This window comes from Candidatus Cryosericum septentrionale (genome assembly GCF_003570995.1).
Classification (GTDB): domain Bacteria; phylum Caldisericota; class Caldisericia; order Cryosericales; family Cryosericaceae; genus Cryosericum; species Cryosericum septentrionale.
The window spans coordinates 1-44,620 of record NZ_QXIY01000043.1; the positions used below are offsets into that span (position 1 = coordinate 1).

Consider the following 44,620-nt stretch of genomic DNA (forward strand, 5'->3'; position numbering starts at 1 on the left):
GCGGCCCGAGGGCACCGCTCGGGGGCCCGCCATACGCCTCAAGGCGTTCGAGCACGACGGATGCGGCCGGCACCATCCCAATGGGCAGGCGGGTCAGGAGTGTGTGCCAGCTGGGCTCGGTTGCGATTAGAGCACGCAACTCCTTCACCGCACCGTCGGGATCGCCGGCCTGCGCCACCCCCATCGCGGCCCAGAACCGCAGCTCGCTGTTCGACGGCGCCATCGCGCTTGCGCGCCGGTAGAGCGCAGCCGCCTGGTCGTAGAGTCCGTTCGCACCCGCTTCATCAGCCTGCTCGGCAACCGCGTAGGCTTCGTGCAGCCCGACCAGACGACGAAGCTCCCGCAGCGGCTCGGCGTGGTCCTCGACGCGCAGCGACAGCGACGTCTCCCACGCCTCCCCGACGGCAGGCACAATCAGCATCGCGGCGGACTGACGCCCGCGGACATCGCCTCCGGCGAGCTCCCCCGCTTCGAGCGCGGCCAGCATCCGAACAGCCAGCGGGGCGTCGGCTTGAGCGTCGAACGCCTCGAGCATCGCATCCCAAACGCTTTCGCCGGCGACTAGGTTCGCCTGGCAGGACACCCCGTCGCCATGGACGAAGCCTGCGTTCGGGATGCAGTCGGCACCTGTGTGGGTGGCGAGACCCCCGCGCGCGTCAACGATTGCGACCTGCCGACCGTCGGCGCCGCTGTCTGCCGCGACGAGCTGAGCAAGCGCCTCCTCCGCAGTTGCGCCGCGCTCAAGTAGCTCGAGGCCGCAGGGGCCGTAGCTCGGGTCAACCGCCCCTTGGCTCGCCACGGCGCCGACGCCGGCTCTCGCCCACGGCACGAGCCCGCCGACGGAGAACCAGTGCGACTGGACGGCGACGCCGAGCTCGCCGGTACCTGCGTTCCGTGCCACGACGGAGTACGTTCCCTGCCGAGCAGGATTGCTCGTGATCCTTCTCACGCTAATAGTCCCCTTGCCGGCCTTGTGTCTTGATCGGACTCAATCGATTATCGCACTTTCCTCCTAACCAGGACAGGACCCAACGCCATCCGGCTGCCTGCCAGCCAGTCACCCTCGGCCTCGGACTCGACTGAACAAGAACCCATGGGCCGGGTGCACTCCTCTTCCATGGGGAACAAGGTCCGGCCAGGATTAACGCCGGGAAATGGCATCCGCAGTCGTTGGTCGCCTACGCATTGCCAGGCTAGAGCCGCTGATCTGACCTTCATCCTCATTCTCAAGGAGCAAGAGATACAGCATTCCTAGCCATTTGCCATTGCCCGCAATGCCATTTGTCAGCCCTCATCTGGCTAACCTCCGGCAAACGAACGCAATGTCACTCGATGGCTACCGATGCTACTCGACGCGACTCGCCTCGGGTTTCGTACGCTCGTGGCCGTTCCCAATGGCACTCCACGGCGCGCAGTGGCAGAGTAGTCGATGCCTTTGCGCGGCGGAGGTCAGAGGTTCGACTCCCCTGCTAGTATCAGCGAGCTCCGATAGCATCCCGGCAGCAGGCCGGGGCATTTGCAGGCCGATCCGGGCCCTAGGCCGAGCCCAAGACCTCTGACGGCCCGAGACCCGTGATCGTCAACCGACACCCGCTGCCCTCATCAGTGCCATGATTCTCAATCATGGTGTTCGCACAAGCTCCCAGCGGTTTGCGCAGGGGTACCGGCGGGGAGATGCGGCCATAGCTAGAACTGACCTGCACCCCTGAAATCGGTCCACACTGAGGTTATGATTCTCGGACCGATATCGGATAGGCCAGTGGTCCCCACACAGAGGGGGATGAACCGCATAGGATCGAGAGCGTAGGAGGTCACCCGATTGTGTCTGGCCGGAGAAAGTCCGCCGTGTGCGGGCGGTCTTCTCGGTGCACCGACCCGATGCGGACCAGCCGCGCACCACAGTGGTCGCCGTCTCCCCCATCTTCCGTGCTTTCGGTGCGCCTGGTCTCGTTGCTGGAGGTGTTGACCAGAGCGATGGTGTTCCCACGTTCACACGCACGAAGGGAGCGCCATGCAGGGTCACATCCGCAAGCGCAGCCGAGGCTCGTGGGAGTACATCATCGACATCGGCCCCCACCCCGCCCAGCGCTGCTCGAGCTGTCGCCGGCGCTTCTGGGTCGAGCGCCGCCCCAAGGCCGAGTGTCCCCGCTGCGGCGGCCGCCTAGCAGAGACCGAGGAGCGTCGTCGCCAGACCAAGGCCGGCTTTGCCAGCCGCAAGGAAGCCCAGGTGGCGATGAACAAGACCCTGGTCGCCGTCGAGGAGCACAGCTACGTTGCTCCCACGCACTTGAGCCTGCGCGAGTACCTGACCCGCGAGTGGCTGCCGGCGATCGAGGCGACGATCCGGCCGTCGACCTTTCGCAGCTACAAACAGCACGTCGAGTGTCACATCTGCCCGCACATCGGCTCCGTGCAGATGCAGAAGCTTTCCGGAGCTTCCATCAACGCCCTCTATGCGAAGCTCGCCGTCTCGGGCAAGCGTGACGGCAAGAGCGGTCTCTCGGCACTCTCCATCCGTCACACCCACGCCACCCTGCATCGCGCCCTCAAAGACGCCGTGCGCTGGGAGCGCGTCAGTCGCAACCCGGCCGACGCCGCCGACCCACCGCGGGTGAGCAGCGCCGGCGCACACGAGATGAAGACCTGGGATGCCAGGCAGCTGGCGGCCTTTCTGGGGGCGACGCGCTCCGACCGTCTGGGCGGTCTTTGGCATCTGTTGGCGATGACCGGCATGCGCCGCGGTGAAGCACTGGGGCTGCGTTGGGAGGACGTCGATCTGGAGGCGGGCAGGATCTCCGTGCGCCGTGCCCTGATCCCCAACGGCAAGGTCGTCGTCGTCTCCGAGCCCAAGACGGCGCGCGGTAGGCGGGCGATCGCGCTCGACCCCGAGACGGTGCTGGTATTGCGCGCCCAGGCCGCGCGTCAGCTCTCAGATCAGCAGCGCAAAGGCAGCACGTGGCGCGACACTGGCCTCGTGTTCACCAAGGAGGACGGCGAGGCCTGGCACCCCGAGGTCGCCAGTCGCTTCTTCCGTCAGGCGGTGAGACGCGTGGCGCTACCGACGATCCGCCTGCACGATCTGCGCCACACGCACGCGACGCTAGCGCTGCGGGCCGGGATACACCCCAAGGTCGTCAGCGAGAGGCTCGGGCATGCCACCATCTCGATCACGCTCGACACCTATTCGCACGCGATTCCGGCGATGCAGGAAGAGGCGGCGACACTGATTGCGGAGCTGGTGTTGACGGCCGCCCGGACTCCGGCCTAGAGAAATGGACTCGCCTGAACTGTCAATGTAGATGTTCATGGGCAAACGCCCATGTATTATCAGAATCCGCAGAGACGCGAGGTTGGAGGCGGGCAGTGCCACAGGAAGAGAGCGTCGGGACCGATAGCCGGTTTCTCGCGAGCCTCAAGACCTACGTCCCCGCTGCCCTTGCCCATCTGGACAGTCGACACCCTCCGGTGGACCCGGCGGCACTCGAGGAGAAGCCAGAGTGCATCATGTGGACTGCTCCCTCTGGCCAGCAGTGCTCTAGGGACCGCCGCAGGCTAGTTCTGGAAGATGAGCTCCACAACCTGGCCGAGTACGACGCGCTGCTTGCGGCCATCGAATCCGACCCTGCTGTCGCAGCCGTCGTCGGGAACTGGCTGGCAGCTGGCGGCATGGCAACCTACATCGACCAAAACGAGGTTGCCGACGATCCCGTGCGCCAAATGGCTGTGCGCCTTGGCTCATTCGCTTGCGATCAGAACGAGCTCGATGCCACCTGCAAGGCGCAGGAACGTCGTCTTCGTTCAAGTACGGTAGACCAGACTCTCGTGGCCATCCTCTTCGGGTTCGATGCAGAACGAGCGCCGCTGCAGCTACGGGGTGGGGTCGAAGTCGACGCGCTGAACGAAGACGAGCTTCGATTCTGCGAGTTCGAAGGCTTCAACGGACGTTGGACTGCTCCTCGATTCGGTGTGCGGTTTCGTCGAGCTCTCACGCGAGCGATTGGCGACGAGAACATCGTCCACGCGACAGGTGCAGAGGGACTCGCCTTTCAGACTGAGGGCCACAGCGCAATCCAGAGAGTGATCGAGGCGCTCCGGGTCTTCCAGGCTGGCGACTTCGCTTCTCCCGGCGTCTTCAGGTACTCATGGTTCCACGAGTTCCCCGTGTTCTCGATTGCTTTCGACCAGCGGAGCAGGTTCCTCGACGGCTACCATCTGGGAACAGCGCAAGGGAACTCATTCGCGGACTTCTTCCGTGAGTACATGTCGCTCCCGTCGAGGAATCCGATTGAGCTGGCGCTTCGACGCTTCGTCCTTGCTGGCGAGACTTCGCGCCCCGACGACCGCCTCGTCGATCTGGTAACGGCAGCGGAGTCTCTCTTCTTGGAAGGAGCACACGGCGAGCTGAAGTACCGACTCGCCATGAGATTCGCACAGTTCTGCGAAGACGCCGACTCCACCGGACCCCGACTGTACTTGTTCATGAAAGATGCCTACGACGCTCGAAGCGGACTCGTGCACGGCGTTGCAACCGCCGACACCCTACGCGTCCGGTCTCCGAAGGGCGATGTGATGGACTTCGACAGCTTCGTGCCACTGCTTGAGAGCCTTCTCCGCTCGTGCTTCGCAAAGGCCATCGGACTGGTCTCTGCAGGCACTTGGCCGCCCCAGTGGGAGACAGCCCTCTTGGAGCCCTGGGACAAGAACCGGTACTAGGACGGCGAGCGACGGAGGGCTGGGAGTAGCCCCATGTCGGCGCAAATGGTGACTTTCGGCGACAAACCCCAGATGGCCGGACAGCTAAGGTGCCGATTAGCAGGGGTTTTTACTGGAGGCGGCGACCGGAGTCGAACCGGTGGTGGAGGTTTTGCAGTCATGAGGGGGCGGAGGGCCGGATTATGTTGTCATATGTCGCCGGAAATGGGTTCTGAGAACGCCGGTCGAAAGTGGTGTTTTGCAGGTACTTCGCGTCGTTTCAACGGCTCATAGCCGGCGATTTCCGTTCACATACGCATCACCTAGCAGAACCGCCTGCCAGTAGCCTCGCCCAAGGCCACTCGCCGACGCACGCGCGTCGGCATCACGTCGGCGCGCAGAGCCTCAGCCGGAGGCGCCGCCAAGGCCGTCGCAGGCCTGAAGGACACAGAAACTCCCGCTCCATTGATGCCGCGAGCTCATGCTCGTGGATCAGCCCGCCAAGCATGTCTGTCCGTCGTACTGGCGCGGTCGAGCTGACCACGACGGGTTCTCTTTCGCTGGTCTCTGACGCGCGCAGGCCCGAGTCAACGACGGGGCCGGGTAGAGCAACGCGAATCCCACCGGCGAATCCCTTCTTGGGAGGGTCAGGAGACCTGAAGGAAATGCTTGCTCAGCGACGTTGTCGAGAGTTTCTGTGCCCTTCAGGGCATACAGCGCTACAGAGCGTGCGTGAGCTGGTCGGCGATTCACGGCCCGAGAACCATGACCTCAGGGTGGACCGATGTCAGGGGTTCAGGTCGCAGTCGGCTGACGAACGCTGCCGACCGTTGGCAGGCGCTGACGGTCTTCCGGTGCCCAAGCGGAACCCAAGTCCTAGCGCCCTAGTTTCCGTCAAGTAGCAGGAGTAGAGTCGGCTGGTCCAATGCTCTCTGGGGGGACCATGGCCGACCTAATCGCTACCTTCAACGCTTCGACGGGCTGGTCAGGAAAGACGATCACCTACGAGGACGGTCAGTTCATTCTTGAGGGGCAAGGTCCCGTCACGCCTGCAGACGTCCTTCGCTATGCCGACCAAGCTCAGCTTCAATGGGCACGCCCGGAGCTGGGGGATTGGGTGCGACAGGTGGCGGCGGGGCCGGCGACTCCAGCGGCGCACACGGCTGCTGCAGGTACCGCCACCGAGCAGGCTGGTGCCCACGGGGCGGACGCAGTATCCACTGAGACCGAAGCCCAGGCGCCCGCGGTGGCGCCACTCGTGCGCCCGCCGGCCCAGCAACCGCCGCCTTCGTCGGTCCCGGCCTCTGGCGCTGGGCCTTCGTTACAGCCTGTGCCAATGCAGGCGGACTCTCTGTGTCCGGTCTGCCGTCAGGCGAGCCTTCAGGCGACCACGGTCAAGGGGGGCCTGAGCGGGCGGCATCACCCTGCCCTGCTCTGCCCCGTCTGCGGCGCCACGCTCGTCCAAGACAAGGGCGATGCGTCCCGCTTCAAGCTCGACAAAACGCACTGGCCCTCTCTTCCCGCCTGGAAGATCTACGCGCACAAGATGCTCTCCGTCGGTGAGTGGCGGCGCATCGCCGGCGGCGGGGACTCCGACGAGGAGCAAGCAGACCTCGACCTACACGTGGCGCTTGACCGCTTGCGCCAGGGCCGCGTGCCCATCACTAGCGGCCAGGAGGTGCCTATCCTCTTAAAGGCCGGCGAGCGGGCCCTTTTCGTCTGTGACGGCATCACCCTGCGCGAACCCAGGAGCGTCACGACGGGCTACTACGGCGGACCCAGTCTGCATGTGGCCAAGGGCTTGACCCTCCGCACGGGCGCCTTTCGCACGCAAAGCCATGAAGAGCTTAAGGAGATCGATAGGGGCAAGCTCGTCCTGACCAGCAAACGGCTCGTCTTCGCCGGTGCGCGGCGCACCGTGGAGGCGGCCCTCCCCAAGCTGACCGCAGTGGAAGCCTACTCAGACGCCATCGCCATCCGCCGGACGGGTAAGGCGAAGACTGAGGTCTTCTTGGGCCTCGACCGCGGCGCCTACACCTTCACCGTCGAGGGGCGCACCCACAGCGAGCCCTTCTCGGGTCTGATCTTGAAGTACGCCATCGAGGGCCTGCTGGCGCAGGGTGGCTAGGAGAAGCAACGCGACGTGAGCGGTGGCGTCCGCTAGGGTTCTGGGGCACGAGGATTCGGGCGCGCGGGTGCGTCTGACACCTCTGAGGGTCGCCCGCCGTGATGCCGCACCGAGGGCTTCGACATGGTCGAGCAGCAAGGGCGCGCGCGCATTACCGCGCCATGGAGCAGCGTCTTGAGGACGTTCGACGCACCCTCGAAGAGCGTGGGGTGCAAATACTCGATCACGCCGCGCTCTTGTACTCGTGGATGAGCCCACCGAGAAGATCTCGCCGCTGATCTGTCTGGCACGCTGTCGACCGCTTCGACCGGCGCAGCACTTTCGCGAGCCAAGAGCTGCAGTCCTCGATGCGGTCGCTTCTGGTTGTAGTGCTCCACGTAGATCCGAAGGACGCGATCAAGGTGCCGGGGGCCAAGGACCAGCAGCCAGTCTAAGCAGTCTGTGCGAAGCGTAGCTACCCAGCGCTCGGCGAACGCGTTCGCGTTCGGTGCCCTGATCGGCGTGCAGACCACCCGAGTGCCTTCGGTTGCGAAAACATCATCGAAGGAGCGAGAGAACTTGGCGTCGCGGTCGCGGATGAGGAACTTGATCCTCGCGCCCTCATCAGAAAGGCTCATCGCAAGGTTTCGGGCCTGCTGGGCGACAAAGACCGAGTCCGGGTTGCTCGTTGCGGCGGTGACGTGCACGCGCCGAGTCCCGATCTCGATGAAGAACCCCACGTAGAGCGTCTTGAGAAGCGCCGTCTCGATCGTGAAGAAATCGCAGGCGATGATGCCTGAAGCCTGCGCCTCTAAAGAACTGGCGCCACGTCGGGCCGCGGCGGGGTGCGGGTCCGATCCCGTGACGGCGAAGCAGCATCGCGATGGCGGTAGCCGAGACGCGGATGCCGAGCTTCTGAAGCTCACCTTTGATCCTCATGTAGTCCCACCGCGGGTTCTCCTTGGCCATCAGAAGGATCAGTCGCCTGACCTCGGGATCGATCGCCGGGCGTCCCGGCCGCCGATGCGGGCGTGTCCACTTTCGCGCCACGAGTCCTTTGTGCCAGCGAAGCAGCGTCTCGGGACGAACGAGGAACGTGTTCCAGCGGTTTCTCGGCAGGATCCGGCTTGCTGCAGTCAGCAGCGCGCGGTCCCGGCGCGAATACACGGCGCGCTTTACTTGGCGGCGAAGGATCGCCACCTGGTGGCGAAGCACGAGATTCTCAAGCTGGACTTGCGCGTCGGCGCGATCCTTGGAGGAGAAGATGCCGAGCAGTCGACGAAGCACCATATAGAGGAGTGAGGAGGGCACGGTCGCGATTCTGTCACGCACGGCTGGTTAGGCGCTAGCAGTGCTCGCGATGATGGTCCGGAGGGACATGATCGAGTATTTGTACCCGACGGGATCCCTCATCGACGAGAGGCCGATACTGTCTCACTGCCGCACGTGAGGCTTGAGTCCGACTGGGCCAAGGCGAGCGCCTCACGACTGCGAAGCCGGCCGACTTCAAGGTGAGACTCTGCCCGGCGGAGATCGTCATGCAGGCGGACGCCAGTCGAGGCCAGAGAGCCAGTCACTATCGCAATCAGCCAGGCCATGGCGAAGCGCTGCGATTCAATGCAGACCACAGCGGAGGGGCAGAGTCGTTCGTCGGCATGGACACCCCTTTCGGCTCGGCCGGACACGCGTGAGTCTTGGCACTACCGCCAGCGCTGGAGCTGCAGCGCGCAATGAGGCCGCGACGGGGCCTCGCTGGCGAGTTCATTCCTCCGCGCTACCTCCGAACCGGTGACTGCGATCAGAGGCGAGTCACGCGCGTCGCAGCCCTGGAGTCCCCAAGCGTGCCGGGAAACGGAGCTGGAGGAAGACTGGAGCTGGAGTGCGCAACCAGTGTCGCGGCCCGTGTGCTATTCTTCGGCAACTCCACTGGGGAGCGGTCTGGCGATGTTGCTTACTGTTCGCGAGGTTGTTGACTACGAGGTGATGCGCTGGGCGGGTGCGCGCGTGGCCACCTATGCCGAGGGTCTCGATCGTGCCGTGAGGTGGGCACACAACTCGGAGATTCCCGACATCGCCTCGTTCCTGAAAGGCGGCGAGATCCTTCTCACGGCGGGCCTCGGCATCGGGCAGACGCCCGACGAGCAGTGTCGCTACGTGAACGCCTTGGCGGACGCAAGCGTCTCAGCCCTGATCCTCGAACTTGGTCGCGCCTTCAAGACACTGCCCGACGCCATGGCGTCAGAGGCCACGCGGCGCCACCTGCTCATCGTCACTTTGGATCGCGAGATCCGATTCATGGACGTTACCGAGCGCGTTCAGGCATCGATAGTAAGCCGCCAGTATGAGCAACTCCGCAGAGCCGAGCGAGTTGGTGAGCAGCTGAACACCCTGCTTCTGCGTGGGGAGACGCTCGAGCGAATCCTCGACCGACTGGCAGAGGCATTCGGGAATCCACTGGTTCTCGAGGACCCGGCTCACCAGATCGTCGCCCACGCCAGGCTATCCCGCGATCTCTCCGAGGTATTCGGGCTCGCTGGCTGGGAGAAGCACTCCCGTTCGGGTCATCGCGAAGGCGACCGCGCGACGGCGAACGTCACTTCAGAGCCGGGACTCCCCTCCTGTGTGTGGTCTCCCATCCTGCTTCACGGAGAGAGGGTCGGCCGCCTACACGTCCTCGAGCTGAACTCGCGCCTCGGGGAAATTGACTACCTCTCCGTGGACAGAGCGGCCGCAGGCATCGGCATAGCGCTTCTGTCGGGGAGGCACGCGCGACACCTGACCGACGAAGCTCATGGGGCACTGTTCGCGGACATCTTCGAGAGTAGAATCGTATCCACTGAGGAGATTCTGGCCCGCGCGCGCGCTCTGGGCGCGGATCTCACGGGCGGGTCGCTTGTGGTTATGGTCGCGGAGATGGCAACATGCTCGCCGTCGGAAGAGGTGCCATCCCGCGTCTCGCCGCGCTGGCTCTTGGAGCAGCTGCGACGCGCAGCGAGCACGATGCAGTGCACGTGCCTCGCCACTCTCCAGGGGCAGCAAGTTCTGGCGATAGTGGGTCTGCACAGCTTGGAGCGCCCCGTGAGAACCCTGATTGATGAGATAGGGGGTCATCTCATCAGCGCCGTGGCCCAGAAGGCGCCGTCTGTACGCGTCCTCGTCGGCGCAAGTGAGGTGAGCGACGTGTCAATCAACCGGGCACTTGCGCAAGCCAACGAGGCGCTCGGCCACAGGCGCTTAACGAGGACTGAGGGCGTCAGTCATTTCCAAGACATCGGCTACCATCACCTCCTTTTCAGTCTCAGAGACGGCCCGGAGCTTGCACGCTACGTGGAGTCAGAGCTCGGCCCGCTTCTTCAGCACGATGCCTCGACTCGCAGCAGACTCCTGCCAACGCTGCGTGCGTACCTCGAGTGCGGAGGCTCCAAATCCGCGGCCTCGGCAAAGCTCTACCTGCAGCGCCGATCGCTCTACGATCGCCTCAAGCGCATCGAAAGTATCCTGGGCTGCGATCTGGACGACGTGGAGACCCGCGTGCGACTGCATGTGGCACTTCGCAGCCTCGCGATCGTCCAGGGGGCGTCTGCCGCGCAGCACTAGGCCGCGCAGGCCCCCGGAGCGGCTGCTCCCGCGGGCCACGCATGGACTGGCGGCCGCAAGTCAATCGAGACGCCTGGCGGTGTCGAGAGTGCGACCCCTTCGGCCGCCCGGCTTCGTCTACTTCACACAACATGGGCGGTCAGCCTCGCATGCCTCTCCCACGCTGATTAGTGACGCTTGCCGCGATCGAACCTAGCATTGAGAAAAACGAAAGAGGCCGCAATGTACTACGAACTCATGAAGGAAAGCCAACTCGTCAAAGAACAAGACATTCGCCAGTTACAGCAGACGGTCACCACGATCCTCAGCCGGGTGCAACACGAGGGCGACGCGGCCCTGCGGCACTTCGAGAAGGAGTTCGACGACTACGAGCCTGAGACGTTTTTCGTCAGCCGCGAAGAGGCGGCAGCCGCGCAAGACCTTCTCCCCGGGGCCGTGGTCAAGGAGCTCGATTTCGCCATCGAGCGAGTGACTGCCTTCGCCGAGGCCCAGCGGTCGAGCCTCTCCGAGTTCGAGAGAGAAATGCTGCCCGGGGTGATCATGGGTCAGCGCGTCGTCCCGGTCCAGTCTTGTGGCTGCTACGTCCCGGCCGGCAGATACCCGTGCCTCACCTCCGCCGTCATGTCGGTGATCCCCGCCAAGGTCGCCGGCGTGGAACGGATCGTGGTGTGCTCTCCGCCCGGCAGAGAGAATCGCATCAACCCGGGGATCCTCTACACCCTCTACAAGATGGAGGTTCCCGAGATACTCTGTGTCGGCGGCGCCCAAGCCATCGGCGCGCTCGCGTTCGGCACCCAGACGCTCCAGCCCGTCGACCTGATCGTCGGGCCTGGAAACCAGTACGTCGCCGAGGCCAAGCGACAAGTGTTCGGCCAGGTCGGCATTGACTTCATCGCGGGGCCGAGTGAGTGTCTTGTGATAGCGGACGACACGGCCAAGGCCGAGCTCGTGGCCGCAGATCTCTTGGCTCAAGCCGAGCATGATCCGAATGCGCGCTGCGCACTCGTCACTACGTCGCGGGCGATCGCTGAATCCGCCCTCGATGAAGTCGAGCGACAGCTGCGCGACCGCACTACCGAGGTAGTCGCACGAGCGTCATGGGAAACGAATGGCGAGGTCGCGCTTGTCGAGACCATCGAGGATGCAGTCCGGTTCGCCAACGAGTGGGCGCCGGAGCACCTCGAGGTCCACACTATGGAGCCAACCGTCCTCCTGCCCTTGCTCCACAACTATGGCTCGCTTTTCCTGGGTGAGCAGACCGCAGAGGTCTATGCCGACAAGGTGGCCGGTACGAACCACATCCTTCCGACGGGGGGCACAGCCCGCTACACGGGTGGACTCTGGGTCGGCAACTACCTGAAGGTGATCACGCACCAGATGGTGGAGACGGGGGCCTCCTTGATGCTTGCCAAGTTGGCAGAGACCCAAGCTGCCTACGAGGGCATGGATGCCCATCGCTTCGCGGCGACGATCCGCTTGGAGCTTCTGGCGGCCAGCTGACCCATAGCCTGCGTTGCCGCGTTTGCGGATGTGGCCGCGCATGGTGGATCTCCCTCGTCCCTGGGAGGGACACCGCTGCTCTTCTGGCGACGGGTAGCGAGGCGACGCGGCGCACCGAAAGCACGGAAGTGTGGGCGGAGAGCGACCACCCTGGTGCGGTCCAAGGGGTCTTCGCCTCGGATTCTGCGGCGAGCAGTGGCAGCGTCCGCCGGCGAGGTCTGCAGATCCTCTATCCCGCCCGCCTTTCTCACGGACGGGACTCAAATTGGGCGGCCAGGTCAAGCGCTTCAACACATCTTGGTCGTTGACCGCAGCCTACCTGCTCCCCATATTAAGAGAGATAGCTCTGAGCCACAGGGGGGCACAACGAAAGAGGAGGAGTCATGCGCAGGTCGTGGTCGGTCGTCGTGCTGGCGCTTGCCGTCGTCGCGGTGACCGCGACGGGCTGCGGCAGCAAGAGCACCGGCAAGGCCGGGCAGTCCACGGGCACGCCGAAGAAGGGCGGCACGATCACGCTCTCGTACTACTCGGAGCCCTCGAGCCTGGACCCGGCGATCGCCTGGAACCTGATCGACTGGAGCGTCGAGCACTGCATCTTCCAGAGCTTCCTGAAGTATAACCCGAAGCCGGGAGTGGAGGGCACCAAGCTCATCCCCTGCCTCGCCACCGAGGTGCCGAGCACGCAGAACGGCGGCATCAGCGCCGACGGCCTGACCTACACCTTCCACCTGAAGCACGGCATCAAGTTCCAGCCGCCGGTGAGCCGCGAAGTCACGGCTCAGGACTTCAAGTACACGATCGAGCGGGTGCTCGACCCCAAGACGACACCGGTACCGCCGGGCCAGTCGTTCTACCTGAACATCACCGGCGCCAAGGCCTTCAACTCGGGCAAGGCCACAGAGGTGACCGGCATCACGACGCCCGACACGTACACCGTGAAGATCCAGCTCGACAGTCCCGACCTCTCCTTCCTCAACGCGGTCACGATGGAGTTCTGCGACGTGATCCCCAAAGAGTGGGTCGACAAGTGGGGCAGGAACATCGGCCATCACCCGCTGGGCACCGGGTCGTACATGTTCGTGAGCTGGTCGCCGGGCCAGGAGATCGTGCTCAAGCGCAACCCCAACTACTGGGATCCGGATCATGTGTGGGCGGATGAGATCGACTACATGATGTCGTTCAACCCGTCAACGGCGCTGCTCAAGTTGCAGCGCGGCGAGGTCGACGTGCTCGGCGACAACGTGCCGCCGTCGGACGTCGTCCGCATCAAGAACGACCCGAGCTGGAGCAAGTACCTCTTCTCGCAACCGCTGCTCGCCACCAACTATCTGTACATGGACGTGCTTTTGAAGCCGTTCGACAACGTCAAGGTGCGCCAGGCGGTCTCGTGGGCGATCAACCGCGACAAGCTCGTCAAGCTCCAGGCCGGGCAGGCGGTCGCCCTCTACCAGATCTATCCACCGGGCATGCCCGGCTACCAGGAGGGCGTCAAGTACTACGGCTACGACCCCACCAAGGCGAAGCAGTTGCTCACCGAGGCCGGCTTTCCCAACGGGTTCAAAACGCAGCTCTACACCGACAACGTCGATCCCGACCCGAAGCTGATGCAGTCGGTGCAGAACGATCTGGCGGCGATCGGCATTCAGGCAGACCTGCGGACGATGAGCAACAACGCCTACTACACGTTCGGGAGCGAGCCCGGCAAGTCGACGATGGGCAGCACCGGCTGGTGGGTGGACTACCCCGACCCGTCCGACTGGATCGGGCCGCAGTTCAGCAAGGCGAGCGCCGTGCCGGGCGGCATGAACTGGAGCTTCTGGTGGACCCCGGAGCTCGAGAAGATGTACACCGAGGCGCAGGCGATGACCGACCCGCAGGCGCGCATCGCCAAGTACACCGACATGCAGAAGTACATCGTCGAGCAGGCGCCGTACGCGACGCTGTACTCTTACATTGAGACGACGATGTGCTCGAAGACCCTGGGCGGTTTCTACCTGCACCTGATCTACCAGTTCGACCCGGCAAACTACTGGCAACAATAGCCTCGCTCGGTCGAGGCCGCGGAAGGGGCTGGGGTTCAAGACACCGGTGGGTGCAGTGCGATCGGGCAATCCGCGTTGCAGTTCAAACTTGACTGATCATCCCCTCAACTCAGGTCGCGATCAGCTCGGAGTACGTTGTCGGTGGCGTGTACAGCAGGCAGCGGTTCAGGATGCGGCGGAAGAGGTCGAGCCGTACCTCACGGCGGTTGAGCCGGTAACAGAACTCGTCGAGGTAGGACTGCAGGTGGGCGGCGCTGACGCCATGGAAGACGTCGAGCTGCCAGCGCTTGAAGTTGGCGATCACGATGTGCGCCCAGGGCAGCAGCTCGCTGGCGGCCTGCGGCGTGGCCTGTACGTGCGGCTCGTGCAGGTAACCGGCGTTGGGCAGCGCCCGGTAGGCTCTCCAGCCGTCGGTCTTGACGGTGCTGCCGAGCTGGATCGTCGCGCCGGCGGCGTTGGTCAGGGTCTTGGCGCTGGCGTTCTCGATCACGTGCAGGTGTGCGCGGCCGAGGCCTGTGAGGTGCACAAACTCGATCACGCCGCCAACTCGTACTCGTGGATCAGCCCGCCGAGGAGATCACGGCGCCGAACCATTGTCGCGGGCGGCGTGCCGAGGGGCCGCCTTCCGTCTGGGCAGTCGAGTCCGATCCCGCGGTGCGGACGCGCGGCGTTGTAGTGCGTTACGTAAGTCCGCAGCACCACTTCGAGGTGTCGGCGCCCGAGGATCAGCAGATGGTCCAAGCACTCCCGTCGCAGCGTTTCCACCCAGCGCTCGGCGAAGGCGTTCGCCTTGGAGGCCCGAATCGGAGTCTCGATCACCCGCACACCCTCCGTGTGGAACACCTCATCGAAGGGGCCGCAGAATTTCTGCGTCCCGGTCGTGGAGGAGAAACCGCATGTCGGCAAGCCGCCCGTCGATGGCGCGGTTGCGGGCCTGCTCAGGTCATCCAAGCCGAGTTCGGGTTGAGCGTCACCCCCAGAAGATGAACCCTCCGCGTGGAAAGCTCGATGGCGAACAAGACATAGAAGGTCTTCAGGCGAAGCGTTTCCACGGTCAGGAAGTCGCAGGCTAGGATGCCACGAGCCTGGGCGCTCAGAAACTCCGCCCACGAGGGGCCGTTGCGACGCGGTGCTAAGTCCCAGGCCCGAGTGCCTTCAGGATGCTCGCCACCGTGGTGGCAGATACCGTGATGCCGAGCTTCAGAAGCTCGCCACGGAGGCGCTGGTAGCCCCAGCGAGGATTCTCCTTGGCCAGCCTTCAGATGAGTCGAACGGTCCCCTCCTGTGGCGCTGGCCTGCCTGGCTTGCGGCCCTGCCGGTAGGTCCACTTGCGGCGGACCAGCTCCCGGTGCCAGCGAAGCAGCGTCTCCGGAGAGACCAGAAACGTCTTCCAGCACGCTTTCGGCAGCATCCGACTCGCCGCGGCGAGCAGCACGCGATCACCTCGACGCAGCGCAGGACGAGGCCTTTGCCGGTTGAGCACCCGCAGCTGGTGGCGCAAGACCAAGAGCTCGACTTCCCTGGCGCGGTCATCGCCACTGTAAGGGGCCAGTGCCCGGAGCAGCTGGCGCAGGGCGAAGTAGATGAGCGAGAGCAGCATCGGGTGCCTCCTCGGAGGGCTTTGTAGACTCGGCGATGCTACCTGAGGCTCATGCTCAGCGAAGACATCGGGTTTTCTGCACCCGACAGGGTCAGGTCAGCAGCGCCCCAATACTTTCTTCAGAGAAGCAACGAAACTATGAGTACTTTTCTCTCGAGGCAATACGAACCTTGACTCCGGATACGGACGGTGCGAACATGCATGGTTATCGGTAACTAACCGGAAACTGCGGGCGATTGAGCGTCAACTCGGATGGAGGGTTCCTGAACGGTATGCGACCCCATTACCCACCGCGAGCTTCTGCGACATCAATTAGCCACAGTCGGAGAACTGCTGCCTCTTCTATTCGTCACGTACAATGTCGGCCTGGTAGGTGTGGTGGTGAACGCGGTTATCTTCGTGAAGCAAGGCCGGGGTCGTGATACCGGGACCACCGCCGATGTCCGTGCACTACGGGCTTCGCACCCAAGTGTTACTCCACGACACCCCAACGCACAAGCCGAGGTGCTGAACTGGTCAGCATCAGCGACGGCCTGACCTGCAGCAAGAGTAATTCAGCCGGCGTTCGTGAGGCGGCTCAACTGGCGGGCATCTCTGACGACCGCGCCTTGCGTGCGCTGAACGACAGTGCAGCTGTGCTGGACGGGCACTGGCGTCAAGGGGTTCGGCCCGTTTCAGAGGTCACTGGCGTGGCCGTGTTTACCGCTATCGGCATCTCGCCTCGATTCTTCCGACGGCACGCCTGATGACCAACGGCGCAATCGTGATTCGCAACGAGGCGACCAATCGTAGGTCGAGCGATCCAGAGCAGATGGTGCCCTACATGCACATATGGGCATCTTGCAGCGTTCGAGCCGCAACTGGCGGACGGAGCCCCGAATGTCGACCGTAGGACTACTCACCGTCTCCGACGGCCGCGCAGCCGTCCACCACGAAGTCGCCGCGTTCGCACGGAGTGTCGAGGATCGGGTCGCGGCGGCTCTTGAGCACGGGGGCCATGCCGTGGTGCGCGCCGAAGAGATCGTCTGGACCAACGAACTTGCAGTTTCCGAGGCCCGCAGGATCGCAGACGCCCGGCCTGCACTTACCGTAATCAACATCCCGGTGTGGGCCTTCCCGCACTTCACAATGCTCGCCTCGCGCGAGCTGCAGGGGCCGCTTCTACTCTTCTCCAACGCGGACCCTGAGTACCCAGGCATGGTCGGAATGCTGGCCGCCGCCGGAGCTCTTGACCAGATCGGTCGTAGGTGCGGACGGGCCTGGGGCGATATCGAAGACCCCGCCGTTTGGGCACGCGTCGAGACGTTCGTGCAAGCCGGCGCAGCGGTCACCGCCCTGCGTGGCATGACCTTCGGGCGCATCGGCGGCCGACCGATGGGGATGTACACAGCTGTTTCGAGTTCCGACGACTGGCTGAACCAGTTCGGCGTCGACGTCGAGGAAATCGACCAATGGGAGATCGTTCGGCGAGTAGACGAGGTAGACGATGCGCGCGTGGCAGCAGCCCGCGAGTGGCTTGAGCGGCATGCTGCTGCTGTCCACTACGACGGACAGCAGCTCACGCCCCGCATCCTGGAACGCCAGATTCGCTCGTACTACGTTATACGGACGCTCATCGACGAGTGGAATCTTGGTTTCTGCGGGATCAAGGCTCAGCCCGAGCTCACGGACCACTTCGCGTCTATGGACGTGGCTGAGGCCTTTCTCAACGACCCTTACGACTGGGAGGGCGAGAAGAAGCCGTTCATCTGCTCGACAGAGGCCGACATGGACGGAGCGCTGACTATGCGGATCCTGGCTAGCCTGTCCGGAACTCCAGCGCTCTTTGCGGACATGCGCCACTACCACAGTGACCTTGGCATCTGGGATCTCTGCAACTCGGGTCAGCACCCGACGTGGTTTGCGGCGCGGAGCGATGACCCCTTGGAGAACATGCGTCACGTCCACCTCTATCCCCAAATTTTCTACTTCCCTGCTGGCGGGGCAGCTGTCCACCATCTGGCAGCGCCCGGAGAGTTTACATTCGCTCGCCTCACGCGGCTCGCCGGCCGCTATCGGATGCATGTCCTGAAAGGCCAGATCGAGCAATTTGACGCGCAGACAAATGAGCGGCTGATGCGAGCCTCGACGTACGTCTGGCCGCACGCATTCGCGCGTTTTCAGGCGGAGCCGGAGGAGATTATCGGCCGCTACGGCTCCAACCACATTCACGCCGTTCCCGGCGACCACGTGGCAGCACTACGTGAGGTCTGCGGGCTCTTGGACGTCGACTGCGACTGCTTCGGGGTCACGCATTGACCGAGCTTCTCCTCGGCATCGACATCGGGACGGCCTCCAGCAAGGCTGTCTTGGCGACACCCGACGGCGAGATCGTAGCGCGTGCGATGCGCAAGCACACCGTTACTTTCCCACGTCCTGGCTGGGTCGAGCACGACGCCGAGAGAGTCTGGTGGGGAGACGTCCTCGCTCTTTGCGCCGAGCTCGTCCCTCAGGCCCGGGGAAGAATCGCCGCCCTCGGCGTCAGTGGAATCGGGCCATGCGTCGTACCCTGCAACGCGGCAGACGAGCCGCTTCGGCCCGCGATCCTGTACGGGGTCGACAGCCGAGCCGAGGAGGAGACTGCCGAGCTCACCGAGTTGCTTGGGGACAGCGAGATCTTCGCCCGGTGCGGCTCATCGCTCTCCAGCCAAGCTCTCGGCCCGAAGTTGCTCTGGCTGAAGAAGAACGAACCGGACGTGTGGCGAAGTATGCGTCGCTGGTACATGGCGAGCTCGTTCGTTGTGGCCCGTCTCACCGGGGAATGGATCCTCGACCATCATTCGGCAAGCCAGTGCGATCCTTTCTACGACCTGGCCAAGTGCGGCTGGGCTGAAGAATGGATCGAACTCGTGCTTCCCGAGGTCTCCCTTCCACGGCTCGCCTGGTCCGGCGAGGTCGTCGGCGCCGTCACGGGCTTGGGCGCGTCCGCCACGGGCATCCGCGAGGGAACGCCTGTCGTTGCGGGTACGATTGACGCTTGGGCGGAGGCGGTGAGTGTCGACGTCCGCCGGCCTGGTGAGCTGATGCTCATGTACGGCTCGACGATGTTCCTTGTCGCTGTCACTAAGCGGCGCAGCCGGGAAAGGGCAATTTGGACAACGCGTGGTATCGATCCGGGCTCCCTGACCCTTGCGGCCGGAATGGCAACCTCCGGTAGCCTGGCGGGTTGGTTTAGAGAACTCCTTGGGGGCGTAGGCTACGATGAACTCCTCGATGAGGCGCGCGCGACTCCTGCGGGCGCCGCCGGGCTCCTCGTCCTCCCTTACTTCGCTGGCGAGCGAACGCCGATCCTGGACTCAAGAGCACGCGGGGCGATTCTTGGGCTGACCCTGCATCACACGCGCGGGCACCTCTACCGAGCACTCATTGAGGGCATTGCGTACGGAGTTCGTCACAACCTGGAGGCAATGGGCGGGGTGAAGATCACTGATGCTCGGGCGGTGGGCGGCGGCACGCAAGGCCGCTTCTGGGTGCAGACAGTCTCCGACGTCTGCGGGCTCGAGCAAAGCATTCCGACAGAGACGATTGGAGCTAGCTATGGGGATGCCCGCCTCGCCGCCGAAGGCGTCGGGCTCGTCAGCGACGACGCTTTATGGGCGCGACCTGGCGTGATAATCCAGCCCGATCCCGCGGCCGCCGATGTGTACGCGGAGCTCTACGACCACTATCGCCAGCTCTACCCGGCGACTCGCGAGATCGCGCATGCGCTGGCGGACATCCAAGAGCATGTCCCCGGCGCAGCGTATACTGCCGAGCATTAATGCGTCCGGTGACCAACATGACCAAGAAGCGGCGTACGAGATCGCGACCGCTACCTGGTCTGGTCACTGCCGCTCAGGTAGCGGAGCGGGCTGGCGTCTCCAAAATGACGGTCTCCCGTGTTGTGAATGGGTCCAAACGGGTCACGGATGAGACTCGTCGCGCTGTCAAGACCGCAATCAAGGAGCTTGGATTCGTTCCGAGCCAGTTGGCGCGACGGCTGACTGGCCGCAGACTGGGCGTTGTCGCGCTGCTCGTTCCCGACCTCGCTAATCCGTTCTTCACACAGGTGATTCACGGCTGCGAGGATGTAATGCGTGACGCAGGTTTCACCATCCTGCTCGGGAACTCTGGCGAGGCCCCTCACCGCGAGAAGTCGTTTCTCGAGACTGTTGGGGCACTCCAGGTAGACGGCGTGATCCTGGGTGCGACCGGCGATGCGGCGACCGCGGCGGTTCAGCGACTCCAGAGAGCTGGCATCGCGGTGGTGCTTATCGACCGAAGCGTTGCGGACGTGGATGCCGATCTTGTCGTCGGCGCTGCAGTAACACCAGCATACCTGCTCACCCAGCACTTGCTTGGGCACGGACATCGGCGGATTGCGATGGTGGGAGGGTCGCCTGAAGCCTCGACAAGCCGCGATCGCATCAGGGGCTATAGAGATGCGCTACGCGATCATGGAATCGAGCCCGACGAGCGCCTGATCATGGGCGGGGCGTTCACGCGTGAAGTTGGCAAGACGACGGGCGCCGCTCTGCTTGTCGCCCCGGACAGGCCCACTGCGATAGTCGCCGCGAACAGCCTCCTCGCCTTTGGAGTCATCGACGCCGCTCTGGACCTCGATCTTCGTGTCGCGAAGGATCTTGCTGTCGTTTCATTCGATGATGTTGAAGTGACGGCCGGAAGACCGTTTCTCACATGTGCAGACCAACCCGCTGAGGAGGTTGGCCGAATCGCTGCGGTCCGATTGCTCAAGAGACTCAACGGCGACGAATCTCCTGCTGAAACGATTGTGCTCGACACCCAGGTTCGGATCCGGGCGTCATGCGGCTGCGATCCTGGCGGCCGGTCAACGGACCCATCGGCAGCCTTCGGTGAGAACCCCGCCACGGGCAGTCAGCTGGCCGGCGAATGAGTCAAAGTGCGGAGTTCTCTGGCCCTGGCCGATCAGGACCTCGGCTTCGCGCAGCTTTGCAATGATCTCCCAGGGGCGATAGCGCTTCCTCATTATGACTTGCTCCTCTTTTGCATCGGTCCAAAAACCATGCCTTCGACCTGGACCGACTTGACTGGGGCAGGTCACGCCTAACAAGATACGCGTCTCCCGCCTCGTTGACGACCTTTGACTCAGCCAGATTCGGTATCGCCCATCATCACTCTGGGATTCTGGAGTCGCCCCTACTGGAGTGGGATCGCGATGTACACCACAGTTTCGCCTGTGAATGTCGACTGGTTCTGTGTCAATGGGTACGCCAACAACCATCCATCGGCAGGGCTTCGCAGCTCCTCTTCGACATCGCCAAGCGGGTTGCGGATTATCGCCACGACCTCACCCGAACGTACCTCTTCGCCTCGAGACTTAGTGAAGGACACTATTCCGCCTCTCTCAGAGAAGAGCTCGAGGCGTGTCAGAGCACCACTGACGACCACTGTGCGTTTCAACTCTATATGCTGCTCGGCACGATCGAGCATCCCGAGTCTGGAGCACACATTGAGTAGCCCTTCAACACCGATTGCGACTGCATCCTCATCAATGTGCTCCCAGGAGGTAAGTTCGAGCACGAGAGAAGGTTTGCCATCATTGATCGCGTTGTCCACCAAGTTTCCCTTGTTCTCTAGATCACGGATTGTCGTCACGCCGAAGGCTTCCGCCAGCTCAAGTGATCTCTGAATCACTTCACCCTCGCCCTGAGGGACCATAGTGAAGATCAGGGCCGGTGACGGATTTGCGTGCAGATCAATGATGTAATCACAGGCGCTGACGGCCTCGTAGACGCGGCGAGCCATCCTATGAGTGAGACTTGGAAGGTCGGACATATCCCTGGTGAAAACGCTGGCTAGGTTGAGGCCATCGACGGGAGTGAAATACGTCGCAGCTCGATAGGCCAAGGGACTCAAGATGGGTGCGCCAACAATTGACCCATGCAGCTGGAGTGGGTCGATCTCTTCCCGCAGGACCCGCCGGATCACCTCAATGCCTGGTATTTCCGGCCCGTGCATAGTGGAGTTCACCCACAATCTTGGTCCCTCGTACCTCCCATTCACTCCGATCAGCGGAATCTCCAGTAGAGTGCTGTCTGCCAGCCATGCACAAGTAATGCTCCCAAACCCAACGGTCCCTGGCGCTACATCCAACGATCCCACCACAAGTGGAACGTTGTTGACCTTGGACTCTTGCAAACTCGCCACCTTGCCACCTCCTGGCAATAGAATTAGTCGACCGATGGATCCAAGCCAAACGGCCGGACTGCGGCCTCCCCTGAGTAGTGACATGCGACCAAGTGATCCTTTGCCACACATGACAGCTCCGGTTCCATCTCCTGACACTGTTCGGGGCTGCCAAGTTCACGCCAAAGCCAGCAGCGTCCCGCAAAGCGGCAGCCGACAGGGATGTTGGCCGCACTAGGGACCTCGCCCTCCAAGACGATCCTCTTGCGCTGATCTTCCACTGTGGGATCGGGGACCGGCAAAGCCGAGAGGAGAGCGACTGTGTAGGGATGAAGCGGGGTCTGGAAGAGATCATCCGACGGCGCGACCTCCATGATCCGGCCGAGATACATCACCACAACTCGGTCTCCGAGCCACCGAACGATTGCCAGGTCATGGGAAATGAACAGATAGGTAAGCGAGTACTTCTCCCTGAGGTCCGCCAACAGATTCAGAATCTGGGCCTGGATCGATACGTCCAGCGCGCTAGTCGGCTCATCAAGTATCAGGAGTTCAGGGTTGAGGGCCAATGCGCGAGCCAGCGCGATTCGCTGTCGCTGTCCCCCACTGAACTGATGGGGGAGCTGAGCGCTGGACTCCGGGTGCAAACCCACGGCGTCAAGGAGTTCACCCACCCGCTGCCGTCGATCCTCCGGTGAACCCACACGATGAATCACAAGGGGCTCAGCAACCGATGCTCCTACGGTCATTCTTGGATTGAGGCTCGAGTATGGGTCCTGAAAGACCATCTGTATGTGCCGAGTCACGCGATGTGACTGGCGTGCGCCCAGGCCAACAAGCTCAAGCCCCTTAAACACGATGGAGCCAGAAACCGGCCGCTCAAGGGCGACAATTGCACGACCTGTCGTCGTCTTGCCACACCCCGACTCTCCCACAAGACATATTATCTCGCCCTGCTGAAGCTCGAAGCTGATGTCGTCCACTGCTCGAACGGTCGAGACGTGACGACGCACCAAAAAACCGCGCGTGCTTGAGAATTGAACGACCAAGTTTCGGACGGCTAGTAGCGCTCCTGAGGGCTCAGATTGAATTCCAGACATGTCTCTCCGCCGGTCTCTGCAGTAATCTCGGCTCTTCCGTCTAGTCACGTCGGCTGCCTAAAGGCATCAGCGGTGTCTCCTCAGTAGGAACGGGGTTGTGACACGCAACAAGGTGACTGCAGGTGTTGGGAACAGCTCGCGAGGGCTTCGCGACTTGTCGGCCCATGGAGCGAAGTGCGGGAGTCTCTGTGGAACAGACGCTGATCTGCCGGGCACATCTGGGGGCGAAGGGACAGCCTTTGGGCTCCTCAACTTGTACGGGAGGCATTCCAGGAATGGGTGTCAGCTTGACGCGGTGGTAATCTGCGCGTGGCAGTGAGCCAAGAAGGCCGACAGTGTAGGGATGTCGTGGCGATGCGAAGATGGATCTGGTTTCGCCGACTTCAACAAGCAGACCGGCATACATCACTGCTATTCGCTGTGTGAGTCCTGCCGCGACTCCCAGGTTGTGCGTGATCAGAACAACGGCCATCCCTGTTTCCGCGGCCCGCTCTCTGATCAAGTCCAGCACTTGCGCCTGGATTGTCACGTCCAGGGCCGTTGTCGGTTCATCAGCGATCAGCAGCCTGGGTTGAAGAGCAAGGGCCATGGCGATGGTTATTCTTTGTTGCATCCCTCCGCTGAACTCGTGCGCGTATTTCGCCAGGCTCTCGTGGACTGCGGGAACGCCGACCATCTGAAGAAGAGCCTCCGATCTCTCGAATGCCTGCCTCCTTCCGAGGCCCTCATGCACCATGAGTATCTCGGCAATCTGCAGACCGACTCGCATGGTGGGGTTCAGACTCGTCATGGGATTCTGGAATACGATTGCCATATCCCGCCCCCTTAGTCTGCGCATGGCAGGCTCCGGGATGGAGAGGATATCCTGGCCATCGAACCAAACGCGCCCCATGCTGATGACGGAGCCATCTCGCGGAAAGAGTCTCATGATTGCCAGGCTCGTGACGCTCTTTCCCGAACCGGACTCGCCGACAAGGCCGAGCATTTCACCGCTGCTCACTTGAAAGGTCACCCCATTCACTGCGCGTACGGCCCCGTGTTTGGCCCGGAACTGGACCTCAAGCCGCTCAACTGACAGAAGAGGTGACAGGAGGCCATCACCAGCTCCAGGGTGATTGGAAGCCGGCAGAAGCCGCGTCTCCGTGGTCCGCTCAAGTCCAGACTCGGACATCAGCGAGTCTGTCTCAGCGTCCGCGTTCCCATGGACACCGCCCGAAGGCGGAACCGGCGTTCTGCCTGGGTAAGCGCACTACCAGTCCGCCCTACAGGGGGCGGTTTCGCGATGAACGACAAGAAGAGGGCTTCGGCTTCGCGTGCCCCAGGGAAGTCGTCATGGCCCAGACCTTGACTTTCCGGATGCGTATTTGAACCAGGGTCAGCCACAGCAGTGACCAGCGCCTGCAAGTCGGAAAGGGCGCTTGACTCGCCGTCGAGCGCGAATTCATCTCGCGCGGCCAAGCGACAACACCTCCCGTAAGCCATCCCCGAGCAAGTTGAAGGCCATCACAGCAACTAGGATCGTCAGCCCCGGGAAGGTTACGTACCACCACTGCGTCAGGTAGTAGCTCTGCCCGGCCGAAATCATCTCGCCCCACTCGGGGGTCGGAGGTTGAGCGCCAAGACCGAGGAACGAGAGGCTCGCCAAGGTGAGCACTGCATATCCGAAATCAAGGCTGACTTGCACAATGAGCGGGGTCAAGGAGTTGCGCAGTATGTGTAAGAACATGATGCGTAGGGACCCAGCCCCAAGGATCTTTGCTCCTTCGACGAACGACTGATGCTTGAGCTTGAGCACCTCACCTCGGATGAGCCTTGCATACCATGGCCACCAGACAACACCAGTTGCAATGACGGCATTCCGGATACTAGGGCCCAGTGTCGCTGCAACGGCAATCGCGAATACGAGCGACGGAAAAGACAGAAAGATATCCGTGACCCGCATGAGGATCTCGTCTATCCATTTTCCAGCGTAACCTGCCAGCAGGCCGATGGGGACACCGATAACCACCCCAATCATCAATATCCCGGCAGCGCCCAGTAGCGACAGTCGCGTGCCCACGATGACACGACTGAGTATGTCTCTGCCGTTCTCGTCCGTGCCAAAGAGGTGATGAATGCCGGGAGGCAACAGGCGATGAACCGGGTCGAGGGCAATTGGGTCTTGCGGAGCGACCTGCGGAGCGAATACAGCGATCACGACAAAGAGCACTACCAGTGACAGGCCGATTGCACTGAGAGGGTTCCGGATCAGCCCACCCAGAGTGGAAGCAAGTCGGCGATACGGCGTATCTATCATGGCAAGGTCCGGCGGCCGCACCGACGTCAGGTCCATGAGCCACTCCTGGCCGCAATGGTCTGCAACTCACGTCCCTGCATAGGTGATACGAGGATCCATCAGTGCGTAGATGACATCTACTACCAGGTTAGCGAGGCAGTAGGTAATCGCGATGAGCAACGTTACGCCCATGATGGCGGCGTAGTCTTGGTCCCTGATGCCGGTGACCGCATAGAGACCGATGCCCGGCCACGTGAATACGGACTCCACCAGGAAGGTGCCTGCGAAGAGAGCTCCCACTTGAAGCCCCAAGACGGTCACAGTCGAAGTGAGTGCGTTCGGCAATGCGTGGCGGCCAACCACACGCAGCTCCGGCATCCCCTTGGCACGGGCCATGCGGATGAAATCCGTCTCCAACGTGTCCTCCATCGCTCCCCGCGACATTCGAGTGACGATTGCGATACCGCCGGCAGCCAATGTGAAGGCGGGCAGTATCAGGTGTAGCAAAGCATCTCGGAAAACCGTGAACTGACCTGCCAGGAGGGAGTCAACCACCACCATCCCCGTTATTGTGGGGGGAGATTGGCTCAAGATATCCAGTTGACCTCCGACCGGCAGCACCCCTAGCTTCGCGAAGAAAACTACCTGCAGAATCATCCCCAGCCAAAACGCAGGCATGGCAGCACCGGCGACAGATATCACTCGAGTCGAGTGGTCGAACCAGCTACGGTGAAACAGCCCCGAAAGGGCACCAAGTGGCACGCCTATGACCACGGTTAGCACCATGGCCGCGAAGACAAGCTCGGCTGTGGCGGGCGCGAATTGTTTCAGGTCCTCCGCAACGGGACGTTGAGTCGTCAGGGAGGTTCCGAAGTCGCCGTGAGTCAACCCAGTTACGTAGCGCCAATACTGGACCGGGAGGGGCTTGTTGAGTCCGTAGCGCCGGGTATAGACGTCAACTTGCGCCTGCGTGGCGTGAAGCCCTGCCATCAGCTTCGCAGGGTTCCCGGGGACGAGATGAGTCAGCAGGAAGGTAAGGACGCTCATGCCCGCCAACACGATGACCATGAGGACGAGGCGACGCGCTATATAACGCGCCATACCAAACGACTCCTACCTGAGCAACAAGAAACCTCTAACCCTCCTCAGGCTTTGTACATATCGTAGAAGTTGAAAGTCCCCTCGGACATCCCGTTGAATACAAACCCTTTCACATTCGATCTAAGCGGGATGCGTTGATTACGAAACATCACAAACAGGGCGGGGCAGTCTCTGACTAGGATCTCCTGGGCCTGCGCGTAGTACTTGTCCCGAGTCGACTGAACGGGACAGGCCGCGGCCTTCGTGAGCAGTGAGTCAAAGGTCTTATTCGTGTAATAAGTACCGTTCGAGCCCGCTGTCCCCTGTGCCGTGCTAGCAAACTGAGAGTAGAGGTAGTCACCGGCAGTGTTAAGCAGCGGGTAAAACCACCAGGGGTAAGCTGCATCAGCTTTCGCGCGGTCAGAAAGCCAGTTGAGGTTGGCCTCCTGATGAATCGAAACGTCGATGCCGAGGTCACGCATGTTCGACTGGAAGAGGGTCGCCATGGTCCCCTTCCACTTGAACTCCGCCTCGTAGGCCAGCTTGAGCGTCAAGCCACCATTCGGGTACCCCGCCGCGGCTAGCAGCTCTTTCGCTTTCTTTGGATCGTAGCTGTATTGCTGAACGTTAGGGTTGTATCCCGCAAGCCCCGGCGGAATGGGGCCTCGCGCTTGCACTGCGCCAAGGCCTCCCTGCACGGTGTTGACGTACGTTCCATAGTCAAATCCGTACGCGATGGCCCTTCGCACTTCTGGATTGGCCGTCGGAGCCTTGTCGCAGTTCAGCATCAGGTAGTACTCGTCAAAGCTGGGAGAGTCTGTGACGCTTATGCCTGGTTTGCTAAGGAGCGACTTTATGCCGTCTTCTGACAGATACAGCGCCGCGTCTACCGAGCCTTGCTCCAACTGAAGCTGTTCTGTCTCCACATTGTGGGTGTAGATGACAACCACCTTGTCAGCGTGTTGCCCGTTCCAGCCCCTCCAGTACGTCGGGTTCTTTGTGAAGACCGCCTTGCTCCCCTGGGTGTAGGACTCCAGCATGTACGGTCCACTGCCGACCATGTTGTGACGAAGCCAGCTCTGGGCCCAATCACTCCCTTTGTGATCAGTGATGGCCTTCGGGGAAATCATCATAACGGTGATTTCGCCCGCAAACGCCGACAAGAACCCGTCATAGGAATCACTTAGGCTGAGGACGACCGTCATGTCGTCCGGGGTTTCTATCTTCTTCAGATTACCAAGGGCATAAGACACACCTATCTTCGTACCAATCTGCCGCTCGATGTTGAGCTTGACTGCGGCCGCGTCCAAAACCTCACCGTCTATGAACTTGATGTTCGGATGGATTCGGAAGGTGTACGTGAGGCCGTCTTCGGAGACCTCGAAGTCGGCCAATTGGGGAATGACCTTCGCGCTAGTACCTTCGTATCGCAGAAGCGACTCGTAGGCCGCCATCCAAAGACATGGCGATATCCCATCGTAGGAGGCTCCTGGATCAAGCGTCAATGCGTCAGCTCCGGATGCGATGACCAGTGTTTGGGTGGCAGAGCCCGCTGCCGAGGAGTTCGTCTTGGTCGAACTGCCGCAAGCTGCAAAGAGAGTCGAGGCAAGGGGAAGTGCAATCCCGAGGCCTGCGGCCCGCTGTAAGAACGCCTTTCGCGTGATCAGACGGCCTGTTTCGAGCTCTTCGCCAAGACTCCTGATCAGCGCGGCTACCGGTGTCAACTCCTCACTTGCCATTACCCGCCACCCCCATTCCTTCTCAAGGCATCCAAGATCGTCCGTCGTCGACAAAGCCATGCTCTACTGCGCTCTAATAGGCCTCCGAATCACCCCTCCGAAGTAATGCCATCGACAGGCGCCCCGCTTGACTTCTCAGGACAGGAATCGATTCGGCAGCTGCTTCCAAAGTCAAACGGATTGCCGGCCCCGCAACGCGAAATAGCACCAGCCGCTCCCCCCTGGCAGCAGCGCGCCAATTCCGCGTCCGCCTGCTGTGTTACCGGTAGCATGCCGATACAAAAGCACTTTTACTGCCGGGCGTCAAGCGTTGAGCCGAGCTCTTGAATTCCTGGTGGGCCAGCCTCTTCGCCATTACTGACCGTACGCTGGTGGACCGTAACGACAATGCTCGTGGCGCCCGCGGCTCTCGGCTGTCAGTCAGAATGTGGAGCGCCTCATTACCCAGGAGTTGGATTTGGACTTGCCCCGCTTCCGTGGACGGTTTTCGGCTAGCAATGCTAGCCCCTCATGAGGTCGCTGCGGCGGCGACCAGCTCGTTGTCCATGGAGCTCCTTTGGCCCAGAGGTCGTGGTCCGCGAGCGGGTCTTCTGTGGTGGACGTGCTGGAGGTTCCCGTGACGTGTCCGATGACGCAAAAGCGGCCGTTTCCACGCACTTCGACCAGCGCGCCGACGTGATGCCGCCGCACGATATGGATACTGCGAGCGCAAACGGAGGCTGCCGGAGCGAATCTTGGCTTCACACAGTCGCATGCGACCCCTCTCGTCGCGACGGGGACTGAAGCCGACATCCTGCCGACGTCTGCCCGACTTCGGCGTCCAGATTGTGCCTCTACTTGGTCGCAGTGCTGCTGGGCCTTTTCTGAGCAAATCGTGCGCGGGCTGTGACGTACTCAGCCACCTGCGGTCTCGCGTGCGGGAAGGGCGCGATTCGCTACTGATCGTAGCGCCAGAGGCCGTCCTCCTTGACCCACGGCTGACCCGTTTGATCGATGGCATGTTCTGAGTAGCTGTAGGTAACGCGCGCCATGCCGCCCGCGATCTGGTCAACGTTCACGTTCAAGAGCTTCGCGTCGCCGTACATCTGCTGAGCAGCCTCAACGCCAGAGCGAAACTCAGCGAAGGGGGTCAGACTCTTGGAGTGGGCCGACAGCATGCTGTAGGCGTCCTTCGCGTCGCCGCCGAGGAAGGCCGCCGAGTAGGCCTTCACGGCCGCGACAAGGGCTACCTTGTCGCTTGCCTGGGACGGCGATGCGGAGGGGCTCGGCTGCGGCGGGAGGTGCGTCGGCAATGCGGACGACGTTCCGTGCGAGGAGCCGCAACCGGCCGAGGCGAGGAGCAGCAGCGTGACCGCCGTGATCGCTGCGCGAGAGGTCATTCGGTCCCCCTTCGAGATAGTCACCCGCACGAGAGTACGACGCCGATAGAGCTGGGGCAACGTCAATCCTCTGGGGGGAGGACTCTGTGACGATCGTGATGCACGCACGCAAAGCGTCGGTCTACATCCATGAGCATGGGGCATTCGGCTGAGCCCCGCGACTCTGCTCCGTTGGGCGCAGGGCGACCACCTGGTGACCTGGTGACCTGACCCCCCTCTCCAGAGTTGGAGTCTCCAGAGTGCCCGGGGCGGTTCAGATCAAAGTCCATGACAATGCTTGTACTTCTCTCCGCTCCCGCACGGACAAGGTGCGTTGCGGGCCTCGCCCTCGAGATTGGCCTCATTGTCCAGTCGCTCTCGAGGCAACGAAGTGAGGGGCGGCCTCGCACCTTTCACCTCGATGTCGAGCGAGCCGCCTTTAGTCTCGATGAGGTGCGATGCGTAGAGGGCTGCCGCTTCCGATGTCGGGTACGCCTGCGGTGCCTGACACGCCAACGTCACGAGCAGCTCGTGAGCGACCTGTCGCACGCACGCAAGTTCCAAACCGGGCATTTCCTCGGGGCCGTGTCCGGTGTCCATGAGCCAGCCGATGGAGCTGCCTCTTGTGAGCTGCCAGTATGCCTCGCGCAGGTCTTGGTCGACGTGTGCGCCCCCATCCTGATCCGCAACGCCAAGGACGATGGCCTTGCGAGAGAAGAACACGCCATGGTTGTCCTTGATCACAGGCCGGGTCCACCAGGAATGGAACGGCCTGACCGAACAGTCCTTGTCATTAGGACCGGGGTCCAAGTCGGGTGTCCAGAAAGCCTGGGGGCCACTGGTGCCCATACTGAGAACGAATCCGGCGAGGTTGAGCGCGGACGCAAGCCTTGGATCGGTAACAGACTTCGCGGTGTCGTAGAAGAGAATCCTGTTCTTGATGGCCAGCTGCGAGAGGAGCGAGCGGCTGTGACGGGTGTCATGCACAAGCAGTCGGATTGCGGCCGCCATGCGTTTTGCCTCAGATTGACGGCCCTTATGGAACGCATCCACGGAGGCGAGGATGAATCCAACCTGCTCACGCAGGTGTTCTCTCAGCTCCGCGTCACTCTGCTTCATGAGGCTGAAAGAGACGACTCAACGCGAAACCCCGATCCCAGTTCGTCGATGGACGTGCGAGATAGGGCGGCGTAGCGCTCGTCTGGCCCAAGCTTGAAGCGAATGCGATGGCTCGCCTCTACGTCGATCCCGGCCATGCGTACGTGTCCGCTTTGACGTGCTCGTAGTTTGCGTCGAGCGCTGGTTCCAGCAGCAGGATGGCGGCGATGCGGCGGGCCATCTCGGTGACGTAGCGCGCCTCGTCGACGGTGAGATCGCGCCCCAGCAGCGGGCGCTCGCGGTAGGAGAGCCACTTCTTCATCACCTGATAGCCGCCGATCGTGTAGGTCCAGACACGCTTGGGCACGCAGCGCCAGTAGGCACGCTCGTTGAGGAAGACGTCGACGCAGGTGCCGCCCAGACAGGCCGTGAGCTGTTCCTGGGCGAGCCCAAGCCCCGCCAACCCCTCGCGGAAGGCGGCGAGCTCCTCGTCAGTGTAGGCGCGCTCGACCACCCGCCCGCGCCCGGGCATGGTCACGCCGCCCTGGCCCGCGTGTCCCCATCCGGCGGTGACGGCGAGGTCGCCGGCGCCGGGATCGATCTGACCGCCGTCGGCCTTGGCGATGGACCCGATGGGACGCAGTTCGAAGCGGATCTGACCGGAGCTGACGCCGTCGACGAGCGACTCGACATCGAGGAGGGCAGCGACACGACGGCCGAGGTCGGCGGAGGCGAGGAGGGCGTCGGCGGTGGCGGGAAGGGGAATGCGGGGCCAGTCTTGGCGGAGGGCACCCGAGTTGTCCTTCACGTAGGAAGCCGAGTAGCCAATGGCGAGTGCATGCGTGAGTAAGGGGGAGGCTGCCTCTTGTCCTGACTCGGACACCTCGAGACCAAGTTGGCCTAGGTACTCCAGCGACGGCAGGGACAAGTTGGCGACTCTCTCGCCTCCATGTGTCTCGAGATCGAGTGCCGTCTGGTCACCGCTTCTGGGGGCCTCCGATGCAAACCACTCTGGGAAGAAGTACACATCGGTCTGGAGCGCGTGCTGATCGGAGAGGCGCGAGCCGTAGAGGAAGACCGCCCCATCAGGAGTCTTCGGTGCCTTGCAGCGCGCCATCAAGAAGCTGTTGCCGTTGTGCAAGGCATCAAGGAGGTCGGGGCGGACTCGGTTCCACAGTCCCGCCTTCCGTTCAACGTAGCCCCACCTCATGTCGAACGGCTTGAACCAGAGACGCTTGATGGCCTCAGCGTCGAACGAACTCTCCTTCAGAAGACGGGCTCGAACGGCCTTGGCGTCGAAGAAGGCCGCGTCTGTCGCCAGACCAGGATGTAGTGCGGCCAATGCGTCGAAAGAGACTGACTCATCGAAATAGTGGCGGAAGCGATCTTCCAGGGTCGCGCCGTCGGTGGCGAGAAGTGCTTGGCCTCGGTTCTCGTTCAGGCCAAGGGATGCGGGGGCGCGGACAATGTCGGGAAGACGAGGCCAGCTGCCAAAGTCGGGGTGCGCGGTCGCAGGTCGGAACGAATAGCGCTGCTCTCGGATCGGCTCCAGCATCTGATAGGCATCGCCTTCGCGCTGGGAAGAGAGGCTGTCGAGCAGCCGTTGACGCTTGGTCGCTCCCCAGAACTCACGGAAGAGAACCTGTGGCTTGGCAATCGAGCTCTCGCTGCGGTGGCGAACCATGAGTCCGATTGCCGTACCGACGCGAATACCCTCTCGGTTCTTCTGTGTGGAGAAGACACTCGGATCTGGCTCGCCCGTCGGCGTCAGTTTGCCCGTCTCGCGACTGTCGCCATTCAGGCAATCGAACCAGAGCTTGTCGAAGCCGGTCAGGAGTCGTTCACGGACTGTAACGTAGGAGGGATGTCCGAGGTAGGAGAAGTTCGAGATGAAGCAAACGACGCCCTTCGATGCATGATCGACGATGCGACGTTCCGCAATCCGGAGGAACCGGACGTACAGGTCATCAAGGTAGTTCTTGGTGATTCCCCAATCGCGGAGCCCGGCTTTATAGGGGGTCAGTAGATCGCCCTCCTCCTCGGTGCTCACCCCCGCGAACCCGTTGTACGGCGGGTTGCCCAGAATCACCAGAATCGGCGCGTGCTGCTTGACCGCCTGGGCCTTGTCGCGCTCCTCCTCCATCTCGGTGAAGAGCAGGTGCTGCTTGGGCGCGGTGGGCGGGTCCCAGCCGGTGAGGGCGTTGGTGAGATAGACACTCGCGCGCTCGTCTGTCCCGTCGGTAAAGGGGGCGCCCAGGCGATGCAGCAGCATGCCGATCTGCAGGTGGCTGACCACGAACGGGGCGGGCAGGATCTCAAAGCCGTAGATGCGGCTCATGGCCGCTTGTTTGAGGTCGTGAGCGATGAGCGCATCGTCGCCCTTCTCACGCAGTGTCTCGGCGATCTTGCCGAGGACTTCGACCAGGTAGGCGCCGGTGCCGCAGCAGGGGTCGAGCACGACCACGCTGGGGTCGGCCAGACCGTCGGCGACGCCGAGTTCGCTGCGCAGCACCTGATCGACGCGCGCGACCATGTACTGGACGATCTCCGGCGGCGTGTACCAGACTCCAAGCTCCTTGCGCAGTTCCGGGTCGAACGCCTCGAGGAAGGGCTCGTAGAAGTACTGCACCGCGTGGTTTAGCTCGAAGGTGGCGAAGAAGCTCGCACGGTCGACGCGGTTGAGCGCCTCGGCGGCCCAGTCGAGCACCTCGTCGATGCGCAGGGCACCGAGCGGTCCCGGCTGTGAGAAGTCGTAGAAGAGCTTCTGCAGGATGGGGATGTGCAGGTACTGGGCGGCCGAGCGCCAGTCGAAGCGCGCTCGCACGTCTGTGAGTTCGTGATGCTCGGCCCAGAAGACCCAAGCGGCGAAGAGGCCGTAGAAGAGCGTCTGCACCAAGGTCGAGCGGAAGAAGTGCTCGCCCTTCTCACCGGAGAAGCTCATGCCCAGCGCCTCTTCAAGCCCGACGCGAGTGTTGTTCCAGTTGGGCAGGTCGCGCTCTTCGGCGCGGGCGCGCGCCTCGCGGGCATAGGAAGCCAAGAACCAGGCGAGCTCCTGCGGCGAGACGATCTGGCTTTGGCGCAAAAGGGCGCGCTTGAGGAACTCGCTGAGGCGCTCGCCGTGGGCCGCCGCGCTCTTGCGCGGCGTTGAAGCGAGCACCCAGAACCCCACCTCGGTCTCGGCGAGCGAGAAGCGCTCGAGCGCCGTGCGCTCGCCCTCGGCGTCGTAGCCGACGAGCACGAACTCTCGATAGGTGGTGACCAGCACCTGGCGGTAGTGCTCTAAGTACTTGCGCACTTGCTCGCTCTCGGCCACCGCGGCGGCCGAGTCGCTTGCCGGCTTGACCTCGATCGCTCCCCGCGCCGGGAGCTGTCCAGGTAGTGGCGCGCCGCTTTGCTTTTCGAACTGGTTGGCGACATAGAGCCCGCCGTCGGGAATGCCCGCTCCCTGATTGGCCGGGTTGATCACGCAGCGCACGTGCGGCTTGAGCTTGTGGCCGACCTCGTTGAGGAGGCTCTGCAGGGCGCCATAGCCCGACGTCTCCGGCACCGCTCCGGCGGTGCGGTTGGCGCTCAGCTCGGCGAAGTAGGTTTCGAGGGCGTCCACGGCCTTCCTATTCTAGTCACATAGGGGGACGCCTCTGCCAGGGGCACACGATGGCACAGGTCTCCACGTCCTGTCGGCGCGCTCAAAACCGCGCTGTGCAGCAACCTTGCTCAAGCTGCCGACGAGCAGCCGACGCAACCAGGCAGCAGGTGGGGCTCCAGTCAGCGAACCAGCAGATTGCGTCGGGCACCACGAGTCTGGAACCAGCACGGAAGGCCGGGCATCCCGCTCACTCGGACCTAGCTGTGCGGCCGTATGCGCACCACATAGTAGTCACGCATGCCCGTAGCTAGGGGGAAGAGCGAACCTGGTGGGATATCTTCGATCTCGAAGTGCGGCATCGGCTCGCTCGTGCATTCCAGCCTCTCGAACGGCGATGACGACTCGAAGATTCTCGGCCGAAGGTGCCTGACCTGTTTGTCATCCACGAACGCCAGGCCCTGGAAGGCGTCCATGACGGAATTCGAGAACCGGTCGGCATCCGGCAAGCTCACGGGCTCACTTGAGAAGACGTCAATCATCATTTCCACGGGGCCTTGCATGGGGCGCCCCAAGGCATCTTCGATTGTCTCTCGCTGTCTCAGGACCTCCTCCCGAAGTCTTGCCTTTCCACCCTTGCTTCTGACGGACCTTGGCGCCCCCTCTAGGACGAATGCGATGTGCCCCCTGGTGACGTCGAGGTACGGGTACGTCACACTCGACTGAGCCAAGGACGACACCCACTCCCGAATCTGGTCACATTCGTATTCCTGCAGAATGGTAGCTCCTTTGACATTGCGGATGCCTTGTACGTTGTCCCAGGGGTAGAAGCGCAGTTCCCCCGCCTCGACCCAGTCGCCATCGCTCTGGCGGAGGTCGGTGATCAGCAAGGCGTCGAGAGTGAACCGTATTCCATCGCGATGGAGCCAGATCAGCTCCTTGCAGAAGTCCGCGTACGTGATCTCGGACTCAAGGGAGACGCCGAAGGCATCGAACAGCTCAGACCCGCAATGAAACAGCACCTCGTTCACCCTGCCACCCCCGGCGCCCAACGTCCGGCGCGTGAGCTGCGAGCGAAGCGAGTCTGCTCGACGCGCCTGTTCTGTGCCACGATCGAGCCTTAGCCTCTGCGCTCAGTGCTTCCGCCGGGCCCCGTGGTGCGCGGACTCGGGCCGCCTCGCGTCTCAGCCCCGCCCGCAACCCGGGTGGTTCGTGTAGGCGCGACTCTGGTCTCAGTTCGTGGAGGCGCGACCATTGGGCGCGGTTGGCGACTGGGCGTCGGTGCTGGTGACTCAGCGAAGTCCATCCCACGACACTCTACTGTGTGGCTGTAGAGAGGTCTCGAACCGGAACTCTCAACTTGCCGAAGCGCCTCGCGAATAGCGCCTCTATCGCCTCGCGGGAGGGAGGACGTATCGATTGCGGGTCTCACGACGTGAAGTGCGATGCCTTCATCTTGGGCCGTGGCCACAGCACCGGACGTGAACCCTACGCTCGAAATCATGAACGCTTTGTGGGCAGCTACCTTTTCGCGGACCTTCGCAAGGAGCATGACGTCGGGCTGATCCACTTTATCTGAAGCCCTCCACTTGGCGTTCGCGATGTTCAAGTACTGGGCGATCTCGTCGCCCGTCTCCCAGTAGAGGTCGATCTGATGCGCGTACGTCGGAAGATTCGATCTCTGGGCGTTTGGAATCGTCACCGATTTCACATCGTCAACACTGAGCCCGACCTTCTCGGCGATGAAGAGGCGGCACAGTTCCTCGTACTGGTCACTATCCATCAGCGTCCCTCCGTCCCAGCCTGTACGCATAACGCGATGCGCATGAGCAGTTGGCTCGCTGCGCTCTCACCGACATCATAGCTTCGCGGCCAATCTGCCCGATGCGCTTGTTAGGCCGCCCCTCCCAATTCGAGGATGCGCTTGCGGACTGCTTGAGCCAACTCGCCAAGACCATAGGCACCCCTCAACTGGTTCTCGTAGACATACCGTGCCTGCTCGAAGACGAGGTCCATCTCACGGAGCACATCGTGGATCGCGAATGAGACCTTTGGAACCTGCGCCTTCATAGCTTGCGCGAGCGGATTGGCCGCAATCAGCCTCTCGAACGTCTGGGCGATCTCAGCCTGGCTATCCGGCGACAGGTCGGCGAAGAGAATGCGAAGACTGTGGGTTCGCAGACAATCTCCTCGTTCAAGGACCGCGAGACACTTCATGTACAGCTCGACGGCAAGGGCGTCACACACGACGCCCGGCCACAGGTAAGGGGTCGTGACGTAGCGCTGCGGCCCAGAGAGGACGCGATTGTTTGCCTGGTGCAGAAGAGCGGCGGATTCGTCGAAACCGGTGGCAGCAGCGAAGACAGACTTCGCGTCAGGCGTTTCCCTCGCAAGTCCCTGTCCCATCGTCCGCCTTGGCGATTCGTGGTTGGCCTAGTCACTATGAGATGGCCGGTCCGATCCGCGTATAGCGTGGATCATCCGCGGGAATCGGCCCGCGGTGCCGACACACGGAAAGGACCGGCCATGTACGAGTTTACGCACATCGGACTGGACGTGCACAAGGACACGATCGCCGTGGCCGTGCTGCGATCGGGCACGACGACATGCGACGAACGCGTGATCCCCAACACCCCCGAGGCGGTGCGCAAGCTGCTTTCCGGCCACCCCGATCCGTCGCTGCTCAGGACCTGCTACGAAGCCGGGCCGACCGGCTATGACACCCAGCGGCTGATCGCCTCGCTGGGGATCGCCTGTGACGTGATCGCGCCCTCGCTGATCCCCAGGCGCGCCGGCGTGCGCGTCAAGACCGACCGCTCCGACGCGCGCAACCTGGCACATCTTCACCGAGCGGGCGAGCTGACCTGCGTTCGCGTCCCGACGCCGGCCGAGGAAGCGGTGCGCGACCTCGTCCGCACGCGCGAGGAGCTGAAATCGGACCGCCGGATCGCCCGGCAGAGGATCCGCAGCTTCCTCTTGCGCTACGGCCGCCGCTACCCGGCACCCGGCGCCAGATGGAGCTGGAGGTTCGAGGTGTGGATGCGCGCCCTGCGCTTCGACGAACCGGCGTCGCAGGCGGCCTTCGAGCACCTGCTCGGCGCCTACTTCGTGCGCGACTCGCAGCTTTGCGCCGTCGACAGGCAGATCGCCGAGCTCGCCACACTCGACCCGCTCGCGGGTGGCGTGGCGCGCCTGCGCGCCTTTCGCGGGATCGACACGCTCACGGCGGTGACGCTGCTCACCGAGACGGGCGACTTCCGCCGCTTTGGCTCGGCGGGCTTCTACATGGCGTTCACCGGGCTCACACCGTCCGAGCACTCGAGCGGAGCGACGATCCGGCACGGTTCGATCACCAAGACCGGCAACCGGCATGTGCGCCGGGTCTTGGTCGAGGCCGCCTGGGCCTACCGCTACGCGCCGGCGGTGCGTGGCGCCCACGCCAAGCGCCTCGAGGGCCAGCCGCCCGAGGTGGCGGCGTACTCCTGGGCGGCGCAGTGTCGTCTGCATGCCACCTACCGCAAGCTCGCCGCCAGGAAGGGCCCCAACAAGGCGGTCGTCGCCGTAGCGCGGGAGCTTGCCGGCTTCGTCTGGGGTGCGATGACTCAAGACATCGGGGCGTAGAGACACGCCATGCAGGCGGGCGGGCGCCACACACCGGAGAGATCCTCGTCGACGTTATGCGACGTTAGAGCAAGCGCGCACCTAGTGGGAGGCAGGCTCCGGTCCGATCGAGATGTGCGGTTTTGAAATCCGCGGATATCAGCATGGTCGAGCGCCGATCCCATGTGCCCGCCCGCTTGCACCGACCTGTCCTGCGCGACCGCCCTAAAGGACGCGGGGGTTGACCGGCCATCTCATATCAACGTGAGGCGTTTGAGCAGCGCCGGCTGGCTATGAAGGAAATCGCAGCGCTGCTGGGCGTCTGCTCGAAACGCTTGTTAGGCACGCCGCCTACTCTTCGGGGAGCTCGCGAATCGCTCTGCGGACATTCGCTTCGGCATCGTCGAGCTCCCGGACTGCGTCCCTGATCTCCCTCACGGCGTCCCCGCCCTTGCGCTCAGCTCGCTTGAGAGTATCTCGAGCGTCTTCGATGGATCTCAAAGCCCTCTTCAGCTTCGCCTTCACCTCCATGACCCCCCCTGGTCGACTTCTGCTGTGCCTAACAATGAGTATGCAAACTGTGTAAGACGTCGAGCACACCCTACGCTTCTCCACGTAAGAGGTCTCCGGTCCTCGTGGACGCGTGGGATATGCAGTCTGTGTACGCCAGGTCAGAGCCCGTCCGTCGGGCTTCCTACGCCGTGGCGCCCCCTGTTGAGCACGCGCGTGATGAGGTCAAGAGCCCGCCCAGCCACCCCCTGCGGCCGAAGTGCTGGAGGTCACCCGATCCACTGAGGCCCACGATCGTGCTGCTCAGCGCGGTGCCGCCGACGCGAAGCCGACCAGCCGCGCACCACAAAGGTGGCTCGCCGCCCTCTCCCCCGTGCTTTCGGTGCGCCTGGTCTCGTTGCTGGAGGTCTTCACCAGAGCGATGGTGTTCCCACAGTCACACGCACGAAGGGAGCGCCCCATGCAGGGTCACATCCGCAAGCGCAGCAAGGGCTCGTGGGAGTACATCATCGACATCGGCCCCCACCCCGCCCAGCGCTGCTCGGCCTGTCATCGCCGCTTCTGGGTCGAGCGCCGCCCCAAGGGTGAGTGTCCGAAGTGTGGCGGCAGATTGACTGAGACCGAGGAGCGCCGCCGCCAGACCAAGGCCGGCTTTGCCACGCGCAAGGAAGCGCAGGTGGCGATGAACAAGACGCTGGTCGCCGTCGAGGAGCACACTTACGTCGCCCCCACCCACCTGAGCCTGCGCAACTACCTGACCAACGAGTGGCTGCCGGCGATCGAGTCGACGATCCGCGCCTCGACCTTTCGCAGCTACAAACAGCACGTCGAGTGCCACATCTGCCCGCACATCGGCTCGGTGCAGATGCAGAAGCTCTCCGGGTCGGCGATCAACGCCCTCTACGCCAAGCTGGCTGTCTCCGGCAAGCGTGACGCTAAGACTGGCCTCTCGGCACTCTCCATCCGCCACACGCACGCCACCCTGCACCGCGCCCTCAAGGATGCGGTGCGCTGGGAGCGGACCACCCGCAACCCCGCCGACGCCGCCGACCCGCCGCGGGTCGCTGGCGGTGGCCATGAGATGAAGACCTGGGATGCCAGGCAGCTGGCTGCCTTTCTGACCGCGACGCGCTCGGACCGTCTTGGCGGTCTCTGGCATCTGCTGGCGATGACCGGCATGCGCAGGGGCGAGGCGCTGGGGCTGCCCTGGGAGGACGTCGATCTGGAGGCAGGCAGGATCTCGGTGCGTCGCGCGCTGATCCCCAACGGCAAGGTCGTGGTCGTCTCCGAACCGAAGACGGCGCGCGGACGGCGCTCGATCGCGCTCGACCCCGAGACGATACTTGTGCTGCGCGAGCAGGCGGCGCGACAGCTTTCAGACCAGCAGCGCAAGGGCAACGAGTGGCGCGACACGGGGCTGGTGTTCACCAAGGAGGACGGCGAGGCCTGGCACCCGGAGGTCGCCAGTCGCTTCTTCCGCCAGGCGGTGAGACGCGTGGCGCTACCGACCATCCGGTTGCACGACCTGCGCCACACCCACGCGACGTTGGCGCTGCGTGCCGGCATTCACCCGAAGGTGGTCTCCGAGCGCCTCGGACACGCGACGATCTCGATCACGCTCGACACCTACTCGCATGCGATCCCGGCGATGCAGGAGGAAGCGGCGGCGCGGATCGCGGAACTGGTCTTCTCGTGCGACACCGCGTGAAGACCCGACGCTCTCTCGCTCATAGCCGATTCCCTGCAGCGGCCACGATGTTTCGTGTGGACTCGAATGGTAATCTTCTGCTGTCTATTCTGAGGGGGACAACAGTTGGAAGACCGGCGGCCGCTGGACAATCGCTACTCTGGGCCCCTTGAGTCAGTGGACGGCATCCTGCGCGAGTTTCGGCTCAGGTTGCAAAACACCTTCGCGGATAGCCTCGTGTATCTCGGCACCACCACGCCTCAAGACGAGTTCTCTCGGGGTGAAGCTGCAGACATCGACGTGATGCTGGTGTTCGAGGCGCTGTCAGATGCTCATCTGCACTACGTCGAGCGGATGATTCAAGGCCTTATGCAGAAATACCGAGTCTCCCTCGACACCCGCCTATATGAAGTCGCCCAGTTGGACGGTGCCGATTCCGGGAGAGGAATACCCCTGGTGAACCGGTTTCTTCTGCATCGATTCCTCCGCGACCTCTATGGAAGGAACCCCTTCGCTGAGGCGAAGTTCGATGGCCAGCAACTGGCAGAGGCATGCAAGGCAAGAATCACCTCGCAGCAGGAGCGCATAGTCGAGGCCTTGTCGCTTGTCTCATGGGATGCAGCACAGATCCGCCAAGTGTGCCAAGCCGTGTTCGACGCAGTCCGAGCCTTCTTAATCCTAGAGAATGAACCGCGGGTCGGGAAGCTCGACGCTGCCCAGTACTTTCAACAGGCCTACCCAGGATACGAAGAGCTTCTTCCCATCTACCGCTGCTATCAGCGGCCGGAAGACGTGGCATCCTGGGCGGACCTACTCCTCGACGCGTACGCCCTGGTCAGGCATCTGAAGCTCAGGTCTTCCCGGCCGACTCGCACCGATGCAGTCCTCTTGGTCAATACGCCATCGTCGTTGATGCCGCACCCAAGAGACGATTACCTGGAGCGAGACCCTAACATGCCGCTTGGCCTCGTCTGCATCGCGTCGTACTGCAACGAAGAGAGTCATTCAGTGTCTATTCTCGACGCCTACGCAGAGAACCTTGGGGCCCTTTCCACAGTAGACAGAATCTTCCAGGACCCGACGAGAGTGTCAAGAATCATCGGCTTCAACTGCTCGTCCCCGAACGTCCACATCGTGCACAGAATCGCTCACTATCTGAAGCGAGTGGACCCACACTTGGTTGTGGTCTGCGGCGGTCCTCATGCGACTTTGGCTCCGGAACACACGCTTGCCCAAGGCGATGTCGAGTATGCCGTGGTGGGTGAGGGGGAGCAGACCTTCTTGGAGCTCGTGGAGCGCATTTTCAGCAACCAGGACATCAAAGGCCTTTCGGGTGTTGCCTCGATGAGAAATGGGAGACTGATCTGCGGCCCAACTCGTCAAAGGCTGAGCTTGGACCACATCCCTCTCCCCGATTTCCGTCTTCTCCCACTGGAAGGGCGCTACTTCAGAAAGCGGAGAAGAATCTACCTGCATGCCACAAGAGGCTGCGACCGCAACTGTATCTTCTGCTCGGTGCCAAAGTGCTGGGAGGGCGGTGTGCGTGCAATTCCCATGGATTTGTTCGTCAAGCAGATACAGCTGTGCCAGCAACACTACGCGGCTGACGAGTTCCAGATCGTGGATGACAACTTCTCGCACCAGAAAGGGACCATCATTCGCAGCTTCCTGTCGGCGCTGGACTCCGCGAATGCCTCTCTTCGCTGGAAATGCCAAGCGAGAGCTGATCAGCTCGACTCGGAACTCATCAGCTTGATGGCGTTGCATGGGTGCTTCGAGATCGACCTGGGCATTGAGTCGGGCTCGCAGCGACTGCAGAAGTACATTCGCAAGAACCTGGACTTGACGGCAACGGCTCAGGTTGTCCAGGACATCTGCGACAACGGGATGCTGTGCAAGGCCTTCTTCATGCTGGGCTTTCCTGAGGAGACCTACGCTGAAATCGCGGAGACGATCAACTACTCCGTGAATCTCAAGCACGCAGGCCTCAAGGACGTCGCCTTCTTCCCCGTCATGCCGTTCCCGGGGACCGAGATCGCCGAGATCACCAAGAAGACCGTTTTCCAGGGAGCCATCGTGGACGAGGCCGACGTTCTCGACCCGTCGTTCGAGGGCCGGCACCTGAGGAAGTACTCGGCGAAGCCTGAGGTCTCATTGAATGAGGACTTCACTCCGGACGAACTCAGAATGCTCGTTCGCTTTGCCTACCACACGTTCAATGCTGGACAACCCGTGACTAGCCTGAAAGAGAATTTCGAATCGTATGTCGCGGTTGAGGAGGAGGGGGTCTATGGCAGTTCGGCTGTTTCCTGAACCCAAGACATGGTGCACCCCCTTTGTCTTGAAGAACCGGTCATACCAGAGATACCTCTACGTGGATGGGAAATGGCACCTGATCAGACTGGATAGCCGGCGCAGGAGTCCCTCTTTTGACTCGAAGAATCTGGATTGGCACCAACGGATGCCTGACAGGGAGCACCTGACGAAGTGGCTGCGCCAACAGACAGGCATCAACGAGGACTTCCGAGACTACGTGCGCGAAATGCTCGTTGTTCCGACTTTCTCGATGTGCGCTGCGGAAGCGCTCACCAAGGTTTTCATGCGACAGATAGTCACAGCCCGTCAGGCGCGACGGATGTTCTCCGATTTCGTGGAAGGGTTCGGCTACAGGAAGGGAGATGTCGTTGGTTTCCCTCCGCCGGAACGTGTTCAGCGGCTAGGCTCAACTGACTTCCGTGACATCGGCCTCGGCTTCCGCGCCGAGAGGCTAGTAAAGAGTCTCGGCCGCCTTAAGGGCTTCCAAGTCTCCAACCTGACTGATTTGCTTGAAGCCGATGTGCCAGGAATAGGCCCGTGGAGTAGGGCGATCTTGGCCGTCGAGTCCGCTCGCGACTACTCACACTACCCCTTCGAAGACAAGAGCGGCACGGCCATCAGGTCACTCACCGGCGCAAATGTTGCAGCTGTTGCGCATGATGACCTTCAGCTGGCTGCCGACGTGTATGTCTACGGAGCCTCATACGTAGAGTCAAGACGGAATTAGCGTGCGCTGTATCTACCTCGCTCATGCTGTGACCAATGCGGCATCAGGCTACGAGGACATGCGGGTGGCTATCAGGACCGCAGTTCCCGATGCAAAGTGCATAGAGCCTGAAGGTCGACTTCTTCCAGAGATCATCGCCGAGACGGCCTTCGACGGAATCAAGGCCTGCGATGTCCTGGTTGCCGACATCAGTGAGTACAGCATAGGCGTGGGCGTCGAAATCGGATATGCCTTCGGCCTCGGGAAACAGATTGTCTTGATTGCGAAAGAGACCGCCAAAGATGAGATATCGCCATTCCTTCGTGGAATCGCCCCCGACATTCTCTTCTATAGCAGTGTTGGCGACCTGTCGCGGCAGCTGGCGAGAGCTCTGAGGCGGGACAACTTCCCTTGACGAGAAAGTGCCCTCTTCTCGACCAAGGGAAGGACAGAAGCGTCATCGACAGTCGACATGCAGAGCGAAGTGGCCACTCCTCTCCCACAAACCAGATCGGCACGCTTGGGCGATGAAGCTAGAGCTGGCCCTCGTGGCCGGGATCCTGTTGTCTCTGCCGCCTGTATTGGCGCCAGACCTCCACTGGGCTGAACTTGGCCGCCGCTTCTCGCATACGGCTCAGTGCCTCGTGGCTGTACCTCGGGAATCGTGACTTCCCGTGCTGGAAAGTGTGACAGCACTTCTCGTCCGATTTCAGGCCGAGCTTCCACACAAACGCAGTCGCCTGAGGTGCCGTAAGACTAGCCAGTCGGGCGAGGTCTGTTAGAGCAAACGGGTAGCGCTGCTCGTTATCGACTTCGCGGATGATTGCGGCGCTTTCAGCTTCATCCTCTGTCTCCGCGAACTTCACTGGCGGCGCGTCCTTCGCCTTGGCAAGGCGCACGTTGTAGGTCTGGCCGGTGCCGCTTGCGTCCAACGTCAACGACGCGAGGTTCGGCATTACCTCGCGCCAGGGGCGACCTTGCTTCAGTCGATTCGTCGCCCGGTCGACTTCAAGCGGGGTTGCGGTGCGCTCTTCCCCCGCCGCTGCGAGATCAATGGCAAGCAGCGGGCGGAGTCGCGCCTTCGCCTCTGCGGTCTTGCGCCGCCCAGGCTCCAACAGGGCCTTGACTTGGGACACCTCCGTATCGATGAGCAACTCAAGCGATGTCGGAGGATCGGTCGAAACCGGCAGCACACGACTCGGCAGGAAGTCGGCAAGGCTCACGTCGAACTCCTGTTTCAACACCTTGTCGAACACCGTCACCGCCGTTTGGGTTTGCAGATACAGCGTCTGCTCGGAGAGCATCACCACTGAGTGTTGCGCAGCGTCGCGAACGTTCGACACGGCCGTCAACGAGAGCGTTTCGGACTCCGTAAGAACCTTCTCGCCCTGATTCCCCAGCATCCGCAAAGCCGTGGCAACACTGATGCTTTTCGACTCGCGACGACGCTGTATCGACTTGCCACGTTGCAGAAGGACGGCTTTCATCAGCATTTCGTGCGCATGAAGAGCGAAATGTAGGACTGCTTCCCGCCTTCCTTCCTCATACGGCCGGTTGAAGTGCTCGATCGCAAGGCGAGCAGAGCTGATAGCTCGCTCCAAGTACAGCCTCACGTTGCGTTTGACCCTCACAGCAGCCGCACCCCCCAACATCTACTTGCGTCCGCAAGTCCTCCGTTCAGCCGGCCAACGACAACATGTGCGGCTCGAACGAGCGACCAGGACCCTGACATGCGAAATCGACTACGCCGGCCACGGGAGGTTCTCGGTTGCGCCGAAGATGTGCCCGTCGTCAACCCAACAATGGGTGTAGCCCCCAGGACCGAAGATGTGGCCTCCGTCGAT

Annotated in this window: 35 protein-coding genes; 15 read left to right on the plus strand and 20 right to left on the minus strand. The window is 62.4% G+C overall.

The genetic code is table 11. From position 1 onward, the window contains the following. A partial coding sequence (locus tag SMC1_RS09190) for a DUF1028 domain-containing protein (protein WP_119086478.1) occupies positions 1-949 on the minus strand: 949 nt, incomplete at its 3' end. 1,062 nt (positions 950-2,011) lie between these two features. Here SMC1_RS09190 and SMC1_RS09195 point away from each other — a divergent pair. The 3 genes from SMC1_RS09195 (at position 2,012) to SMC1_RS09205 (ending at position 6,820) form a co-directional block, all read left to right on the plus strand. Further along, entirely contained in the window at positions 2,012-3,268 is a 1,257-nt protein-coding gene (locus SMC1_RS09195) for a tyrosine-type recombinase/integrase (protein WP_119086479.1), read from the plus strand. Between the two features lie 95 nt (positions 3,269-3,363). Next, positions 3,364-4,713, plus strand: a complete 1,350-nt coding sequence (locus SMC1_RS09200) for a HEPN domain-containing protein (RefSeq protein ID WP_119086480.1) — start codon at positions 3,364-3,366, stop codon at positions 4,711-4,713. Between the two features lie 904 nt (positions 4,714-5,617). After that, entirely contained in the window at positions 5,618-6,820 is a 1,203-nt protein-coding gene (locus SMC1_RS09205; protein WP_119086481.1) for a hypothetical protein, read from the plus strand. Between the two features lie 32 nt (positions 6,821-6,852). On the opposite strand, the gene SMC1_RS09210 is transcribed toward SMC1_RS09205, so the two are convergent. Further along, the gene (locus SMC1_RS09210; RefSeq protein ID WP_207799391.1) at positions 6,853-7,725 is read right to left on the minus strand and encodes an integrase core domain-containing protein; all 873 of its coding nucleotides are present in this window, start codon (positions 7,723-7,725) and stop codon (positions 6,853-6,855) included. A 133-nt stretch (positions 7,726-7,858) separates the two neighbouring features. Here SMC1_RS09210 and SMC1_RS10745 point away from each other — a divergent pair, with 133 nt between their 5' ends. The 4 genes from SMC1_RS10745 to SMC1_RS09225 all read left to right on the plus strand — a co-directional run bounded on the left by SMC1_RS10745 (position 7,859) and on the right by SMC1_RS09225 (position 13,938). Next, complete coding sequence (locus SMC1_RS10745) at positions 7,859-8,101, plus strand: hypothetical protein (protein ID WP_165849409.1); 243 nt, start codon at positions 7,859-7,861, stop codon at positions 8,099-8,101. Positions 8,102-8,743: 642 nt separating this feature from the next. Beyond that, positions 8,744-10,396, plus strand: coding sequence for a PucR family transcriptional regulator (locus SMC1_RS09215; RefSeq protein WP_119086482.1), 1,653 nt, complete (start codon positions 8,744-8,746; stop codon positions 10,394-10,396). A gap of 222 nt (positions 10,397-10,618) precedes the next feature. Next, positions 10,619-11,896, plus strand: a complete 1,278-nt coding sequence (hisD, locus tag SMC1_RS09220; RefSeq protein WP_207799392.1) for a histidinol dehydrogenase — start codon at positions 10,619-10,621, stop codon at positions 11,894-11,896. Between the two features lie 383 nt (positions 11,897-12,279). Next, complete coding sequence (locus SMC1_RS09225) at positions 12,280-13,938, plus strand: ABC transporter substrate-binding protein (protein ID WP_119086483.1); 1,659 nt, start codon at positions 12,280-12,282, stop codon at positions 13,936-13,938. A 109-nt stretch (positions 13,939-14,047) separates the two neighbouring features. On the opposite strand, the gene SMC1_RS09230 is transcribed toward SMC1_RS09225, so the two are convergent. The 3 genes from SMC1_RS09230 to SMC1_RS10925 form a co-directional block, all read right to left on the minus strand. Further along, positions 14,048-14,476: an IS1595 family transposase gene (locus tag SMC1_RS09230; RefSeq protein ID WP_119086484.1), complete on the minus strand. Its 429-nt coding sequence runs from the start codon at positions 14,474-14,476 to the stop codon at positions 14,048-14,050. Then, positions 14,473-14,757 (minus strand): integrase core domain-containing protein, encoded by a 285-nt coding sequence (locus SMC1_RS10920; RefSeq protein WP_207799393.1) that lies wholly within the window; start codon positions 14,755-14,757, stop codon positions 14,473-14,475. Before SMC1_RS10920 ends, SMC1_RS09230 begins: the two co-directional genes overlap by 4 nt. A gap of 439 nt (positions 14,758-15,196) precedes the next feature. After that, on the minus strand, positions 15,197-15,538 hold the full coding sequence (locus SMC1_RS10925) for a hypothetical protein (RefSeq protein WP_207799394.1): 342 nt from the start codon (positions 15,536-15,538) through the stop codon (positions 15,197-15,199). Between the two features lie 879 nt (positions 15,539-16,417). On the opposite strand from SMC1_RS10925, the gene SMC1_RS09240 reads away from it, so the two are divergent. Genes SMC1_RS09240 through SMC1_RS09250 form a run of 3 tightly spaced genes read left to right on the plus strand, consistent with a single transcriptional unit; the run spans position 16,418 to position 20,471 of the window. Beyond that, a complete protein-coding gene (locus SMC1_RS09240) occupies positions 16,418-17,836 on the plus strand; it encodes an L-fucose/L-arabinose isomerase family protein (protein ID WP_119086485.1) in 1,419 nt (472 codons plus the stop codon). Beyond that, positions 17,833-19,338, plus strand: coding sequence for an FGGY-family carbohydrate kinase (locus tag SMC1_RS09245; protein ID WP_119086486.1), 1,506 nt, complete (start codon positions 17,833-17,835; stop codon positions 19,336-19,338). Before SMC1_RS09240 ends, SMC1_RS09245 begins: the two co-directional genes overlap by 4 nt. Before the next feature lie 17 nt (positions 19,339-19,355). Continuing rightward, positions 19,356-20,471, plus strand: coding sequence for a LacI family DNA-binding transcriptional regulator (locus SMC1_RS09250; RefSeq protein ID WP_165849412.1), 1,116 nt, complete (start codon positions 19,356-19,358; stop codon positions 20,469-20,471). A 263-nt stretch (positions 20,472-20,734) separates the two neighbouring features. Here SMC1_RS09250 and SMC1_RS09255 read toward each other — a convergent pair whose 3' ends face one another. The 13 genes from SMC1_RS09255 to SMC1_RS09315 all read right to left on the minus strand — a co-directional run bounded on the left by SMC1_RS09255 (position 20,735) and on the right by SMC1_RS09315 (position 36,363). Then, positions 20,735-21,745, minus strand: a complete 1,011-nt coding sequence (locus SMC1_RS09255) for a succinylglutamate desuccinylase/aspartoacylase family protein (protein ID WP_165849413.1) — start codon at positions 21,743-21,745, stop codon at positions 20,735-20,737. A 23-nt stretch (positions 21,746-21,768) separates the two neighbouring features. Next, complete coding sequence (locus SMC1_RS09260) at positions 21,769-22,824, minus strand: ABC transporter ATP-binding protein (RefSeq protein WP_119086489.1); 1,056 nt, start codon at positions 22,822-22,824, stop codon at positions 21,769-21,771. Positions 22,825-22,864: 40 nt separating this feature from the next. Further along, positions 22,865-23,953, minus strand: a complete 1,089-nt coding sequence (locus tag SMC1_RS09265; protein WP_413814612.1) for an ABC transporter ATP-binding protein — start codon at positions 23,951-23,953, stop codon at positions 22,865-22,867. Between the two features lie 41 nt (positions 23,954-23,994). Then, complete coding sequence (locus SMC1_RS09270; protein WP_119086491.1) at positions 23,995-24,282, minus strand: hypothetical protein; 288 nt, start codon at positions 24,280-24,282, stop codon at positions 23,995-23,997. Next, positions 24,266-25,156, minus strand: coding sequence for an ABC transporter permease (locus SMC1_RS09275; RefSeq protein ID WP_207799396.1), 891 nt, complete (start codon positions 25,154-25,156; stop codon positions 24,266-24,268). Before SMC1_RS09275 ends, SMC1_RS09270 begins: the two co-directional genes overlap by 17 nt. A 30-nt stretch (positions 25,157-25,186) precedes the next feature. Beyond that, positions 25,187-26,200 (minus strand): ABC transporter permease, encoded by a 1,014-nt coding sequence (locus SMC1_RS09280; protein WP_119086492.1) that lies wholly within the window; start codon positions 26,198-26,200, stop codon positions 25,187-25,189. Between the two features lie 44 nt (positions 26,201-26,244). Next, the gene (locus tag SMC1_RS09285) at positions 26,245-27,918 is read right to left on the minus strand and encodes an ABC transporter substrate-binding protein (protein WP_165849414.1); all 1,674 of its coding nucleotides are present in this window, start codon (positions 27,916-27,918) and stop codon (positions 26,245-26,247) included. Between the two features lie 935 nt (positions 27,919-28,853). Then, positions 28,854-29,297 carry a hypothetical protein gene (locus SMC1_RS09290; RefSeq protein WP_119086494.1) on the minus strand — a complete coding sequence of 148 codons (444 nt, stop codon included), beginning with the start codon at positions 29,295-29,297 and terminating at the stop codon, positions 28,854-28,856. Between the two features lie 258 nt (positions 29,298-29,555). Then, a complete protein-coding gene (locus tag SMC1_RS09295; protein WP_207799397.1) occupies positions 29,556-30,287 on the minus strand; it encodes an SEC-C domain-containing protein in 732 nt (243 codons plus the stop codon). Positions 30,288-30,513: 226 nt separating this feature from the next. Next, positions 30,514-33,978, minus strand: coding sequence for a type ISP restriction/modification enzyme (locus SMC1_RS09300; RefSeq protein WP_119086496.1), 3,465 nt, complete (start codon positions 33,976-33,978; stop codon positions 30,514-30,516). A gap of 239 nt (positions 33,979-34,217) precedes the next feature. Next, on the minus strand, positions 34,218-34,988 hold the full coding sequence (locus SMC1_RS09305; RefSeq protein ID WP_119086497.1) for a hypothetical protein: 771 nt from the start codon (positions 34,986-34,988) through the stop codon (positions 34,218-34,220). Positions 34,989-35,077: 89 nt separating this feature from the next. Then, a complete protein-coding gene (locus tag SMC1_RS09310; protein WP_119086498.1) occupies positions 35,078-35,740 on the minus strand; it encodes a hypothetical protein in 663 nt (220 codons plus the stop codon). Between the two features lie 110 nt (positions 35,741-35,850). Beyond that, complete coding sequence (locus tag SMC1_RS09315; protein ID WP_119086499.1) at positions 35,851-36,363, minus strand: hypothetical protein; 513 nt, start codon at positions 36,361-36,363, stop codon at positions 35,851-35,853. Between the two features lie 120 nt (positions 36,364-36,483). On the opposite strand from SMC1_RS09315, the gene SMC1_RS09320 reads away from it, so the two are divergent. Continuing rightward, positions 36,484-37,578 (plus strand): IS110 family transposase, encoded by a 1,095-nt coding sequence (locus SMC1_RS09320; RefSeq protein WP_165849415.1) that lies wholly within the window; start codon positions 36,484-36,486, stop codon positions 37,576-37,578. A gap of 330 nt (positions 37,579-37,908) precedes the next feature. On the opposite strand, the gene SMC1_RS09325 is transcribed toward SMC1_RS09320, so the two are convergent. Continuing rightward, positions 37,909-38,088 (minus strand): hypothetical protein, encoded by a 180-nt coding sequence (locus tag SMC1_RS09325; protein ID WP_119086501.1) that lies wholly within the window; start codon positions 38,086-38,088, stop codon positions 37,909-37,911. A 439-nt stretch (positions 38,089-38,527) separates the two neighbouring features. On the opposite strand from SMC1_RS09325, the gene SMC1_RS09330 reads away from it, so the two are divergent. The 4 genes from SMC1_RS09330 to SMC1_RS09345 all read left to right on the plus strand — a co-directional run bounded on the left by SMC1_RS09330 (position 38,528) and on the right by SMC1_RS09345 (position 43,191). Next, a complete protein-coding gene (locus SMC1_RS09330) occupies positions 38,528-39,775 on the plus strand; it encodes a site-specific integrase (RefSeq protein ID WP_165849416.1) in 1,248 nt (415 codons plus the stop codon). Between the two features lie 105 nt (positions 39,776-39,880). Then, the gene (locus SMC1_RS09335; RefSeq protein ID WP_119086503.1) at positions 39,881-42,067 is read left to right on the plus strand and encodes a B12-binding domain-containing radical SAM protein; all 2,187 of its coding nucleotides are present in this window, start codon (positions 39,881-39,883) and stop codon (positions 42,065-42,067) included. Continuing rightward, the gene (locus tag SMC1_RS09340; RefSeq protein ID WP_119086504.1) at positions 42,045-42,797 is read left to right on the plus strand and encodes a hypothetical protein; all 753 of its coding nucleotides are present in this window, start codon (positions 42,045-42,047) and stop codon (positions 42,795-42,797) included. The genes SMC1_RS09335 and SMC1_RS09340 overlap by 23 nt, the downstream gene beginning before the upstream one ends. A gap of 64 nt (positions 42,798-42,861) precedes the next feature. Further along, positions 42,862-43,191, plus strand: a complete 330-nt coding sequence (locus tag SMC1_RS09345) for a nucleoside 2-deoxyribosyltransferase (RefSeq protein ID WP_165849417.1) — start codon at positions 42,862-42,864, stop codon at positions 43,189-43,191. Positions 43,192-43,309: 118 nt separating this feature from the next. Here the strand turns inward: SMC1_RS09345 and SMC1_RS09350 are convergent, their stop codons facing one another. Then, positions 43,310-44,377 carry a DUF3644 domain-containing protein gene (locus SMC1_RS09350; protein WP_207799398.1) on the minus strand — a complete coding sequence of 356 codons (1,068 nt, stop codon included), beginning with the start codon at positions 44,375-44,377 and terminating at the stop codon, positions 43,310-43,312. Positions 44,378-44,620 lie beyond the last annotated feature (243 nt).

Coding starts and splice junctions, on each gene's coding strand:
- SMC1_RS09195 (WP_119086479.1), top strand. CDS start 2,012: ATGCAGGGTCACATCCGCAAGCGCAGCCGAGGCTCGTGGGAGTACATC.
- SMC1_RS09205 (WP_119086481.1), top strand. CDS start 5,618: ATGCTCTCTGGGGGGACCATGGCCGACCTAATCGCTACCTTCAACGCT.
- SMC1_RS09215 (WP_119086482.1), top strand. CDS start 8,744: ATGTTGCTTACTGTTCGCGAGGTTGTTGACTACGAGGTGATGCGCTGG.
- hisD (WP_207799392.1), top strand. CDS start 10,619: ATGTACTACGAACTCATGAAGGAAAGCCAACTCGTCAAAGAACAAGAC.
- SMC1_RS09225 (WP_119086483.1), top strand. CDS start 12,280: ATGCGCAGGTCGTGGTCGGTCGTCGTGCTGGCGCTTGCCGTCGTCGCG.
- SMC1_RS10925 (WP_207799394.1), bottom strand. CDS start 15,538: ATGCTGCTCTCGCTCATCTACTTCGCCCTGCGCCAGCTGCTCCGGGCA.
- SMC1_RS09240 (WP_119086485.1), top strand. CDS start 16,418: ATGTCGACCGTAGGACTACTCACCGTCTCCGACGGCCGCGCAGCCGTC.
- SMC1_RS09250 (WP_165849412.1), top strand. CDS start 19,356: ATGACCAAGAAGCGGCGTACGAGATCGCGACCGCTACCTGGTCTGGTC.
- SMC1_RS09260 (WP_119086489.1), bottom strand. CDS start 22,824: ATGTCTGGAATTCAATCTGAGCCCTCAGGAGCGCTACTAGCCGTCCGA.
- SMC1_RS09275 (WP_207799396.1), bottom strand. CDS start 25,156: ATGGACCTGACGTCGGTGCGGCCGCCGGACCTTGCCATGATAGATACG.
- SMC1_RS09280 (WP_119086492.1), bottom strand. CDS start 26,200: ATGGCGCGTTATATAGCGCGTCGCCTCGTCCTCATGGTCATCGTGTTG.
- SMC1_RS09285 (WP_165849414.1), bottom strand. CDS start 27,918: ATGGCAAGTGAGGAGTTGACACCGGTAGCCGCGCTGATCAGGAGTCTT.
- SMC1_RS09290 (WP_119086494.1), bottom strand. CDS start 29,297: ATGACCTCTCGCGCAGCGATCACGGCGGTCACGCTGCTGCTCCTCGCC.
- SMC1_RS09295 (WP_207799397.1), bottom strand. CDS start 30,287: ATGGCGGCCGCAATCCGACTGCTTGTGCATGACACCCGTCACAGCCGC.
- SMC1_RS09310 (WP_119086498.1), bottom strand. CDS start 35,740: ATGGATAGTGACCAGTACGAGGAACTGTGCCGCCTCTTCATCGCCGAG.
- SMC1_RS09315 (WP_119086499.1), bottom strand. CDS start 36,363: ATGGGACAGGGACTTGCGAGGGAAACGCCTGACGCGAAGTCTGTCTTC.
- SMC1_RS09320 (WP_165849415.1), top strand. CDS start 36,484: ATGTACGAGTTTACGCACATCGGACTGGACGTGCACAAGGACACGATC.
- SMC1_RS09325 (WP_119086501.1), bottom strand. CDS start 38,088: ATGGAGGTGAAGGCGAAGCTGAAGAGGGCTTTGAGATCCATCGAAGAC.
- SMC1_RS09330 (WP_165849416.1), top strand. CDS start 38,528: ATGCAGGGTCACATCCGCAAGCGCAGCAAGGGCTCGTGGGAGTACATC.
- SMC1_RS09340 (WP_119086504.1), top strand. CDS start 42,045: ATGGCAGTTCGGCTGTTTCCTGAACCCAAGACATGGTGCACCCCCTTT.